General features: G+C 61.9%; 56 protein-coding genes and 1 pseudogene (2 of these 57 running past the window's edge). 20 read left to right on the top strand and 37 right to left on the bottom strand.

Annotation, left to right across the window (positions count from 1 at the left end; genetic code table 11):
* From AOT96_RS09495 to AOT96_RS09450, 11 genes and pseudogenes are all read right to left on the bottom strand, one after another.
* A protein-coding gene (locus AOT96_RS09495) for an FAD-dependent oxidoreductase (RefSeq protein ID WP_020971360.1) crosses the window boundary here: on the bottom strand, positions 1-192 show its beginning. It extends 1536 nt beyond the left edge of the window; only the first 192 of its 1728 coding nucleotides appear in the window; the start codon lies at positions 190-192; its stop codon lies off the left edge, out of view.
* A complete protein-coding gene (locus tag AOT96_RS34600) occupies positions 170-436 on the bottom strand; it encodes a UBP-type zinc finger domain-containing protein (RefSeq protein WP_007735548.1) in 267 nt (88 codons plus the stop codon). Before AOT96_RS34600 ends, AOT96_RS09495 begins: the two co-directional genes overlap by 23 nt.
* Entirely contained in the window at positions 433-885 is a 453-nt protein-coding gene (trxA, locus tag AOT96_RS09490) for a thioredoxin (RefSeq protein WP_007735549.1), read from the bottom strand. Before trxA ends, AOT96_RS34600 begins: the two co-directional genes overlap by 4 nt.
* A gap of 16 nt (positions 886-901) precedes the next feature.
* Positions 902-3535, bottom strand: a complete 2634-nt coding sequence (gene clpB, locus AOT96_RS09485; RefSeq protein WP_065351640.1) for an ATP-dependent chaperone ClpB — start codon at positions 3533-3535, stop codon at positions 902-904.
* A complete protein-coding gene (locus tag AOT96_RS09480; protein ID WP_020971358.1) occupies positions 3517-3846 on the bottom strand; it encodes a chaperone modulator CbpM in 330 nt (109 codons plus the stop codon). The genes clpB and AOT96_RS09480 overlap by 19 nt, the downstream gene beginning before the upstream one ends.
* On the bottom strand, positions 3843-4748 hold the full coding sequence (locus AOT96_RS09475) for a DnaJ C-terminal domain-containing protein (protein WP_058227787.1): 906 nt from the start codon (positions 4746-4748) through the stop codon (positions 3843-3845). Before AOT96_RS09475 ends, AOT96_RS09480 begins: the two co-directional genes overlap by 4 nt.
* A gap of 6 nt (positions 4749-4754) precedes the next feature.
* Entirely contained in the window at positions 4755-5279 is a 525-nt protein-coding gene (locus AOT96_RS09470; protein ID WP_064113709.1) for a nucleotide exchange factor GrpE, read from the bottom strand.
* Between the two features lie 8 nt (positions 5280-5287).
* Positions 5288-7162 carry a molecular chaperone DnaK gene (dnaK, locus tag AOT96_RS09465; protein WP_007735554.1) on the bottom strand — a complete coding sequence of 625 codons (1875 nt, stop codon included), beginning with the start codon at positions 7160-7162 and terminating at the stop codon, positions 5288-5290.
* Positions 7163-8234: 1072 nt separating this feature from the next.
* On the bottom strand, positions 8235-8648 hold the full coding sequence (locus AOT96_RS09460) for a GlcG/HbpS family heme-binding protein (RefSeq protein WP_007735555.1): 414 nt from the start codon (positions 8646-8648) through the stop codon (positions 8235-8237).
* A pseudogene (locus tag AOT96_RS09455) lies at positions 8645-8776 on the bottom strand (DJ-1/PfpI family protein); the annotation flags it as partial. The pseudogene AOT96_RS09455 and the gene AOT96_RS09460, both read right to left, overlap by 4 nt.
* Before the next feature lie 85 nt (positions 8777-8861).
* Complete coding sequence (locus AOT96_RS09450; protein WP_030537139.1) at positions 8862-10001, bottom strand: glutathione-independent formaldehyde dehydrogenase; 1140 nt, start codon at positions 9999-10001, stop codon at positions 8862-8864.
* A 350-nt stretch (positions 10002-10351) separates the two neighbouring features.
* Between AOT96_RS09450 and AOT96_RS09445 the strand changes: the two genes are divergently transcribed.
* Entirely contained in the window at positions 10352-10648 is a 297-nt protein-coding gene (locus AOT96_RS09445) for a putative quinol monooxygenase (protein ID WP_020971354.1), read from the top strand.
* A 1935-nt stretch (positions 10649-12583) separates the two neighbouring features.
* On the opposite strand, the gene AOT96_RS09435 is transcribed toward AOT96_RS09445, so the two are convergent.
* The 9 genes from AOT96_RS09435 to AOT96_RS09395 all read right to left on the bottom strand — a co-directional run bounded on the left by AOT96_RS09435 (position 12584) and on the right by AOT96_RS09395 (position 20253).
* Positions 12584-13111 (bottom strand): AAA family ATPase, encoded by a 528-nt coding sequence (locus tag AOT96_RS09435; RefSeq protein WP_007735561.1) that lies wholly within the window; start codon positions 13109-13111, stop codon positions 12584-12586.
* A gap of 38 nt (positions 13112-13149) precedes the next feature.
* Positions 13150-13437, bottom strand: coding sequence for a hypothetical protein (locus AOT96_RS09430; RefSeq protein ID WP_125052414.1), 288 nt, complete (start codon positions 13435-13437; stop codon positions 13150-13152).
* Between the two features lie 39 nt (positions 13438-13476).
* Positions 13477-13671, bottom strand: coding sequence for a hypothetical protein (locus AOT96_RS09425; protein ID WP_065351638.1), 195 nt, complete (start codon positions 13669-13671; stop codon positions 13477-13479).
* A gap of 191 nt (positions 13672-13862) precedes the next feature.
* On the bottom strand, positions 13863-14291 hold the full coding sequence (locus tag AOT96_RS09420; protein ID WP_030243698.1) for a limonene-1,2-epoxide hydrolase family protein: 429 nt from the start codon (positions 14289-14291) through the stop codon (positions 13863-13865).
* An 8-nt stretch (positions 14292-14299) separates the two neighbouring features.
* Positions 14300-15436, bottom strand: a complete 1137-nt coding sequence (locus AOT96_RS09415; protein ID WP_064113714.1) for a PDR/VanB family oxidoreductase — start codon at positions 15434-15436, stop codon at positions 14300-14302.
* On the bottom strand, positions 15433-16338 hold the full coding sequence (locus AOT96_RS09410) for a metal-dependent hydrolase (RefSeq protein WP_064113715.1): 906 nt from the start codon (positions 16336-16338) through the stop codon (positions 15433-15435). The genes AOT96_RS09415 and AOT96_RS09410 overlap by 4 nt, the downstream gene beginning before the upstream one ends.
* Before the next feature lie 78 nt (positions 16339-16416).
* Entirely contained in the window at positions 16417-17070 is a 654-nt protein-coding gene (locus tag AOT96_RS09405) for a TetR/AcrR family transcriptional regulator (protein ID WP_050654926.1), read from the bottom strand.
* A 40-nt stretch (positions 17071-17110) separates the two neighbouring features.
* Positions 17111-18301, bottom strand: coding sequence for a CaiB/BaiF CoA transferase family protein (locus AOT96_RS09400; protein WP_064113716.1), 1191 nt, complete (start codon positions 18299-18301; stop codon positions 17111-17113).
* Between the two features lie 2 nt (positions 18302-18303).
* Positions 18304-20253 carry a flavin-containing monooxygenase gene (locus AOT96_RS09395; RefSeq protein ID WP_064113717.1) on the bottom strand — a complete coding sequence of 650 codons (1950 nt, stop codon included), beginning with the start codon at positions 20251-20253 and terminating at the stop codon, positions 18304-18306.
* Positions 20254-20406: 153 nt separating this feature from the next.
* On the opposite strand from AOT96_RS09395, the gene AOT96_RS09390 reads away from it, so the two are divergent.
* Both AOT96_RS09390 and AOT96_RS09385 read left to right on the top strand, forming a co-directional pair.
* On the top strand, positions 20407-22053 hold the full coding sequence (locus AOT96_RS09390; RefSeq protein WP_231917422.1) for a class I adenylate-forming enzyme family protein: 1647 nt from the start codon (positions 20407-20409) through the stop codon (positions 22051-22053).
* The gene (locus AOT96_RS09385; protein WP_007735574.1) at positions 22040-22720 is read left to right on the top strand and encodes a TetR/AcrR family transcriptional regulator; all 681 of its coding nucleotides are present in this window, start codon (positions 22040-22042) and stop codon (positions 22718-22720) included. The genes AOT96_RS09390 and AOT96_RS09385 overlap by 14 nt, the downstream gene beginning before the upstream one ends.
* A 79-nt stretch (positions 22721-22799) precedes the next feature.
* Here the strand turns inward: AOT96_RS09385 and AOT96_RS09380 are convergent, their stop codons facing one another.
* The gene (locus AOT96_RS09380) at positions 22800-23969 is read right to left on the bottom strand and encodes an iron-containing alcohol dehydrogenase (protein ID WP_065351637.1); all 1170 of its coding nucleotides are present in this window, start codon (positions 23967-23969) and stop codon (positions 22800-22802) included.
* 997 nt (positions 23970-24966) lie between these two features.
* Entirely contained in the window at positions 24967-25983 is a 1017-nt protein-coding gene (locus tag AOT96_RS09375; protein ID WP_065351636.1) for a hypothetical protein, read from the bottom strand.
* Between the two features lie 419 nt (positions 25984-26402).
* Between AOT96_RS09375 and AOT96_RS09370 the strand changes: the two genes are divergently transcribed.
* On the top strand, positions 26403-26579 hold the full coding sequence (locus AOT96_RS09370) for a hypothetical protein (RefSeq protein WP_156778938.1): 177 nt from the start codon (positions 26403-26405) through the stop codon (positions 26577-26579).
* Here AOT96_RS09370 and AOT96_RS09365 read toward each other — a convergent pair whose 3' ends face one another.
* The 6 genes from AOT96_RS09365 to AOT96_RS09340 all read right to left on the bottom strand — a co-directional run bounded on the left by AOT96_RS09365 (position 26580) and on the right by AOT96_RS09340 (position 32600).
* Entirely contained in the window at positions 26580-27563 is a 984-nt protein-coding gene (locus AOT96_RS09365) for an NAD(P)H-dependent flavin oxidoreductase (RefSeq protein WP_054188349.1), read from the bottom strand.
* An 80-nt stretch (positions 27564-27643) separates the two neighbouring features.
* The gene (locus AOT96_RS09360; RefSeq protein ID WP_007735579.1) at positions 27644-28780 is read right to left on the bottom strand and encodes a CaiB/BaiF CoA transferase family protein; all 1137 of its coding nucleotides are present in this window, start codon (positions 28778-28780) and stop codon (positions 27644-27646) included.
* The gene (locus AOT96_RS09355) at positions 28777-29874 is read right to left on the bottom strand and encodes a hypothetical protein (RefSeq protein ID WP_054188348.1); all 1098 of its coding nucleotides are present in this window, start codon (positions 29872-29874) and stop codon (positions 28777-28779) included. Before AOT96_RS09355 ends, AOT96_RS09360 begins: the two co-directional genes overlap by 4 nt.
* Before the next feature lie 51 nt (positions 29875-29925).
* Positions 29926-30882, bottom strand: a complete 957-nt coding sequence (locus AOT96_RS09350; RefSeq protein ID WP_065351634.1) for an ABC transporter substrate-binding protein — start codon at positions 30880-30882, stop codon at positions 29926-29928.
* A 60-nt stretch (positions 30883-30942) separates the two neighbouring features.
* On the bottom strand, positions 30943-31716 hold the full coding sequence (locus tag AOT96_RS09345; protein WP_231917421.1) for an ABC transporter ATP-binding protein: 774 nt from the start codon (positions 31714-31716) through the stop codon (positions 30943-30945).
* Between the two features lie 11 nt (positions 31717-31727).
* Positions 31728-32600, bottom strand: a complete 873-nt coding sequence (locus tag AOT96_RS09340) for an ABC transporter permease (protein WP_065351632.1) — start codon at positions 32598-32600, stop codon at positions 31728-31730.
* Between the two features lie 233 nt (positions 32601-32833).
* Here AOT96_RS09340 and AOT96_RS09335 point away from each other — a divergent pair, with 233 nt between their 5' ends.
* From AOT96_RS09335 to AOT96_RS09325, 3 genes are all read left to right on the top strand, one after another.
* Positions 32834-33724: a LysR family transcriptional regulator gene (locus tag AOT96_RS09335; protein WP_007735587.1), complete on the top strand. Its 891-nt coding sequence runs from the start codon at positions 32834-32836 to the stop codon at positions 33722-33724.
* Positions 33721-34647 (top strand): LysR family transcriptional regulator, encoded by a 927-nt coding sequence (locus tag AOT96_RS09330; protein ID WP_065351631.1) that lies wholly within the window; start codon positions 33721-33723, stop codon positions 34645-34647. The genes AOT96_RS09335 and AOT96_RS09330 overlap by 4 nt, the downstream gene beginning before the upstream one ends.
* Positions 34648-34833: 186 nt before the next feature.
* Entirely contained in the window at positions 34834-35694 is an 861-nt protein-coding gene (locus tag AOT96_RS09325) for an alpha/beta hydrolase family protein (RefSeq protein ID WP_050654936.1), read from the top strand.
* A gap of 63 nt (positions 35695-35757) precedes the next feature.
* Here AOT96_RS09325 and AOT96_RS09320 read toward each other — a convergent pair whose 3' ends face one another.
* Together AOT96_RS09320 and AOT96_RS09315 are read right to left on the bottom strand one after the other, a co-directional pair.
* On the bottom strand, positions 35758-36246 hold the full coding sequence (locus AOT96_RS09320; RefSeq protein WP_065351630.1) for a hypothetical protein: 489 nt from the start codon (positions 36244-36246) through the stop codon (positions 35758-35760).
* A gap of 67 nt (positions 36247-36313) precedes the next feature.
* On the bottom strand, positions 36314-37213 hold the full coding sequence (locus AOT96_RS09315; protein ID WP_065352809.1) for a LysR family transcriptional regulator: 900 nt from the start codon (positions 37211-37213) through the stop codon (positions 36314-36316).
* A gap of 119 nt (positions 37214-37332) precedes the next feature.
* Here AOT96_RS09315 and AOT96_RS09310 point away from each other — a divergent pair, with 119 nt between their 5' ends.
* The 5 genes from AOT96_RS09310 (at position 37333) to AOT96_RS09290 (ending at position 42174) form a co-directional block, all read left to right on the top strand.
* Positions 37333-38559: an MFS transporter gene (locus AOT96_RS09310; protein WP_065351629.1), complete on the top strand. Its 1227-nt coding sequence runs from the start codon at positions 37333-37335 to the stop codon at positions 38557-38559.
* 38 nt (positions 38560-38597) lie between these two features.
* Positions 38598-40040, top strand: coding sequence for an amidase (locus AOT96_RS09305; RefSeq protein ID WP_030537162.1), 1443 nt, complete (start codon positions 38598-38600; stop codon positions 40038-40040).
* Between the two features lie 71 nt (positions 40041-40111).
* Positions 40112-40630 (top strand): MarR family winged helix-turn-helix transcriptional regulator, encoded by a 519-nt coding sequence (locus tag AOT96_RS09300; RefSeq protein WP_003943230.1) that lies wholly within the window; start codon positions 40112-40114, stop codon positions 40628-40630.
* Between the two features lie 121 nt (positions 40631-40751).
* Entirely contained in the window at positions 40752-41252 is a 501-nt protein-coding gene (locus AOT96_RS09295) for a hypothetical protein (protein ID WP_007735596.1), read from the top strand.
* 10 nt (positions 41253-41262) lie between these two features.
* A complete protein-coding gene (locus tag AOT96_RS09290; protein WP_231917420.1) occupies positions 41263-42174 on the top strand; it encodes an NmrA family NAD(P)-binding protein in 912 nt (303 codons plus the stop codon).
* 42 nt (positions 42175-42216) lie between these two features.
* Here AOT96_RS09290 and AOT96_RS09285 read toward each other — a convergent pair whose 3' ends face one another.
* Positions 42217-42465 (bottom strand): DUF3253 domain-containing protein, encoded by a 249-nt coding sequence (locus AOT96_RS09285; RefSeq protein ID WP_064443525.1) that lies wholly within the window; start codon positions 42463-42465, stop codon positions 42217-42219.
* Between the two features lie 105 nt (positions 42466-42570).
* Between AOT96_RS09285 and AOT96_RS09280 the strand changes: the two genes are divergently transcribed.
* The gene (locus AOT96_RS09280) at positions 42571-43197 is read left to right on the top strand and encodes a class I SAM-dependent methyltransferase (RefSeq protein WP_197523630.1); all 627 of its coding nucleotides are present in this window, start codon (positions 42571-42573) and stop codon (positions 43195-43197) included.
* 115 nt (positions 43198-43312) lie between these two features.
* Complete coding sequence (locus AOT96_RS09275) at positions 43313-43780, top strand: hypothetical protein (RefSeq protein ID WP_020971317.1); 468 nt, start codon at positions 43313-43315, stop codon at positions 43778-43780.
* Between the two features lie 19 nt (positions 43781-43799).
* On the opposite strand, the gene AOT96_RS09270 is transcribed toward AOT96_RS09275, so the two are convergent.
* The 3 genes from AOT96_RS09270 to AOT96_RS09260 all read right to left on the bottom strand — a co-directional run bounded on the left by AOT96_RS09270 (position 43800) and on the right by AOT96_RS09260 (position 45937).
* Positions 43800-44237, bottom strand: a complete 438-nt coding sequence (locus tag AOT96_RS09270) for an SRPBCC family protein (protein WP_007735601.1) — start codon at positions 44235-44237, stop codon at positions 43800-43802.
* A 96-nt stretch (positions 44238-44333) separates the two neighbouring features.
* Positions 44334-45020: a hypothetical protein gene (locus tag AOT96_RS09265; RefSeq protein WP_065351627.1), complete on the bottom strand. Its 687-nt coding sequence runs from the start codon at positions 45018-45020 to the stop codon at positions 44334-44336.
* Positions 45017-45937: a LysR family transcriptional regulator gene (locus AOT96_RS09260; RefSeq protein WP_065351626.1), complete on the bottom strand. Its 921-nt coding sequence runs from the start codon at positions 45935-45937 to the stop codon at positions 45017-45019. Before AOT96_RS09260 ends, AOT96_RS09265 begins: the two co-directional genes overlap by 4 nt.
* A 95-nt stretch (positions 45938-46032) precedes the next feature.
* Here AOT96_RS09260 and AOT96_RS09255 point away from each other — a divergent pair, with 95 nt between their 5' ends.
* The 3 genes from AOT96_RS09255 to AOT96_RS09245 are packed head-to-tail and all read left to right on the top strand — an operon-like array spanning position 46033 to position 49010.
* Positions 46033-47235 carry a YbfB/YjiJ family MFS transporter gene (locus tag AOT96_RS09255; protein WP_058227804.1) on the top strand — a complete coding sequence of 401 codons (1203 nt, stop codon included), beginning with the start codon at positions 46033-46035 and terminating at the stop codon, positions 47233-47235.
* A 45-nt stretch (positions 47236-47280) separates the two neighbouring features.
* Complete coding sequence (locus tag AOT96_RS09250; RefSeq protein ID WP_064443528.1) at positions 47281-48309, top strand: NAD(P)H-dependent flavin oxidoreductase; 1029 nt, start codon at positions 47281-47283, stop codon at positions 48307-48309.
* A complete protein-coding gene (locus AOT96_RS09245; protein ID WP_064443529.1) occupies positions 48306-49010 on the top strand; it encodes a hypothetical protein in 705 nt (234 codons plus the stop codon). The genes AOT96_RS09250 and AOT96_RS09245 overlap by 4 nt, the downstream gene beginning before the upstream one ends.
* A gap of 55 nt (positions 49011-49065) precedes the next feature.
* Here AOT96_RS09245 and AOT96_RS09240 read toward each other — a convergent pair whose 3' ends face one another.
* Both AOT96_RS09240 and AOT96_RS09235 read right to left on the bottom strand, forming a co-directional pair.
* Complete coding sequence (locus tag AOT96_RS09240; protein ID WP_064443530.1) at positions 49066-50901, bottom strand: acyl-CoA dehydrogenase; 1836 nt, start codon at positions 50899-50901, stop codon at positions 49066-49068.
* A 397-nt stretch (positions 50902-51298) separates the two neighbouring features.
* Positions 51299-52321 (bottom strand): zinc-dependent alcohol dehydrogenase family protein, encoded by a 1023-nt coding sequence (locus AOT96_RS09235; RefSeq protein ID WP_065351625.1) that lies wholly within the window; start codon positions 52319-52321, stop codon positions 51299-51301.
* A gap of 134 nt (positions 52322-52455) precedes the next feature.
* Here AOT96_RS09235 and AOT96_RS09230 point away from each other — a divergent pair, with 134 nt between their 5' ends.
* A complete protein-coding gene (locus AOT96_RS09230; RefSeq protein ID WP_065351624.1) occupies positions 52456-53352 on the top strand; it encodes a helix-turn-helix transcriptional regulator in 897 nt (298 codons plus the stop codon).
* A gap of 27 nt (positions 53353-53379) precedes the next feature.
* On the opposite strand, the gene AOT96_RS09225 is transcribed toward AOT96_RS09230, so the two are convergent.
* Positions 53380-54588, bottom strand: a complete 1209-nt coding sequence (locus AOT96_RS09225; protein WP_065352807.1) for an MFS transporter — start codon at positions 54586-54588, stop codon at positions 53380-53382.
* A gap of 178 nt (positions 54589-54766) precedes the next feature.
* Here AOT96_RS09225 and AOT96_RS09220 point away from each other — a divergent pair, with 178 nt between their 5' ends.
* Both AOT96_RS09220 and AOT96_RS09215 read left to right on the top strand, forming a co-directional pair.
* Positions 54767-55852 (top strand): PQQ-dependent sugar dehydrogenase, encoded by a 1086-nt coding sequence (locus AOT96_RS09220; protein WP_065351623.1) that lies wholly within the window; start codon positions 54767-54769, stop codon positions 55850-55852.
* Positions 55853-55961: 109 nt separating this feature from the next.
* Positions 55962-56115 carry the beginning of a DUF4259 domain-containing protein gene (locus AOT96_RS09215; RefSeq protein WP_003942974.1) on the top strand. 251 nt of this gene lie beyond the right edge of the window, so the window shows 154 of its 405 coding nt (coding positions 1-154); the start codon lies at positions 55962-55964; the stop codon falls past the right edge of the window.

Below are 56115 nucleotides of genomic sequence, written 5' to 3'. Positions count from 1 at the left end.
GTTGTCAGGCGCGCCTTCTCGGATCAGCACCTCGCCGGCGTGAACCGGTCGACGCGAGCCACCGACCTCGAGCTTCGCGACCTGGTCGTCCGTCAGCCGCGGGAAGGCGCCCTCCTCGTCCGGGGTCTCGTCGTCGACCGGCGGGCTGTACCCGATGGGTGAGGCGCCCTCAGACGAAGTTCTGGTCGACATAACACCACCGCCAATCCTCGCCGGGCTCCATCGACTGGACGATCGGATGCCCGATGGCGTGAGCGTGAGCACTCGCGTGCCTGCCCGGCGAAGAGTCGCAGCAACCGACGTGTCCGCACGTCAGGCACAGCCTCAGATGCACCCACGGGGTGCCGAGGCGAAGACATTCCTCGCAGCCCTGCGGGGTACGGGGCACCACGGCCCGGATCGCGGTTACATGTGGGTCCGCATGGACAGGACTCATGACTTCGCCTCCTCGCCGGCATTTTCCGAGAGCGCCTGATCGAGCCACGTGCGCAGCTGGGGGACCGGAGCTGCGCCCGACTGGCGAGCGAGAACCTCACCCCGGTCCATCACCAGCAGAGTCGGCACGGCGCGGACGGTGAATCGTTCAGCCGTCCGGGGTGCAGCATCGACGTCGACCTTGACCAGCTTGATCTGGCCGGCGTGTTCTCTGGCGAGCTGCTCGAGCGCGGGGCTGACCATGCGACACGGGCCGCACCACGTCGCCCACAGATCCACGAGCACAGGCACCGAGGATTTTTCGACGATCTCCGCGAAGTCACCGTCTCCCGCCGCGGCGATCCAGGGCAGCGGCTCGTGGCAGTTGCCGCAGCGAGGTTTTCCTTCCCCTGCTGCCGGGATGTTGTTGGTCTTGCCGCAGTTCGGGCACTTCACCTTTTCGGATCCCATGACCAGTTACCTCTTCTCAGGCCGCCGCGAAGGCGGGTTCGGCATACGCGACGGCAAGCTCGCCGCCGTCCACCGTGACGCTGATGGTGCCGTCCGGTTTGATCTCGCCGCGCAACAGTGCACGGCCGATCTTGGTTTCGACCTCGTGTGCGATGTATCGGCGCAGCGGCCGCGCACCGTAGACAGGGTCGAACCCGTGTTCGGCGATCAGTCGGCGTGCCTCCGGCGTGATTTCCAGGTGTATCTGTCTCTCCGACAACCTGTTTCGAAGGTCGGTGAGTTGCAGTTCCACTATGTACTCGATCTGGGGCAGGGTGAGTGGGGAGAACAGCACGATGTCGTCGACCCGGTTGAGGAATTCGGGGCGGAAATGCCCGCGCAGTTCTGCCATCACCCGTTCCCTGGCGTCCGGCTTGATTTCGCCGTCGGCTGTGACCCCGTCGAGGAGATGCTGGGATCCGATGTTGGAGGTCATGATGATCACCGTGTTCCGGAAATCGACCTGCCTCCCTTGAGAATCGGTGATCCGGCCGTCGTCGAGCACCTGCAGCAGGGTATTGAAGACGTCGGCGTGGGCCTTCTCGATCTCGTCGAAGAGCACCACGGAGTACGGCTTACGCCGCACCGCCTCGGTGAGCTGGCCACCTTCGTCGTACCCGACGTATCCGGGAGGTGCACCGATGAGCCGACTCACCGTGTGCCGTTCCTGGTACTCGCTCATATCGAGGCGCACCATGTTGTCTTCACTGTCGAATAGGGCGCTGGCCAATGTCTTTGCAAGCTCGGTCTTTCCGACGCCCGTCGGGCCCAGGAAAATGAACGAACCGATCGGTCGACGAGGATCACGGATACCGGACCTCGCCCGGATCACAGCGTCCGCGACCAGTTGCACCGCCTCGTCCTGACCGACGACCCGCTCGTGCAGGATCTCGTCGAGCTTCAACAACTTCTCCCGCTCACCTTCTTGCAGCCGGGCGACCGGGATACCCGTCCATGCGGCCACGATCTCTGCGATCTCGTCTTCGGTGACCACTTCACGCAGCAACGGATTTCGGCCTTGTCTGGTGGCCAGTTGCTCCTCCGCCGCCTCGAGCCGGCGTTCGAGCTCGGTGATCTCGCCGTATCGCAACTCGGCTGCCCGATTGAGGTCGTAGTTGCGTTCGGCGGCCTCGGCCTCGACGCGCAACCGTTCCAAATCTCCTCGCAGTTCTTGCACCCGCCGGATCGCCTGCCGCTCCGCCTCCCATTGAGCGTGCCGGGCGTCTGCCTCGGCCCGCAGGTCGGCCAGCTCCTTGCGCAATTCTTCGAGGCGCGCTTTGCTGGCCGCGTCCGTTTCCTTGGACAGTGCGGCCTCTTCGATCTCCAGACGGGTCACCTTCCGGGTGAGCTCGTCGAGTTCGGCAGGCATCGAATCGATTTCGGTGCGGAGCCGAGCGCATGCCTCGTCTACGAGATCGATCGCCTTGTCCGGAAGGAAGCGGTCGGTGATGTACCGGTGCGAGAGGGTCACGGCGGCCACCAATGCACCGTCTTGAATTTTCACGCCATGGAACACCTCGAGGCGTTCTCGAAGTCCGCGCAGAATCGAGATCGCATCCTCGGCACTGGGCTCGTCGACGAGAACGGTCTGGAATCGACGCTCCAGTGCCGCATCGGATTCGATGTGCTTGCGATACTCGTCGAGAGTGGTGGCACCGATCATGTGCAGTTCGCCGCGTGCGAGCATCGGTTTGAGCATGTTGCCGGCATCGAGAGACCCCTCGCCGCCGACCGAGCCCGCTCCGACCACGGTATGCAACTCGTCGACGAACAACAGGATGCGCCCCTCGGCAGCCTTCACCTCGGACAGCACGGCCTGCAGTCGCTCCTCGAACTCGCCGCGGTACTTCGCACCGGCCACCAGAGAACCCATGTCGAGCGAGAAGATCGTCTTGTCGCGTAGGCCCTCGGGCACGTCGCCGCGGACGATCCGCTGGGCGAGACCCTCGACAATCGCAGTCTTACCTACACCGGGGTCGCCGATCAGCACCGGGTTGTTCTTCGTTTTCCGGCTCAAGATCTGAGTTACCCTGCGTATCTCGGCATCCCGGCCGATGACCGGATCGAGTTTGCCTGCCCGTCCCTCGGAGACGAGGTCGCGCCCGTACTTCTCCAATGCCTCGTACGCCCCCTCCGGGGTTGCCGACGTGACACGCTGATTGCCGCGCACCCTCGTCAGCGCTGTGAGGAAGGCGTCCCGTGTGACCCCGTGACTGGCGAGGACCCGCCCGGCCGCGCTGGCCGATCCTTCCTCGGAGAGGGCCATCACAAGATGCTCCACCGACACGTAGGAATCCTTGAGTCTCTTCGCCTCCCGCTCTGCGGCATCGAGCAGCTTGGCCAGACGCTGGGTGATCATCACCTGACCGGGGGTCGCGCCGGGGCCGCTGACCTTCGGCCTACGCGACAGTTCACGATCCAGATCGGATCGAAGTGCTTCGACATTCGCGCCGGCCTGTTCGAGCAGTCGGGGCACCAACCCATCCTGCTGATCGACCAATGCGAGCAGCAGGTGCTCTCCGTCGACTTCGGTGTGGCCCATTCTGGTCGCAACATTCTGGGCTTCCTGCAAGGCTTCTCGTGACTTTTCGGTCAAGCTGCCGGTGTCCATGAGGATGTCCTCCTTCTGCGGGCCGCTGTTTCGAGTCTTTCGATTCGATCCAGCAGATCGAGCACGAGCCCGATTGCCGAGTAGTTGAGACCCAGACCCGTCCGCAGTCGTTGGATGCGTGCGGCGTGGGTCACTTCGGATGGGTCGAACGACATCTCTCCGCCGGCGTAGCGGTGGGCGTCGAGCAGTCCGAGAGCCACGAGTTTTCGTGCCAGATCCGGGTGCAGGCCAGTACGTTCGGCGAAGGCGTCCGGCGACAATCCGGTACGGCGAACCAATACGTACTGAGTGATCGGCGTTGAGGTGCTCATGTCTCTTTCCTCGGATTGAAGTTCGATTCGGCGCCCAACTGCTCGAACAGTTCGCGTTCACGTGCTGTCGGTTTCGGCGGAACCATCACCTTGATTTCGGCGTAGAGGTTGCCGTTGGCACCGCGCGGATTCGGCATTCCCTCTCCGCGCAGGCGCAGCTTCCTACCAGTCGAAGAGCCAGGCACCACTTTGACTTTCGCCTCTCCGCCCGGTGTGGGAACGACGACTGTCGACCCGAGAACCGCCTCCCATGGCGATACGGGCAGATCGACGTAGATGTCCCGACCCTGCACGCGGAACCGTGAATGCGGTTTGATCCGCACCACGAGGTACAGATCCCCAGGCGGCGCGTCACCGTTGCCTCGGCCTCCTTGCCCGGCCAACCGGATTCGCTGGCCGTCCAGGACGCCGGCTGGAATGTCGACGTCATACTGCCGTCCGTCCAGTCTGAGAGTGCGTTTTCCGCCCTGATAGGCCTCTTCCAGAGCCAGTTCCAGTTCGGCCTCCTGATCGGCGCCGGGAATCGGTCCGAACCCACCGCCTCCGCCGAACATCTGCCCGAAGAGGTCTTCGAAGTCGACGGCACCCTCACCACCGACACCGTGGCCGAAGTGCACCCGTCTCCCGCCACCGCCGTACCCGGCGGCGTTTGCCCGCACCCGTTCGTCGTAATCCTCGGGTACATGCCGGAAGTCGTCACCGAATCGGTCATAGCGTTTCCGGGTGTCCGGGTCGGACAACACCTGATAGGCCTCGTTGACCTCCTTGAACCTGTCCTCCGCAGTGGGATCCTTGTTCACATCGGGGTGGTACTTGCGGGCCAGCTTGCGGTACGCCTGCTGAATTTCGTCGGTGCCGGCGCCCTTCGGTACGCCGAGTACTTCGTAGTAGTCACGGGCCATCGGTGCTCACCCCTCTGGGCGGCTGACGACCACCGCGGCGGGCCGCAACTGTCGCCCGTCCTCTCCATAACCCGGGCGCAAGACCTCGACCACGGTCCCGGATGGAAGGTCGGGTCGGGTTACCACACTGACCACCTCGTGGAGTTCCGGGGAGAACGGCACACCGGCCTCGTCGTGGCGCTCGAAGCCGAGTCGTGAGAGCACCTGTACCGCCTGGTCCCGGATCGCCTTCACACCTTCGACGACGGCCTGCGGATCGCTGCCTGCGTGTGCAAGCGCAAGCTCCAAGTTGTCCAGTATCGGCAGCCACGCCGCCGAAACCTTCGCTACTTCCGCGGCGCGTTCACGGTCCAGATCTTTGGCGTATCGCTTGCGCAGGTTGTCCAGATCTGCGACGGCCCTGCGCCAACGGTCCTCGAGTTGAGACAGCTCGTCTGCCGTCTCGGCGCGATCGGACTCGGTCTTGCTTTGATCCGTGTCGGCGCTGTTGTCAGTCGGCTCAGTCGTCGAATGATCTGCAGACATTTCCATCGTGCGCCTCAGCTTCGATCGAATTCGGCGTCGATCACGTCGCCGTCATCCGACGACGCAGCATCAGCGCCGCCTGCTTGCCCGTCGTCCGACTGGTCCGGCACAAGTCCGTAGAGCAGCTGTTGCAGCTCCGAGGTGAGTGGCTGAACCTCCGCGGGTGAAGCGCCGTCCTGCACGGCCTTTCGGGCGTCGGCAACCAGCATCTCGGCCCGCGCCTTCTCATGCGGCGGGGCACTGTCACCGAGTTCGGCGAGTCGCCGCTCCACTTGATACGCAACCGAATCGAGCCCGTTGCGCGCGTCGACCGCCTTGCGCAGCGCCTCGTCCTCACCCCGGTTCCGTTCGGCCTCCGCCAACATGCGCTCGACCTCACCCTGATCCAGGTTGCCCTGTTCACTGATCGTGATGCTCTGTTCCTTGCCGGTATCCTTGTCGCGAGCGGTGACGTTCAGGATGCCGTTGGCGTCGATGTCGAAAATGACTTCCACCTGGGCCTCGCCACGTGGCGCGGGGCGGATGTCTTCCAGCCGGAACCGGCCCAGCACCCGGTTGTCGGCCGCACGTTCGCGTTCGCCCTGCAACACCACGACGTCCACGGCGGACTGATTGTCTTCCGCCGTGGAGAACACTTCGCTGCGCCGTGCCGGGATCGTCGTGTTCCGCTCGATGATCTTCGTCATCACCCCGCCCTGCGTCTCGACGCCGAGGGACAGTGGGGTGACATCGAGTAACAACACATCGGAAACCTCGCCTTTGAGCACGCCTGCCTGGACTGCGGCTCCGAGGGCAACGACCTCGTCCGGGTTGACGCCCATGTGGGGGTCCTTGCCGCCGGTCAGCCGGCGAACCAGCGCCTGTACAGCCGGGATACGTGTCGAACCGCCGACCAGTATCACTTCGTCGATGTCGTTGGCGGCGACCTTGGCGTCACTCATGGCCTGCTTCACCGGGCCGAGGCACCGTTCCACCAGATCGGCAGTCAAATCATCGAACTTCGATCGCATGATCGTAGTGGTGAGATGTTTGGGACCATTCGCGTCAGCGGTAACGAAAGGCAGGTTTACCTGGGCCTGGGTCACCGAGGACAGCTCAACCTTTGCCTTCTCCGCGGCTTCGAACAGTCGTTGCAACGCCTGCGCATCCTTACGCAGATCGATGTTCTCCGCGCGCTGGAATTCGTCGGCGAGGTAGTCCACCACGCGTCGATCGAAGTCGTCGCCGCCCAAGTGGGAGTCGCCGGCCGTGGAACGAACCTCGACTACCCCCTCTCCGACGTCCAGCAGGCTCACATCGAAGGTTCCGCCGCCGAGGTCGAAGACCAGTACGGTTTCGTGGGTCTGTTTGTCCATGCCGTACGCGAGTGCCGCAGCGGTCGGTTCGTTGATAATCCGCAAAACCTCGAGGCCTGCGATACGGCCGGCGTCCTTGGTGGCGTTTCGTTGCGCGTCGTTGAAGTAGGCAGGAACAGTGATGACCGCTTCCTTCACCTTCTCACCGAGGAACTTGCTCGCGTCGTCGACGAGCTTGCGCAGCACGAGAGCGCTGATCTCCTCTGGTGCGTATTTCTTGCCGCGCACGTCGAAGCGGGCCTCACCGTTGTCACCCGCTACGACGTCGAAGCTGACCGCTTTGGCTTCCTCGGAGATCTCGTCGTAGTGACGTCCGATGAAGCGTTTCGCCGAGTAGATCGTGCCCTTCGGATTCAAGATCGCCTGCCGTCGGGCAAGCTGGCCCACCAGACGCTCACCGTTCTCGGTGAACGCCACCACCGAAGGCGTCGTCCGTGCTCCCTCCACATTGGAGATGACCACCGGCTCGCCGCCTTGCCAGCTTGCGATGACCGAGTTGGTTGTGCCCAAGTCGATGCCTACAGCAGTTGTCATGACTCAATTCCTTTCGATCGGCCCGGCCGTTGAGCAAGTGCGATTCCGCCCGCAACTTCGCTCGATGTCGGCAAGGACTTCGTAGTTCCCTGGTTTTGGCGAGTGGATTGGGTGAAGTCACGGAGACCGAGCAGGGCGCCGATAACGGCGCCCGACACCAATCCGTGGATGGCGGGCGTGAGGCTCGAGAGCGGCCGAGGGTAAGGGTTTCCGCCACTGTGCTTTGACATCACGCCCCTCAGCGTTGATGTTGTGGGGTTCGCCGGGCCTGTGTGTACTGACAGGGCCCGACCGCCGGTCAACCGGTTGAGCTCACGAACCACCCAGCCATGATGAGTCTTTTCGTCCGCCTAAAGGGCGTCAACAACATTCGCCTGATGGGCGGGGCGCAACGGGGCAGTGGCGACCACACCTGCCCTTGATCGAAGATGCCCGCCGGAACCCGATCGAAGCGGCCATCGCATGAAACTCCGAGTATCGGCTTCGACACGAAAACTCGAGTGTCGGCCGCTACTGCGGTACGTCCACACTACCGCGGCGCATGCAAAAGGAGAACTCCCTTTGCGAAAGATCGTCACAGTCAGTGAACAGCAGCTCCGTTGAACCCGGACGAGATTCATTGTAGTTCTATCGAATCGCCTTGTGACAGAAAGGTAATGAGCCACTACTGGCCGGTTCCAATTGGTTGCGAATAGGTGGCGAACACCCGCGTGCTGCACGGTTCAACGTCCCGTTCTGTGGCTGGTCAACAGACCGCTCAGGCGGGAGCTATTGCAATTCAACATGTTTCGGCCACCGTCACTACGGGACCTACGTGGTTCTCGTCTATTCCTGTGCTACATCCTTTGGCAGGATTTCGATCGAGGGGTCGGTTTGCTCTCGCCCCCGTGGTGGCGCAGGTGTGCCAGGTCTGGCCGTGGTTGTGTTCGTCTCGGCTCGGAGCCGCCTCAGGGATGCAGTACGACTTTGGTCCAACCGTCGTCGTGAGCGTCGAAATGCTGGTAGCCGGATTCGGTTTCGCCGAGCGGGCTTGGCCGGCGTCAATTCACCTGACGCGCGGATGAAACAGAGCTCACAGCGCCGCCACGGCCGCCTCGGCGACGGTCTTGTCCTGCTCCCCGGTGCCGCCGCTGACGCCGACAGCGCCCACGACCTGGCCGTTGTGCCGCAGAGGCACACCGCCTGTGAAGATCATGATGTGTCCGCCGTTGGAGGCGTGTATCCCGTAGAACTGCTCGCCCGGGCCCGCGTTGGCCGCGAGGTCCTCGGTCGAGACGTCTAATGCCCGCGCGGTGAACGCCTTGTTGATCGAGATGTCGATGCTGGCGATCCAGGCACCGTCCATTCGCACGTGAGCCACGAGGTTGCCGCCGGCATCGACCACCGCAATGTTCGACGGCGACTCGATCTCGGTGGCTTTGGCCTGTCCTGCGGCGATGACCCGCTGCGCATCGTCGAGGGACACCGAGGTCTGGTTCACGGTCATGACGCACCTGCCCCGAGCTTCGCGAACTGCTCGACGATGGCCTGACGGAACGCAGGAAGGTCGTCGGGCGAGCGGCTCGAGATCAGGTTCCCGTCGATCGCGACCTGTTCGTCTACGACTTCTACTCCTCCGGCCCCGTCGGCAGTCGATATCGCTATCTTCTTGCCCTGCAGTGGCATTGGCATCGTTGTGCTCCTCTCGGTTCGGGCCGTGTCAGGGATGCAGGACGACTTTGGTCCAGCCGTCGTCGCGAGCGTCGAAGTGCTGGTAGCCGGATTCGGCTTCGGCGAGCGGGAGTTCGTGGGAGATGATCCAGGAGGGCTTTGCCCGGTCTTCGTGGATGAGGTCGCGCAGTTGCCGGTTGTAGTGTTTGACGTTCGCTTGTCCGGTGCCGATCTTCTGGCCCTTGAACCAGAATTTGCCCATGTCGAAGGCGATCTTGCCGTTGCGCTCGAGTTCGTCGGGGCCGTTCTGGTCCTGGGGAAGGAAGATGCCGACCACCCCGATGTGGCCGGTGAAGCGCACCGAATCCACGAGCCGGTTCATCGTCATGGCGGCGTCCTCGTGGCCTTGCGGGTCGTGTGCCTGATAGCCGACGCACTCGCACCCCTTGTCTGCGCCTTTCCCGTTGGTTTGCTCGAGGACCTGCTCGACGGGGTCGCCCTTCGAGTCGTCGATGGGGACGACGCCGATCTCTTCGGCCAGGCGTAGCCGGTCGGGGTGGCGGTCGACGATCATCACCTTGCTCGCTCCCTGGATCATCGCCGAATACGCGGCCATCAAACCGACTGGGCCAGCGCCGTAGACCACCATCGAATCGCCGGGTTGCATGTCGGCCAGGCGGGTGCAATGCCATCCGGTGGGAAAGATGTCCGACAGCATCACGTAGTCGGTTTCCTTGTCCTGGGCATCCTCGGGCAGTCGCAGACAGTTGAAGTCGCCGAACGGCACTCGCAGATATTCCGCCTGTCCGCCCCAGAACGGGCCCATCCCCGCGAAACCGAATGCAGCGCCGGCCATCGTCGGATCGGGGTGCACCGTCAGGCAGAATGCAGTCAACCCTTCCTCGCAGTTTCGGCAGAAGCCGCAGCCGATGTTGAACGGCAAGCACACTCGATCCCCTGGCGATACTTTGACCACTGCATTGCCGACTTCGGCGACGATGCCCAAGTTTTCGTGACCGAGGACCATTCCGGGCTCCAGATCGGTGCGGCCTTCGTACATGTGTAGATCCGACCCGCAGATGTTGGTGCTCGTGATCTTCACCAGCACATCTGTCGGATTCTCGATCCGCGCATCGGGCACGTCCTTGACGTGGACCTCTCGAGGCCCGTCGTATACAAGCGCTTTCATCGCGGCACTCCCTTGTCTTGTAGCTGCGGCTTTCCGGTTGATCTCGTCGGCCGCAGGCGTCCACGCGTGAGCGACCGACCGAATGAATCGTGCTGTTCGGGGAAGGTCCACGGCGCGCGGAAGTGAAGACCGCACCAAAATGTCGGCGCACCAACATTTTTCCTGCCATCGACGCAACTGCGGCTGCATCCAGGCATCGCATTCCCTCACCATGGAGTCTCCTCCTTCGGCTCTACGATCGCTAGGGGGTTGGGATCGGTTTCCTCGAACGGTGGGTTTGGGTACCTTCCATTAACCGATGGATGGTGTGATGCTTGACAGTGTTCACCACCTCGAAGAGGAGATCCGATATGGCCACCAAGGCGCTGCTGGTCCGACTTGAAGCGAAGCCCGGCAAGGAAGAAGCGGTCGAGGAATTCCTCCGATCGGCACTGCCGCTCGTCGAGCAGGAGCCCGGCACGAAACCCTGGTTCGCGGTGCGGTTCGGGCCCTCGTCGTTCGGCATCATCGACGCATTCCCGGACCAAGCTGCCCGCGAGACACATCTCAATGGTCCGGTCGGCAAGGCCCTCGGCGAACGCGCCGACGAACTCTTCGCTGCGCCGCCCGAAATCAGCTACCTCGACGTTCTCGCTGAAAAAGTCTGAACAACCGACTGGAAAATGTCTTGTCGATGGCGGTCACATTCGGTTGTGAATACAGTTGTGCCACAGCCATACCCGAATCACGGTAGCTTTGCCGGCGTGCGCGGCTGTGGCGTACTGTCCGTCGCTCGCTTCCGCCCAGGTATCGGTAGATCACGAGCAGGGCACTCAGTCGAGCCAACTCGCTACCCGTGTAGGAAGAGCATTTCAAACTCGTTTCATTGCAAAGTGTTTCGAGTTTGAGGTGACCTGCCTGGAGTGAAGTAGGACTCCTTGTTCTTGGAGGAGGGCTTAGTGGAGCACCACGGATCATCGAGCAAGGACGATTGGTGCTAGTCCTGTTGGAAAGATGGTCATAGACGATGGCAAAGGTGAGGTCGGATGGATTCACCATCACCGTGCGCCGGTCACCGACCTGGGGTAGCACGTTACCTTTGGGTGCCTCGCAGTCAGCGTCGAACGTGTCCAAACCCGGGCCGCTGATACGGACGGTCAGTTCGGCGGTGTCTTGGCCCTCGTTGAGGTCCCGGATGCGGTTGACGGCGAAAATTTCTGCAGTCGCTGCAATACCGACGGCCCGGAATCGCTTTCCTCCCAGAGCCATCCATAGGTACTGACTGCAAGCCCGATTCCGATCGGGAAGGTAAAGACTCCCCACTACACGGCCGGTCGATCGAGTACGTCATCATCCCGGCGGCGAAACCGATGAGTTCGACCTGCCGCGGTTTGTCCGTGTTCTTGTTGGACAAACCGACACCCTAAGTGAGGGGGTGGTTTTCGGGTGGCTGTTTCAGGATTGAAAAGCGGTGATGCCGCGTCCCCGTGTGGTTGGCGTCGGAGCGGTGTGAGCCCGGATTGCCCTGGACTGAATATTGTTGCAGTCGTTAGCTGTTCGCCGTTTGATGCGATCTCGTTGTGTGCGGTTTTGTTGGTTGCCGACCATATCATGTTGCCGTTGTTGCAAAGCGCCAGTAGGTGTTTGTTGGCATCAACGACGGCTGAGGTTGGAAACGACATGGACGATCTCCGCTGGCAAATTATGTAAGGGGTGGTGGGTGCCCCTTGGAGCGCTCGGAATGCTCGTGGGAAGTCGCGGCCACACCTGTTGCCACAGAACCATGGCGATAGGTCACCTGTCGGGTCGGGGCCTGGTGCTGGAAAGGTTCGAACCTAGTCAACAGTTTCCGTCGGCAGTCACTCCCGGTCGTCGACACACTGGTGAATCCTGACGCCCCGTGCCTCGTTCGTAGCTCCGTTGCTAACGGTTTCATCCCGTCGAGTCCAGGGAGAGGGGCAGTGTTGACCGACTGCTGGTGGATTGTTCTCAGCTGTCGAAAAGGCCATCTTTGCCCGGAATTTCAGCGCAAACTGTCGCGTAGTTTTTCGAAAGTCGCAGGTTGATCTGACAAATAGATCGGAATCTACAGCCGCCATCGCCTGAAGGTGGGACAAGAATCGGTCATGGTGGGATTCGGGGCGAGCACCAGCGATTACGTCGATGTTGGGCGGCTGCCGAGCGGTTACGGTGTTTGTCGAATCAGTCTCGGAGCCCGACGATCATCCGGCCACGAAAAGTGCGACCGTAGCGAGAATCGCAACAGAAAGGATGGGTACGCGGCGACTGTCACGCTGGACTCCGTTTCCTCGGTTTCGCGAAAATTGCCAGGACAACCGGCTCTCAGAATTCACTCTGAGCCACGAGATACCTGTTTTCGATACCCTCCGCCAGAGAGTGAGCCCGGGAACGCGCGTTGGTGAGCAGCGCTCTGCGGGGCGGCAAACTGAAGGGGCGGCAGCACCAGCTCACCCGAGAAGACGTACATCCCTTGCGATTTTAGAGACCGGCCAGCCATAAACCGAAGTTTCATCAGGTCGATCATCACGAGTAACACTCAGTGCCAGCATCTTTCGAACGCACCCAGCTCGACGATTCCGGTGTCACTGCAAAGCCGAGAGAACCGTGTCGACCCGCCCACGGAGTGGGCCGTCAAGCTCGACAACTACCAGGGAGTCACACACCTGCATCGGATCGGCGTACACCAAATCCAGCAACGCGTCGTTCACCGCGCGCTGCAGCTCCGGCATCCCCACCGCAGGCAACTTCTGCACTGTTTCGACGGTAATCGGCACCACAACCAGCACGTCGAGAGTACACAGCGCGGACCTCACAATCGCCGCCTCGACTTCTGCCTCCGGATCGACACCACACGCCGACAAGTACGCCAGGAAGTCGAGCGGAGTGCGATCGAATACAACACCAGAAGAAGGTGTAGTCAGCAAGCGCAGTGAACGACGAAGCTGCGCACGGTAATCATCAGCCGAGGGTGGAAACTCGAACTCGCGCCCCTCCTCTTCGAGCACGAAATACGGTTCATCGACCCGAATGTGCCCCGCGAGGCGGCCACACAACTCGTCGACCAGCGTGCTCTTGCCGGTCCCGTGCGGGCCGGATACTCCAATACGCATTAGTGGGACCCTCTCGAAGAAAGTTACGGAACTACCCGTCAGTTGAGCACCCGTCGACCGTCGGCTCGATACCGACCCCTGGATGCCCCGACCCGTCGACAATTCTCGTTGCACCTCGGTCGAGTCGTACTGAGGGTATCGAGGTGAGATCGGATCACCGTGGTGATCTGCTCGGAGTCGGTGGGCATCTTCGACGACTGCCTGCCCTCGGTAGTGGGATCTGCTGAACTGATCGTGCATCCCGAGAGCAGCAGTGCTGCAAGGGCTCCGCCGAGGAGGATCGATTCCACCGATCGCCGGCGGTAGTGGTTTATGGGTGGATTCACCGAAACTCCTTTATTCGTGAACATGTTGCGCCCGGAAAGTCATCCAGCCGGCGGCCAGAAGACAAACGCGGCGGACAGCAGAGCAAGGCTGAGGACCGCGGTGGCATTGGCGGTGCGAACAAAGACGTACTGCTCCGCATCCTCTGCGCCGAGACACAGCGGGGTCAGCTGCAAGGCCAGCGACAACATCCCGGTGTCGTGTGCACCGAGAGCGAACAATTGTCGAGCATCCATCAGCGGTATCCAATCCCGTTGCAGTCCAAAGGAACAACGAGCTGGTCACATGCGCGAACGTAGACTCGGCGAGAGTTCTCCGCACCAGCGGCCGAACTCCTGAACCGAGGATGCAGTCGAGAAGCTGCAGGGGGAGATTTCAGCATCTGGTGAGGACTCCCCGGCAAAATGCGACACAAAACGTCGCTACTTCAGGTGGTTGGGCCGAATCGCAATCCGCGGAGCAGTCGGCGGTAGGAGAAGCGGTCGTCCCAAATGCGAAGCAGGCCGTTTGCGAATGTGTAGTGGCCGTCTACGTCGAGGTGCATGGCAAACCATCCGATGCGGATGATCTCTCGTCGCCGGGAGGACACGGTGTTGTGGTCGGTGGTCATCGTGAGCACTTCCACGACCTCGTACCTGGTGATCAGGCGAGAGACGATCGTGAGCGCCAGTTCGACGCGTTTGCTTCCACGCACGCTGGGCAGGCCGGTATTGCGCCATTCGATGTCGGGATCGACGAGTGCGCGCACGGCATCGGCGTCCATTTCTTCCAGTGCGATCAGCAGGTCCACCACCCGCGATGTCAGTTGATCGTCGTTCAACAGGTACTCCGGTCGTCGGGAATTGTGTTTTCTCATCGGTGGATTCATGTGGTGACCGTCAGGCAGGGACTGTTGCTCCGCGAAACGCACAGGAGCATCTTGCCGGCGGCGCGCTCGGCTGGGCTCAACGAATTGTCACGATGATCGACGTCGCCGTCGCTGACGCGGACCATGCAGGTGCCGCAGAAGCCCTGACGACATGAATAGGGGGCTTTCGGGTTCACACGCAGCACCGCGTCCAGTGCGGTCTGGTCGGCGGCGACATCGATGACCTGACCGGTGCGAGCCAGTTGGATGCGGAAGGGTCGTCCATCGACGACCGGTGCGGCGGAGAAGCGTTCGGCGTGCACTTCCACACCGGGCTCGTTGCGCACACTAGCTGTGATCAGGTCCAGCATCGGGACCGGACCGCAACAGTAGATCGCGTCGCCGCTGCGGACATTCGGCGGGAGAAGATCATTCGCTGCGGGTAGGCCGTATTCGTCGTCGGTGCGGATGGTGACCCGATCACCAAACGGCGACAATTCCTCGAGGAACGGTAGTGTGCGGCGCTCGCGACCGACGTACATCAGCGACCAATCCAGGCCCATGCGCTCCGCCTCGCGGACCATCGGCAGTATCGGTGTGATGCCGATGCCACCCGCCACGAAGTGAACGCGCTTCGCGCGCTCGATTCGCCCGGGTTCGACGAACCCGAATGCGTTGCGTGGACCGCGAACGCCGACGACGGTACCGACTGGCAACTCGTCGTGCACCTCGTTCGATCCGCCGCCACCATCAGGAATCCGGCGTACCGCGATCCGGTAGCAGCGTCGATCGGCGGGATCGCCGCACAGCGAGTACTGACGTATCCGTCCCGAGGGCAGGTACAGGTCGAGGTGTGCCCCGGGATACCACCGTTCGAGGTCGCTGCCGTCAGGTGCTCGCAGTTCGAGACTGACCACGTCGTTGTCGGTGGCCACCGTCGTGCGCTCCGACACCGTGAGCGTTGTCTTGTACTTGTCGATCCGGTTTTCCGGTGGCTCGTCGCGATGAATCAAGACCGCCAACTTGACCTGCGTGGAGACCAGGACATCCAGAATGCGCAGAATCGAGTCGCGGCGCTTGCCGCGACGTAGGTCGACCGGGATCTCGCGGGGGGCCGGCCACCGCTGTGTGAGTTCGGGCGCGTTGGGTGTCATGTGTTGACCCGCTTGGCCGCTGGCGATTGCGCGACGTAGGCGAGGGCCTGGGCGGTGGACCCCACACTGTCGGGGTGAAATCCCGGCACGAACGTCGACACACCGCTCCAGAACCATTTCGATACACCAGGCACCAGTCCGCGGCGTCCGGCGCGGACGAATTCCAGTAGCAATCGTGGATAACCGATGTTCGGCGTGTTGGGGTCGTTGCGACTCAGATACATCGCAGCACGGAGCAACCACCCCAAAAAGATTGGCCACGTGATGATCATGGAGATACAGCGGCGAAAGTAGCCGACTCCGAAGTACGTGGCGACCTCGTGTGCCACGGCACGATGCTCGACCTCTTCGGCCCCATGCCACCGATAGAGGTCAAGCATCTGCGGATCCGCGCCGAATTTCTCCAAGTCCGCGTTCAACGCCCAGTCGCCCACGAACGCGAACATATGCTCCGAAGACGCGCAAATCCCGAGACGCTCGATCAGACGCTGCCGGACGGCCCGCGGATCGGGGTCGTCACCGACGCCCAAAGTTCTACGGAAGAAATACTGCATCTGGCGGTTGAACGGGGCCGGGTCGATCCCGTGCCGTGTGAACACCTGATTCATGACCTCGTCATGCGCCTCTGCGTGCAGCAGTTCTTGACCCATGAAACCGAGCATGTCCTCGCGAAGCTTCTCGTCGTGCACGTCCGGGAGGGCCTGCTCGAAGGCCTGGATCATCATCCGTTCGCCCTCCGGGATGACGAGGTTCATCGAGCTGAGGAGGTATGAGGCGATCGGCTCGTTCGGCAACCACACCAAAGGCGCTTTCTCCCAGTCGAAATCGACTCGCCGCGGACGGATCGCTACCCGGCCGGGCGGTGCGATCGGACTCTGTGTCAGTCCACTCGTAATTCGCATGACCACTCCTCATTCATAAGTACGCAGCAGTACTTATGAATGAGCATGGCGATCTACCCTTGGCTTGTCAACACCGGACTACGAAGGGTCGGACGAGAGATCCAGTACCCGTTCAAGGAAGGACATGATCGGCGCATGAAGATTCATGTACGAATTCGACCCGTCAACCACCTGGCGGTAGAACAACTCGTTGCAACCGCCGATCGCCGCGAGAAACACTTCACGCCCCGGGGCTTCTGAAGACTTGGACGAGTAGCCGACGAGCAATGCATCGGCGAGCAGTTCCACGTACTCGTTGCGCTTCGCCACCCCGGCCGGGCCGGCCACAGGTAGGTCCACCACCCAGGCTCGCACGAACTCCGGTTCGGACGAACACGTCTCGAGATACTTCTCGATGACAGCCGAAAGCTGTTCGTGTAGAGATAAATTGGCGGTCGAGCTTTGTGTCGAGGTGATGTTGGAGACGATCACCTCGATGCCGGCGTCGATCGCCGCGATCAAGCACGCTTCTTTGCTCTCGAACTGCTTGTAGAAAGCTTGACGAGACACCCTGGCACGCCCGACGACATCGGCGATCGTGGTCGAGGCGATCCCCTTCTCCGCCGTCGACGAGATCACCGCACGCAGAATGCGATCGCGTTGCGCGTCTTGAACCTCGTCCACAGCCAGTCGGCCGCGGCCACGCGGCAACCCGGGGAGGTCACGATCGAACGATCCAGCCAGCCTGCGCATACCGAAATCGTAGCCCGCCTGGCGCCATCGGTTCTCTCGCTCACCACGTCTGTGGACCAACCGCCATGCGAGTGGACCGATGTCGAGTGGAATTGCCCCCGAGGTGCTCTGAGGCAATCTCCCATCGCGACACGGTTGCGTCCAGTTCGTCGTTTCTCCGTGGTGGGGCTGCTCCCTGTGACGAGTCCAGCCGTGGTGCGGCGGAGGGCATCGAAAAGCCTCCTGCATCGACGAAGGCCGTTCGCTGTATTGCATGGTCGTGGAGTGTTGCCTCGTGGAGTGTGAGCACGGGTGTGACACAAGCGTTCAGGCCGTCGAAGACGTCGACCCAGGCGTCGCGATCGTGTGTGGCGAAGGTTCTGCCGAAGCGTTCGGACAAGTCGTCCCAGTTCGATTGGTCCCAGCGATTCGGCAACGAGGCGGGATCCAATCCGAGTCCGAACACGAAGCGGTCGTAGTACACGTCTTCGAGGGCCCCTACCGCCATGTACCTGTGGTCTGCGCACTCGTACGCGCGGTAGAACGGGGCAGATCCGTCGAGGAGGTTGGTTCCACGACGGGCTGACCAGCGGCCGGCATGCTGCCACGATCGGACGAGCGCAGTCAACGAACTGGCGCCGTCGACCATCGCTGTATCCACCACCTGGCCTCGGCCAGTGCGTTCTCTTTCGTGCAGCGCGGCAAGTACTCCTACGAGCAGGAACATCGATCCGCCGCCGAAGTTCCCGACGTAGTTCAGCGGCGGTGACGGCGGCCCGGAAGCCGGTCCGAGCTGTTCGAGCGCGCCCGAAAGCGCAAGGTAGTTCAGGTCGTGCCCGGCTTCTCGGGCCATCGGTCCCTTCTGGCCCCAGCCACTCATTCGGCCGTAGATCAGCCCCGGATTGTCCTGCAGGCAGATCTCGGAGCCCAGGCCGAGCTTCTCCATCGTGCCGGGCCGAGAGCCCTCCATCAGGACGTCCGCTCGGCCGATCAGCCTGCGCACCTTGGCGAGATCTTCGGTCTTGGTCAGATCTGCAGTGAGTTCGGTCCGCCCTCGGAGCATCCCCGCATTCGCATCGTCGATGCCGTCATCTGCTCCCATCGAGATGGGGCGCACGATGCGCACGACATCGGCGCCAAGATCTGCCAACATCAGACCGGCGTGCAGCAGCGGCCCTATGGCCTCCATTTCAATGACCCGGATACCCGACAGCGGCCCGCCGTGCACTCCGCCGGTGGCTTCGTCCTGCATGATCACCCTCGCGCGGTCGGAGTCGGGACCGACTCGGAGCGTGCCGGCTCGGTACGAAAATCTGCCGGGTCGACTCGGTAGGTCATGGCCCAGTAGTCGTTGATCCGCCATGGAAGGACCGACACGACGCGACCGTCCGGGTTTCGGTACCAGTTCTCCATTGCCGGATGGGTCCAGACCATCTGTGCGTGCTGTCGGTCGACGGCCTCGTTGTATCGATCGTTGACCTCGGCCCGGCACTCCATCGCGCCGAGGTTTTCCGATTGCATCAACTTCAAGGCATCCATGATGTAGCGGACCTGACATTCCAGGATCGTGATGAAGCTCCCCCCATGTCCCAGGCCGGTGTTCGGTCCGGTCATGACGAAGAAATTGGGGAAGTCAGGAACTGTGATTCCCAGGTAGGCGCGCGCGTCGTGCTCGCCCCAGATTTCTCCGGTGGACCGGCCGGATCGACCGACGATGTCCATCGGGTAAAGAACGCGCACACTGTGGAAACCCGTCGCCATGACAATGACGTCCAGCTGGTGCTCGACGCCGTTCATGTCGACGAGTCCAGAAGGTGTCAGGGCGTCGACTCCGTGGGGCACCAGTGTGACGTCGGGCTTACGAAGCATCTTGAACCAGCCATTGTCCAGCAGCATTCGCTTACCAAAGGGCGGATAGTCCGGAAGAGATGCCTCGATCAGATCTGTTCGATCACCCAGCTGATCGCGGAGATAGCGTTCGTAGAACTTGCGATGACCATGGTTGGTCGCATTGATCGAGGCCCTCGGCTCTGGCCAGTCGGGGTCGACCTGGAGGGACGAGTACACCTTGTCGTTGAAGATCCACGACAGACGCGCCCGGTACCACTCGCGATAGCCGGGGATGTTGTCCATCAGCCAGTGGACGCCGTCGTCGATGGTCGTGAAGTAGTCGTCGTTCGGTGCGATCCACTGTGGTGAGCGCTGGAAGATCGTCAGCGATCCGACACGATCCGCGATGGCCGGGCCGATCTGCATAGCACTGGCTCCGGTACCGACGATGCCCACTCGCTTTCCGCGGAGCGACTCGGGATCGTCGAGCTCGTTCGGCCACTCGGCGGAGTGGAAGAGGCGACCACGGAAGGTCTCGATTCCCGGTAGATGCGGGATCTTGGGACGATTGAGCAGACCGACCGCGCTGATCAGGATGGGAGCCTCGAGGGTCTCCGGCGCCTCACCTGGTCGCTGGACGGACACACGCCAACTCTGTTTCGACTCCTCGAACTCGGCGCGCGTCACCTCATGGCGGAAGCGGACATTGCGCCGGATGTCGTTGGCCTCCGCAAAGTCCTCGAGATATCCCTGAACCTCGTCGCGCTTGCCGAAGTGGGTCGACCAGTTACGAGGGAACGACGAGATCGAGTAAAGGTGGCTCGGTGTATCAACTCCGGCGCCCGGATAGCGGTTCTCCCACCATGATCCGCCGACGTCGTCGTTCTTCTCCAGGATCACGTGAGGGATTCCAGCGCGGGTGAGCTCGACGGAGGCCAGCATCCCCGCGATGCCGGCTCCGATCACGATGGCGTGGAGTCGCTCGTCGCACTCGGCGGTGGCAGGCTTGATCTGCGGACCATTGACTATCTCCGCCATCATCGGCGCGAAGTCCGGCGGCACGGTCTCGCTGCAGGTGAAGTTGAGGATTCGCTCGACTTCCGAGCTGTCCAGCGTCCGCCGGGACGGCTCGTCCAGCGTCCACCAGCGTTCCACTGCGTCGATCAACGCGCTCCGGATTTCGGACTGAACTTCCTCCGGAAGTCCTCCCGTGGAGTTGTCATCCATGCCCCGACTGCGCGTGGGTTGATAGCGGGGTGCCACCCACCGCTCATCGGCGGTCAGCTCCAGCAACACGGCGAGCATGGTCGGAACGTTGCCCCGTAACACCGCCGAACGCAGGTGGTCACGGTCCAGGTCAGTGACGATAGTCATGCCATGCAGGCTAACAGCCGTTAGCGACACAACCAAGTGTGATTTCGATATTCCCATTGTTGCTTGGAAACTCTGCTTGACCCGCGTGGATGCCGATGACAGTATGAGCCACATCATACTAACCGCGGTAAGCATTCAGGAAGTTGAGGAACCATGGATCTGTCGACAAGTGTCGAATCGGATGCCACTGATGTGCGACGGAGTTCAGGTCCGCTTGTCCGATCCCTCACAGCGACCCAGTCGTCACCGCTAGGGCGAGCGACGTTGGGCGACCAGCTACGCCGCCACTCGCAGAGTCGATACTCGAAGCCGGCGATCGTGTCGTATGCCCCAGGTGGTCGACGCACCGTGACCACCTACGGTGCGCTCAATCAGGATGCCAACCGGGCATCCCATATGTTCCTCGGACTCGGTGTTTCCCGCGGTGACCGGGTCGCCGTGATGGCCCGCAATCGCGTGGAGTCGATCGTCGCCTACTACGGTGCTCTCAAAATAGGGGCGGTGTACTCCGGCATCAATGTCCTTTTCGGACCGAACGAAGTGGCTCAACAGATCGGGCACCTCGAGCCCGCGGTTGTGGTCGTGGCCGCGGAATTCCTGCCGGTACTGGAAGAAGCGCTGGCGGGACTCGGTACCCGCCCCGAAATCATTGTTCTCGACAGCACGGACGAGTTCGGCGGTCACTGCTTCGATCAACTCCTCGAGTCCTCGTCGCCGACAGAGCCGGATTGCGATGTCGACGAGCACGATCTCGCAATGATCGTGTACACCAGTGGAACCGAGGCGGCTCCGAAGGGCGTCATGCTGCCGCATCGCAACTACCTGGTCTCCACCGCACCTGCGTACACGTGGGGACTGCGATGCCTGGACGATGACGTCTGGCTCTACGTCATGCCATTCCACACTATTGCCGGAATCGGCTCCCTGACCTCGCTCCTGCTATTGGGAGCGACGCTCGTGCTCCCGGCCAGCCTCGCGCCTGCCGACGCTTTGCACATGATCAAAGCGGAGCAGATCACCGTCCTGGCTCAAACCCCGACGTTCTTCATCTCGCTCGCAGATCATCCTGACTTCGGTCCTGAGACTGTCGGGACCATCCAGCGCTGCCTGACCTATGGAGGTCAGGTCTCGCCGCGAACGGTGGACGCATGGCACCACGCGGCGCCCGCATCGGTGTGGGGCACCTACTGGGGTCAGTCCGAGTTGACGCAGTTGGGCTCCGTCGGCTGGTTCAAGCGACTCGAGGACATTCCCGATCAGGATCCGACCTGGATCGGCAAGCCTGTAGGCCATCTCGAGGTCAAGGTGGTCGATGCCGACGGAAATGAAGCAGAGCGAGGTGAACTCCTCTGTCGCACGCCGTCGGTGATGCTGGGTTACTACAAGGATCCCGAGAAGACCGCCGCTGTCCTCGACGGTGGTTGGGTCCACACCGGCGACATCGTACGTCGCGATTCGGAGGGCAACATGTTCTTCCTCGATCGCAGCAAGGACATGATCAAGACGGGCGGCTACAACGTGTCCTCGCAGGAGGTCGAGCGCGTACTACAAGCCCACCCCGAGGTGTCGCGCGCCGCCGTCGTGGGACTTCCGGACGAATACTGGTCCGAGGCGGTCACAGGCTTCGTCATTGTCATAGACGGCAGCGACCTCACCGGCCAGGAGTTGCGAGACCACTGCAAGACCGTGCTCGCAGGCTATAAGGTTCCAAAGGCGATCAAGATTGTGGATGAGCTGCCCACGGACCCTCAGGGGAAGCTGCTCAAGAGAGAACTACGCCGCCTGTATGCAAAGGACTGAAACGCTGAACATCGATCCTGCCAGCAGCGCGACACCCGGATCCGGTCGACCACGGCTTGAAGGGCTTCCAAGCAGACGTGACGACATACTGGCCGCGGCGGCCGAATACTTCGCTGATCAGGGCTACCACTCGGCAGGCATGCGTGGCATCGCAGATTCGGTGGGAATCAAGGGCGCGAGCCTCTACAACCACTTCACCTCGAAAGAGGAGATCCTCTACGCGATCGCGCTCAAGATGACCCGGGACCCGGTCGAGGAGCATCTACTTGTCCTCGACGAGACTGGAACTCCGGTCGAGCGACTCACCTCGCTGATCGATGTTCATCTGCGGTATTTGGCGATGAACAGGGTCGAGCATCTGGTAAGCCTACGAGAGATCTCGGCGCTTACCGACGAACACCGTATGAGGGTGCTCGAGTACCGCAAGTACTACCAGAGGCGTGTGCGCGATGTGATTGCTGCCGGGGTCCGCGCCGGAGAGTTCGAGATCGCCGACCCACAGCGTGCGGCTGTTGCGGTGCTCGACCTCATGAATGGCGTGAGCTGGTGGCTTCGAGACGACCACGATATCGAGGCGCTGGTGGCAACCTACGTGGATTACATCGTCGTCGGAATTCTCCGTCACCGTCCCGGAACGCAGAGTGGTAACGGCGGTACGCCCAGCTGACGGTTACGCCCGTTCAGCCCGAAAACAAGTGATCCCCCTCCACCCGACGTGGAGGGGGATCACTTGTTTTCGAGCTCGATCAGAGTGCCCGCCGCAACAAAGGAACCAAAGCATCCGGATTCGCGATGGGGTTCGGATTGGTCCCGCACCAGATGTCCTTGAACGTGTACGTAGCCAGACTGGGGAGGTCGTTTTCGGTCAGCCCGACTTCTCCCAGCGATCTCGGCATGCCGAGCCGCCGGATGAGCGAGTCCGCCAACTCGTGTGCGGGCGTTTGCGGCGCACCCAAGGACGCACTGATCAGCGCCTGGCGATGCTCGTTGACTTCGCGGTTGTACTCGAGCGCGAAGGGCGCCATGACGCAGGAGGTGTACCCGTGTGGGACGTTGAACGAACCGCCGAGTGCATGCCCGACGGCATGGCTGACGCCCATTTCGAGGCCTGCGACGATCGCGACCATTGACGACCACGCACCGACCTGGCACATCAGCCGCGCATCCACGTCGTCGGTGTTCTCCTTCACTCGGACGAGTCCTTCGGAGAGCAGTCGTATGGCATTCATCGCCATCCCGTCGTAGTACCCGTTCGATTCGAGTGAGCCCAGGGTCTCGAAGGCGTGGTCCAGTGCGCGAACCCCGGTCGACAGCCACAGCCACTCCGGAGTGTGCAGCGTGAGTGCAGGATCGAGGATGACAGCCTTCGGGGTCATTGCCGGATGCAAGTAACCCTCTTTGACGTTGCTCTTCTCATCCGTCGACCCGGCCAACGCGTTGAACTCACCTCCCGCCAGGGTCGTGGGCGCCACCACTACCGGGATCTTCGGGGCGGAGAAGGTGGGGGCGGTCACCGATGTGTCGGGATTGACCTGCAGGTGGTAGGCGTCCATTTGCGATGCCTCGCGAACTCCGTGCTCCAGAGTGATTGCAAGGATCTTCGCCAGGTCCGTCGCCGATCCGCCGCCCACGCACAACAGCATGTCCGGATCGGCGTCGGCAGCAACTCGGGTGGCAGCAATGACGTCTTCGCGCGGTACATGAGGTCGAACCGCATCGAACAGTCCCACGAATCGATCACCCAATGCCTCGATCACCCGAGCGATCTCGTCGGTCTGCGAGTTGAGCGTCCCGCTACATACGACGAAGACTCGGTTCGCCCCGAGCAACTCTGCTTCCTGGGCCGCGGCCTCCGCGACCGGAGCGCCAATGCGGACTCTCTCCATGGACGGCAGAGAGACAAGTGATGACTGCACGGCAATACCATCTTTCTTTCTTGATCCTCAATCCACCACGACGTCGTCAAGAGCGCTCAGCTCTCGCTCGGTCTGTTCAGGAGTGGGATAGAGCGTGGATCCGGCGCTGGGAAATGTCTCGCACCCCGTCGCAGGCTAACAGTGGTTACCCTATAGGAGATTTGTGGCGCACGCCACAATCGTTTGTCTTTTGGCCAGCGGAACCAGAGGGCGAGGTTAGTCCGTGGGCGTCAATACTGACTTGATCTGCAGTTTTTCAGAAATCTTCATGGCTCTCGGCGGCGCGCCGTTGCATCTCCAGTGGAGGGCGAGAATCGGTTACGGTGGATTCGATCCCCAAAAGGTCGAATTACCTAACCGCCGATTGCCTAATTTCGGGAACAGCTGCGTGATGACGCCTGGGTTGAGTACTGGGGCTGTAGCCATCACTGGCACTCTGGTGACGGACGCCGAATCCAGTGCGGCACCCTTCCCGACACTCAGGTGCATGGTGTCGACGGCGCGGCATGCATCGACTTCGCCGTGGAGAAACGCCTCGAACTCGCCTTGGTCGGAACAGCGGCACTGAGGTGAACAATTATCGCGAGGCGTGCCGCGGGCCGATCCCGCTGCAAAGACACTTTGCATATCGGGGACGAAGGTTCTTCTTCCGAGATTCACTCCGCCGAAGCTGACCATTGCAGTCGGTCCGGCAAAGTTAGTCGAGACCCTCGGCTTCTGCTGGGGCTTCGAGACTGGGCATACCCACGGTAAATCCGCTGCTGTCGTACGACGCGAACTGTTTCTTCGACTGGATGGACCGTCAGCTCGAGGACATGATTTCGGGGTTCGATTACCTGCGTATCGAAAGGAGGTGCTGCGTTATCTGCGTGAGCAAGGGGCCACCGAAGAGCAGATCACGATGATGTTGCGTCACTTCGGTTCTAAGAGCGCGGTGTCACATCGGCAACCGCCTTTTCTGCTTGCCGCGCCACCCTCGCCGGAGGCCCTGGTCGTGTCACTCGCCCTCGATCAATGGATCTTCCAGTTCGAGAAGCGCGACCTCGTCCGGATGCAAGTTTTCGTTCGGATCCACGGACCGGGTCAACCGATCGTTCGGACCCAATTCGTCTGGCGCCTGGATGATTTGAAGACCTCGTGCCAAGATCTCGACTCGTCCACGGTTCTCGTTGCTCGTGAGATCTGCTGCGAAAGCAGCAGCTACGGCGTCGCGTGCCAGAGCCTCCGCCAGGTCCCAATCATGGATGTAATCCTCGACCGAAAGGTTCGCTTCTCGCCGGCTCAGCGCGGCCGAAGTGCATCCTTGAAAGTAGAGAGCGACCAACTCCTGAGCACCGTCCCATTCCGCCTCCAGGCCGAGGGCTACCGTGTTCTCCCGCAACGCGGATCGAAGGTCGAGCGCGTCAGCTGCTCTCATCGGGGGTGACGCGCGCACCTTGCTCACGTACTCCTCGAACCCGATCGCGGCGACAGTCCCGACGACATCGATTACTGCGGGCCAATTCGGCCCCAGATGGCTACCGAGGTCGACGTCCGTGATGGTTGTCGACTCGATGTGTCGGACAAGCGAATCGAGCGAACGATCTGCGTCGTCGTAGAGTCCATCTCGTTGCGCCTGACGAAGCCACTCCGCTTCTGCGACTATCGCATCTCCGGGAATCGAACCGGCGTTCTCGAAAGCTTCATCAATGGATAGCTCAGTACCGACAGCGACTTGGGGCCCCCAAGCCGCTCCGTTGACTCGCAAGAGCTGCGCAGCAGTCTGTACCACGTTCGTCAAACGAACCGACGCGTCAGAAGAGCGACGCAACGTAGCTGCATCGGGCCTCGACGGGATGGGTTCACACGCTGGATTGTGCCGTCCACGTTCCGCTTTCGTGATGGTCTCTTCGATATTCGCAGAGGATGGGCGTGCAGCGAAGATCTTCGATACACCGATAGCACCAGCAGTAGCCAGAGCGATGATCAATCCCGCTGCAACGAATTTCGCCCTCCGGGTCGGTACCGCATGCATGCTCTTGATTCCCCTTCGGTGTGCCCCGGACGATGCGAGCGAAATATCGGATTCTATCGCGAACGCTATCGGGCGCGTGAGACTTCAGTGTTCGGTCAAGCGCAAGATTGTTGCGGGGATCGGGGCGCCATAGGGAGTAGGTGCCTTGAAAGGGTTGTCAGACGACTTCGACGATCGCACAGTCGGGACGGGCGCGCCGGGCTCTCGTCCTTGCTGTATGCAGTCGAAGCCAAGAAATGTCGGTGGACGTAATGGGGGAGCTGCTGCGGGCCGACAGTGATGTTTTGGTAGCCCCATGGCCACAACGTCGAGTAGATCGTGTTCGGTGCCGATCGAAATCCTTGCGGTTGTCACTCTGATGACCGCAAACAATTCGGAGTACACCTCCTTTCCTCGTCCTGACGTCAATGATCGTCCGGATGAACCCGAAACGATCGAACGGCGATGACAAGCCGCGAGGCGATCGCGAAGAGCTCACCGTCACCGCACGACGCATCGAGGACGAGGTATCGGCGGCATGCGGGTCGACGAGCGCAACGGCAGGGGTCATGCGCGAAGGACTGGCCGACTGTAGCGCTCAGCGGGTTCGGACGTAGTCAGGCGCTGACCGGGTCCAGGAGGCCGGTAAGCCGTCCGGCAATCAGTGCTTCGGACTCTGCGACAATACGTTCCACCAATTCACCCACAGTGGGGACGTCGCGAATCAATCCTTGCACAGTCCCAGCCGTCCAGATGCCAGCCTCCTGGTCGCCGCTGTCGAACACCGCTCTGCCCCGCGCACCGGCCACAAGATGTCGAACGTCTTCGAATTTGCCACCACTGGAGAGGATTTCGACAACTTCTTGGCTGATGCTGTTGCGTGCTACCCGTGCGGTATTGCGTAGTGACCTGAAAATCAGTTCCGTGTCGACCTCCGAGGCAGCGACTATCGCCTCTTTGATGTTGCGGTGAATCGGAGACTCCTCGGTGCACATGAACCGGGTACCCATGTTGATGCCGTCGGCGCCGAGCGCGAGGGCCGCCACTAATCCTCGCCCATCGGCAAATCCACCGGACGCGATCATGGGAATGCTGATCCGCTCTGCTGCTGCAGCGATGAGGACGAGACCCGGTACGTCGTCTTCCCCTGGATGCCCGGCACATTCGAACCCGTCGATGCTGATGCCGTCGACGCCGAGGACTTGGGCTTTGACCGCGTGGCGGACGCTGGTGCACTTGTGGAGAACCTTGATGCCTGCGCCGTGAAAGTGCGGCAGATGGGGCGCGGGAGACGATCCAGCTGTCTCGACGACTTTCACTCCGCAGTCGATGATCACGTTGCGATACTCATCGTACGGCGGAGGTGTGATCGTCGGGAGGATTGTGAGGTTGACCCCGAAAGGTTGATCGGTGAGCTCGCGCGTTCGGGATATTTCTCGGGCAAGATCGTCAGGTGTCGGCTGTGTCAGGGCAGTGAGCATGCCGAGCGCGCCGGCGTTTGCAACTGCCGCTACGAGTTCTGCTCTCCCCACCCATTGCATGCCGCCCTGCACGATTGGGTGGCGAACTCCGAATGTCTCGGTAAATGCGGTGGTCAGCACTGGACATCTCCTCGATGGTGCATGGCTATCTGTTTGTCAGTTACGTTGGTGCAAAGTCAATTTCGACCCGAACGGCGCATTCAGCGCGTCGATGTTGTCCACTCGTTCAAGGCCGGAACCTGTGAAAGTTCAGTTCGTGCCATCGGAGGTTCGGCGCGATAGGGCATGGCAGGCGTCAAATACTGTTCGCCATGTTCGTTGGTGCCGGGGATGAAGGTACGGTTCGCAATCACATCGTCGGCGCAAATTACCTGGTCGTAGTCACGCACAACTGCGGCAACCACTCCGGCCGCAGTGAGATGCTCTACTGCCTCAGCGGCGCTGCGGTAGCACAGCTGCTTCTCGATCGTGGCGACGAGGTCAACACGGTTTTCCACGCGCAGCGCGTTGGTGGTGAACCTCGGGTCGTCGGCCAACTCGGGTAGGTCGATCGCCTTGCACAGTTCGATCCATGCGCGCGGTTGGTATCCGCTGATCACCAGCTCGCCGTCGGCGGCGCGAAAGACGTCTGCCGCCGGTGCGACGCTTGGTTGTCCGTTCCCTTTGCGACTCATGGGCTTTCCGGATACCTGCCACTCGATCCAGTTGGCGGTCTGCAAGTGGATTGCGACGTCCAGCAGGGAGACTCGGACGGACGATCCTTTGCCGGTGCGCTCACGTCGAAGTAGCGCTGCCAGTGCCGCCTGCGCGACGACATAGCTCGTTGCATGGTCTATGACCGGTGCGCCCACACGTTGTGGCGGGCTATCCGCCTCACCCGTCACCGACATCAGTCCGCTCTCTGCTTGCGCAGCGATGTCGAGCCCCGCGCGGGTGGCGGACGGGCCTTCCGCCCCGTACCCGCTCACCGAGACGGCGATGATTTCCGGTCGCAGGCGTTGGAGTTCGGTAGAGGAGAATCCCAATCGATCGAGGGTTCCCGGGCGAAGATTGTGCAGCAAGATGTCACTCGATGCGATCAGATCCCGAGCTCGCTGCAGATCGGCGGAGTCTTTGAGGTCGAGGCAGATTGAACGCTTTCCACGGTTGTACCCGTAGAAGATGCCGCGCGCGTAGTCGGCGTCGATTTGTCGGGCCGGTTCACCACCTGGAGGCTCGAGCTTGATGACCTCGGCGCCGAGATCGGACAACTGCTGCCCGGCGCTGGGTATTGCGATCAGTTGACCGATCTCCACTACTCGGACACCTGCCAACGGCAGGTCTACTTCGTCGGTCATCGAATGATCTCCACATGAGGCGAAGTGACATCCTCAGCGGGCTCCAGGCAGCGCGCCAACAAGATGCCTTCGGTGTGGTTGCAGGGGTTCAGTCGGTTTCTGTCGCCTTCTACTCCCCCGATTCGGATCGTCACGGTTCCATCGTCATTGCGCTCGAAGTGTGCGTCGTTGAGGTTGACGGTGTGGTCGCGGTACTCGAAGGACTCGAACCAGTGGTTGTACAGCATCACTCCGAAGTAGGTGCAGTCGGGGATGGTGAACGTAATGTCGACGGCAGTAGCGTCTTTCAGTGACCACCAGCCGGCAACGTATTGGTTGGAGCTGGTGCCGTAGAAGTCTCCCCACCCTCGCTGCTCCGAGGTCACGCGAATCTCGTTGGGAGACTGACTGAGTGTTTCGATGAGCTGAAGACTGCGTCGAAGGCTCACGTCCATGCCACGAGCAAGTTTCGTGAGGCGCTGGGTCAGCCACGCCGTGTCGAGATCGGGGCGTGCACCAGGCGGCGGACCGAGGCGCTCGATGTGGAGAACAGGATCGATCTCCGCGTTACGCGTCTTGTGATACACACGCACTACTACGTCGAAGCAGCGCTCATCCAGCCGAATGCCGCTGCGCCCCTCCAGCTCTTGTGCGACGAAGATCTCGAAGTTGCCGTCCGCGTCACACACCTTGTCGTCGATGACGATGTTGTCGGCGACCCTGTCGGTCCCAGACGCGCCCACACGATTGGCGAGGACGGCGACGTAGGGCACTGTGCCACGGTTACCGTGAATGCGATATGTCTCGTTGGGGTCGATCATCGCAGTCCAGTAGTCGACGTCGATGCCGTCTCCCCAGAACTTTCGCATCGGTGACATCAGGGTGAAGAGTTCAGGCCGGAGCACGTCTTGGCGCTCGATGTTCATCTCGGCGAGATATCCGAACAGACGAAGTGCGTGCCGTACACCTTCGGCGCTGTCCAGCGGCGATCCGGTAGCGGCAGCGGTCGAACCGAATGTCGCAAGACTGTCGGTGACTGCAGACCAAGCCTCGGTGAGCTGCCGGCGATCGTGCTGGGACTCGGATTGTGTTGACTGGTCAGCGAGTTGTGTCATCGTTTCTTCTCTTTCGTAGTAGACGAACTGGATTGTGTTTGGGGGCGTTGGTCAGCAGAGGGGGTCGAAGGGGACGTCTGCGTCGGACTTGCCCGAGGTCTGGTTGTTCACCCATGCGACGTTCTGGGTCCATCGGTCGGCTGAAATCTCGACCGGCCAGAGGGTCTTCTGCGAAGCCCACACCTGGTTGGCTTTGTCAGCAGGAACATTCATTCGCTCGGTGAGAAGTTGAGCTCCTGCTTGCTCGTTCGCAGGATCGGCTATCCACCCTGCTGCGGCCTCGAGCGCCGCACACACGGGGGTGGCAGCATCGGATTCAGCGAATGTGGCTGTCGTGACAAGCACAGTGCCCAGGCCGTATGAACTCACGCCGTCAGAGCCCACCGGGTCTACTTCTGTAATCGCCGTCATCGGTATTCCTTGAGCGTCGAATACGGCCTGGCTGGCAGCGGTGAGAACGGCGGCATCTATGTCGCCCTTTCGTGCGAGTGGTATCTGACTCGCGGTAGGTGCCGCTGCGATGAATTGCACCGTGGAGGCGTCGATGTGTCGTTCTGCGAGAAGCTGATTGACGAATTGCTCGGCCGCGCCGCCACGTGACGGTATGGCGATCCGCTTGCCGGGCAAATCCTCGATGGTGGTGATGCCGCTGTCTTTCGTCACGGCGATCGCAAGATCGATCGACCCGTACGGGGACAGTGGCCGCAGACTCTGCCCTTGCTCTATGGCCGGCACGACGGTTCCGGGTGCACCGACCGCGAGATCGGTTGTACCGCCGATGAGACCGCTGATGAGTTCGGGCCCGTTCTTTCCGTCGATGAGCTCGACGTGGAGGCCTTCCTTGTCGAACATTCCTTGTTGGACGGCGACGTAGACAGGTAGGGACAAAGCACTCGCAGGGTAGACCCCGATGGCGACGCTACCGTCGTTCGGACGCCCTCCCCCTCCACACGCGGAAAGCAGTAGGGACGCTGCAATGACTGTGCCGACAAAAGGTCGAAGTTTCATGGGATTCCTGTTCCTTGATGGCTGGGCGCATCAGAAATCAATCTGAGTTGGCTGGGCACATCAGTGGTCGAGCTGACCACGCAGCCGGTTCAAGATTTCGATGTATCGAGGTTCGGCGGTGAGGGTTTCGAGTTCGCGGGGGCGTTCGATGTCAATGCTGACGTCGTCGATCACCCGGCCGGCCCCGAGCAGCAGAACGCGGTCGGACAGACAGATGGCTTCGCCGAGGTCGTGGGTTACGAAGATGACCGTCCGGCCGACCTCGGACTGCCAAAGCTCGAGGAATTCTCGCTGTACTTCGACTCGGGTTTGCGCATCGAGGGCGGCAAAGGGTTCGTCCATCAACAAGATGTCCGGATCCAGTGCCCACGTTCGGGCCAACGCGACACGCTGGCGCATCCCTTGGGAGAGTTGCCAAGTCCACAGCCGTGACGCCTCGGACATTTGAACGGCCGCAAGCCAGCGCTCTGATTGAGTTCGTCTCTCCGCCTTGGGTACTCCCCTCAATTCGAGACCGTACTCCACGTTCTTCTGCGCTGTTCGCCACGGGAACAGCGCATCTCGGGCCATCATGAAGCCCATCCGAGAACGAGCGTCGAATGGTGTAGTGCCGAGGACCTCAGTCTTCCCTTCTGTTGCGTCCACCAATCCAGCGAGCGCGTTGAGCAGAGTGGTCTTTCCGCAACCGCTCCTGCCGACCAAGCTCACGAACTGTCCGCGAGGGATGGTGAGGTCGAGATTGTCGACCACAGTTTTCGTCGACCCGTCGGGTGAGGGGAAGGATATCGTCAGTCCGTCGAGTTGTACGGCGGGTGTAATCACGTTGGTATCCATGATGATTCCTGTCATCGTCGAGCCGGCGGCTGCCACCGAAGGAGGTAGCGCTCGGCGAAGTTCATGACCTGGTTGAGGACGACTGCGACGATTGCGAGAAGTATGAGGATCGCGTAGACCGCTTCCATCCGGAACTGGGCCGAGTAGATCGACACAAGCTGGCCCAGCCCGTCCCGTGACGAGATCAGTTCCGAACCGACAACGCCAAGTAGCGAATAGATCAGCCCCAACCGAAGACCGGCAAAAATGCCAGGTGTTGCGACGGGGAGGAGGATGTGCCAGAACACCTGTGTCTTACTGGCATTCAGGACAGTGGATAGTCGGAGCCATTCGTCGTCCACCGACTTCACACCGGCTCGTGCACTCGAGCAGACGATGAAGAAGACGAGTGTGAACGCGAGAGCGACCTTCGCCGTCATCGTGATCCCGAAGATGACGATAAGCAGAGGCGCCAGCGCAAGACGTGGCATGGCATTCGCCGCATCCAGGAACGGACTCATGATGCGTTCGAGGGTCGGAAGCAGTCCGAGAGAGAGTCCGACCGCCACCCCGACTGCGCTGGCGAGGATCCACGCGATCACGACGGCAGTCATCGTGGCACGCAAGTTCGACGAAATCTCGCCCGACTGCACTGCTGCGGTGAAGTAGGCCCAGGCCTCGCCTGGCGTTTTGGCCAGAACTGGCTCGATCCAACCGTGCGATGCGACGAGCTGCCACGCTCCGAGTAGGACCAGAAGCAGCGCGACCTGGGCCAGTCGTACCCCGATGGTGAGTCGCGTACCGGATCGACGCTGTCGAGCGGGCTTCGGCTCAGAGCGCGCCCGCCTCACGGAACGGAGCGACGTAGCACCGGATGGCGAACTTGCGGTGATGGTTTCGGTCATTTCGGCGCCTCCTCCGTAGTGCTCGCAGGCGGCGATAGGTGCTCGACAAAAGCAGACGGGTGCCTCTGGTCGAAGCTCCCCGGGTTGTTGCTCACTGCGTTCATATGTGAAGCAGATCACGGGATTCTTCTTCCCGTCTACGCCACATTCGAGAGGTATGCCATAGGGTTTCCCTATGCCTGACGGGCGCAAAATCGGGCGCGCGCGATGACTTCCACGAGAAGGGAACCCCAATGGACCGGCGTCATCTGGAATACTTTCTCGCCCTTGCTGATCGGGGCAGCATTTCCGCTGCTGCTCGCGGACTGGGGGTCAGCCAGCCGACAATCTCGGAGGCTCTGGCCAGGATGGAGAAAGAGTGCGGCCTGACGCTCGTCCGCCGTGGATCGCGGGGAGTCACCCTGACCGACGCTGGACGCGATCTCACAGGTCCGGCGGCCCAAGTACTTCGGGCATACCGGGATTTGGATCACGCTTTGCATCCATTGAACGTCGTGCAGCGGGGTCGGCTGACGGTCGTGTGTCCGCGAACATTGGCGCGTGATCCAGCGGCCACGGCCCTGGGTGCGTTCAAAAGAAAGTTTCCGAACGTTGCGGTGACGATGCTCAGCAACGACACCGACGGAATCGGAACGGTGGTCGCCTCGGGTCAGGCTGATATTGGGCTCGGGGTGGACGAGGTGTTCGACGAGGGCGTTGAACGTATCCTTCTCGGCCGGCAACAAATCGTTGCGCTGGTGCCGGCCGCACGAAGTGAAGGCGAGGGGGCAGCGGCGTTGACGGATCTGTTGCGAATCGGATTGATCACCAGCCCGCGTGACGATGTCACTCGGCGACTGTTGGCGGAACGCCTGGGCGAAGGCACTGTGGACGAGGCGGTGGTTGCGGAGACTATCTCTGTGGCTTCGATGATCCCACTTGTACGCGCGGGAGTCGGTGTCGCTTTCCTTCCCGAATCTGTCGCCGATACAGTCGGAGAAGGTGTGGTGCTGTGTCGTACTCGGCCCCCGCTCACTCGTGATATCTGGATGTTCCACGGTTCGACGCCATCGCCTGCGGCACAAGCGTTTATCGAGACGACCAGCCGATTACGTGACGAAGGTGGAATGGGGAACGCCGGATGAGCAAGTTCGGAGAGTCCGCCACCCCGCGAATCGATCCGCGGCAGCTACAAGACTTCCTTGCCGTCGTCGAACACGGCAGTATCACGGCGGCAGCGGCAAATCAGTTCACGGGAACATCGAGCGTCTCTCAATCAATTGCGCGGCTCGAAAGACGGTTCGGAGGACGGCTTTTCAATCGAGGCCGGACCGGCGCGACGCTGACTGCGCGCGGACGGAATCTCATCGATCCAGCACGCGAAGCGCTGGCCGCGCTCGACCGATTAGTGGTCGAGCGCGAGTTCTTACTGTCAGCAGTCCCCCACCTCAGTGTTGCCACGACAGCGAGCCTTGCGGACGATCCCGCAGCGGTACTGCTCGGAGCGCTGCGCACGGAGGTGCCGAACCTGAGGATCACCATCTCGGATCCGCCTGGGTCGTCCGTGGCCGATGCGATTCACCCGGTCATGGCAGGCACCGCTGACGTGGCAATAATGGAGTCGCTGCCCACCGGTGTTCCCGGGACGCGCACGGTGCGCCTTCCGGACCACAAGTTGCGGCTCGTCTGCCCGCCCGGTACCCCGCCACCGGTGGACGGGGTATTCATCGGCGAAGATCTCATGCGCATCGGCTTGGTTGTCGCACCACGGTTCGAAACTTCCGATGTCTATCGCCATCTGCGGTCGATCGAACCGCGAATCGACCACGCATTCGTGATGAGGTCACAGCACCGCGATGCCTTCGCGGATTTCGCGTACGAAGGGATCGGTGCTGTCATCCTCGAACTCTCCAGTGCCGAGCGAGCATCCGAACGCGGGTGCACTGTGGGCGAGATATTCGAACTGCCACCACGGAAGATCGCAGCCGTGGCAAGGGACGGCCAGAACACGCAGATCGTCGAACATTTCCTACGGCTGTGTGCCGAGCAATCCGCGCGGAAGCCGTAGGCCGAGGCGAACTGGACCTTGCGCTCTGGGTATTCGCGTCGCCCGGGCATCCACCGAGAACGATGATTTTGTCCGCAGACACAACACTTCTGGGATAGTCCGTTTCCTGAAACAAAGCCGACGGGTTGCCTTCCCGTGAATATGTAATACACATCACTCCGGATCAACTTCGAAAGGTTGACTTTCATGCGAAAGTCTCTGAAACATTTCGTGAATGCTGCAGCGGCGGTTGCGTTGTGCGCGACGCTAGGACTCACGGGCGCAACCGGAACAGCGGCTGCCGATGCGCCCGGCATCCCGAGCGTCGGGCACGATTGGGCGAGTGCAGGGCCGTACACGCCGAACGTCTCGATCGGGCTGGTGCACACTCTGTACTACCCGCGCCAGCTCGGCGCGCGCGGCGAGAAGCACCCTGTTGTGATCTGGGGGAACGGGACCGGTGTGCTCCCCGGTGCGTACACCTCCTTGTTGCGCCACTACGCCAGCCACGGATTCATCGTGGTCGCCGCCAATACACCGGCAAGCAATTTCGCCATCACCATGCGGTCGGGAATCGACCTCATCGCGGACAAAGCGGCCAGCCCGTCGAGTGTCTTCTACGGCAAAGTCGACCTGGAACACATTGGTGCGGTGGGGCACTCGCAGGGCGGGTCTGCGGCGATCAACGCGGCGATCGACGACCGCGTCGACACCGCCGTCGCGATCCAACCAGGCCCGCTCAATGATGTCGATCTCATCGACGAGCCGGTTCTCTATCTGGCCGGCCAGGCCGACGCAATCGTTTGGCCGGCGATCGTGCGGGCGATGTACGAGGACGCCGACCACGTGCCTGCCGAGTATCTGGAACTGCGCGGCGCCACGCACTTCGGTACGGCGATCACCGGTGGCGATATGCGCGGTCCGAGCACGGCGTGGCTGCGGTACTGGCTACTCGACGATCCGAACGCCCGCACCGAGTTCTTCGGAGCGAGCTGTGGATACTGCACTGACACCCAGCAGTTCTCCGATTTCGACCGCAACGATCTGGCCATGCAGATCCCGGGGTGACGGTCAGATCCGGAGTTGTCGAAGACGAACAGCCTTCCAATCAGGTCGGCGGAGTCGCGAAGCTCAGATGACGACGTAGCCGTACATCCGTTCGCCCTGAGCCACAGCTCTGGTCGCTAGTTCGGCGAAGGCGGTCAGGAACGGCACTGAGTCCTCCGACGGTTCACTCGTCTCGTCGATTGCCCAGGCCGCCGCAGCGGCGGCGACACCGTCAGCGTTCAATTCCGCTAGTGCATAGCGTAATTCGTCGGTAACCGTGAGCACGAGGGTGTCGCCGTCGTCGCTCATCGCGACGAGTTTCCCGCAGCGTGGACCTTTTGCAACTTCGTCGTAGGGGCGAGCGGTGAGGGCTGCTTCCAGTCGGCCGAGCGCGACAACTGGATCGACGCCTTTCGCCTGCAGAACTGGAGTCCCACTCGCAGCCAACTGGACCCGCGGGCGAGAAGCTGCGTTCGCCTCCATCACCTCTGGTTCCAAGTCGACGAGTCCCGCGAGGGCAGAGGTGGCATGCTCATCCGTGCGCGCGGTGAAGTAGTCGGTGATCGCAGACATGGCGCGATCATCTCACACACGATGCATCTCAATGCCCCGGACTCCTTCCGCGACTTACTGATCGACGTCAGGAGGGACAGGTGTGCGCTTCCTCGATCGCTTTCGCGAAAGCGCGAAGTCGTGGGCTTTCGAGATCGGTACGCCACACGAGACCCAAAGCAGATTCGGGTAATCCGTTGATCGGTACGAATGTGATGTCCGAGCGCTGGCTGTATGCAGCGGTCGCAGCGCAGAGGATGAGGCCGACCTGACTGAATGCGACCTGCGACAGGCCTTCCTGAACGGTGCTCGCCCCACCCTGCGTGGTAATCGTGGCTCCGCCCGGCGTCGTGCTCGGGGAATTCACACGCTGCCAATAGTCGGGGGCGGGGCCGGTGATGGGTACCAGGCAGATCTGCGCCAACTGCTCGGCGTCGATCACGCCCAGTTCGCTGAACGGGTGATGGACTGAGACGGCGAGGGTCTGGGGCTGTCGAGAAAAGACGAGCCCGGTTGTCAGTTCCGGCTCATCTACGGGGAGAAGGGCCACTGCCGCATCGATTCGCCCGGCGAGTACATCACTGAACGGATCACCCAGGGGTAATTCTTTGATGGTCACGCATGTTTGCGGATGTTGTATTTCGAAACGAGAGACAGCAGCCGCGATCGAATCGTAAATTGCTCCTTGGAAACCCACCCGAAGCGGCGCCGGCATGTTCCGTGCTCTTGACTGAGCGTCCTCGATTACTCCGACAAGCGCACGATGCGCGGGAGCCAACGACGCAAGAAAATCGGCACCGAATTCAGTCAGGTGCACGCGGCGACTGGTGCGCGCCACCAGGCTGGTGCCGATACGACGCTCCAACGCGCTGATCAGCTGACTCACTCGGCTCTGGGAGATGAACAGCCGCTCGCCGGTGCGACCGAAGTGCAGTTCTTCAGCGAGAACGAGGAAGCACTCGATCTCACGCATCGGGGGCTCCGACATTTTCACTCCGACCCTGGACTCATTCGACCACTCCATCATGGCTCATCGATGAATTGAGCTAATGGTTGGATGAGCGATTCGCCGTTGATCCTTGGGCGTGTGGGAGCTTCTCTGGTTACATGCCACATTCCGCGCCCGGGCAGAACAGCCCCGCGCCCACGTCCTCAACCCACGCACACGCCATCGAGAACCACTGGGCTGCGGTCGCGCTGATCGCAGCGTCCACCTTCATCGTTGTCGCGGCAGAGATGATGCCGGTCGGGCTACTCACCCCGATCGGTGCTGCTCTGGTGGAAAGTGAAGGGACCATCGGGCTCTCACTGGCCATTACCGGATTGGTGGCAGCGGCCACTGCCCCGTTTGTGCCCATCGTGACCCGGCGCTTCGATCGTCGGTCGACGCTTATCGTTCTGATGCTTGTAGTCGCCGCGGCGAACGCCCTCACGGCCCTTGCTCCGAGCTTCGTTGTCCTCGCTGTGGCTCGCGTCCTTCTAGGCGTGAGCATGGGTGGAGTCTGGGCACTCGCCGCTAGTCTGGCACCCAAATTGGTGGGTTCCAGATCCGTCGGGTTGGCGACCACGATCATCTTCAGCGGAATCGCTGTTGCCTCAGTTCTCGGTGTCCCTGCTGGGACGTATATCGGGGCAGTCGCCGGATGGAGCGTGGCGTTCTGGACTCTCAGCTGCGCGGCGACGCTGATCGCGATCGCCATGATCGCTGTCCTACCCACGATGCCAGCTGATCGGGCCTTGTCGCTCGGGAGTCTCGTGGCGGCCTTTCGGAACCCAGGAGTCCGGGTCGGATTCGCGATTACCGCGCTCATCGTCACCGCTCATTTCGCGGCGTACACCTATGTGCGTCCGGGGCTGGAGTTCTTCGCGGGGTTGAACGCTTCGCAGGTCGGCACAATGCTCCTGATCTACGGTGCATTCGGTGTCGTCGGCAACTTCATCGCCGGGCCGTCCGCTGCAAAGTCCCCGAAGGCGGTGGTCGTCAGCCTCAGCGTGGGAATAGCGGTCACACTCGCCCTGTTTCCGATCTCGGCTACCACCTTGATCGCAGCTGCTCTGCTCATGGCGGCTTGGGGCCTCTTCTACGGTGGTGCATCGGTGAGTACTCAAACATGGATTGCACAAGCAGCTCCCGTTCACCGCGAGGCCGCTTCTGCTCTGTGGGTTGCAGTCTTCAATGCAAGCATCGCGCTCGGTGCGTTCGCGGGCGGACGCATTCACGACCACTCCGGTTCCGAAACGGTCTTCTGGACAGCCGCGGGAATCGCAACTCTGGCAATGCTGCTCGCGACATTCCGCAGTCCCGTCGTGGCAAAGCGCGAACTGACAACCTAATCGCCTACACAAACCTTCATAGAGGCAGGACAACAGATATGCACCAGACACCCGCTTCGGCATTCATGGATGTGGCCGAGATGCTCGAACGCTACCGGGACAAATCGCTTTCTCCGGTGGAAGTGCTCGAGTCCACCATCGAACGTATCGAGGCGCTCAACCCAACCTTGAACGCAGTGGGACACACTTTCTTCGCTACTGCACGAGCACAAGCGAAGTCAGCGGAACGCCACTACGCCCGCGGCTCGGATGTCAGCCTTCCGCTCGCCGGTGTTCCCGTTGTGGTGAAAGAGGATGAACCGGTGCAAGGACAACCTTGGACTCAAGGGTCCAAGGTCTATGAGGATGTGATCGCCACTCACACTTCCACTTTCGTGCAGCGAATCATCGACGCCGGTGCCATCGTCCACGCGCGATCGACGGCACCCGAATTCTCCTCGTCCGCGTTCACACAGTCCGAGTTGTGGGGCGTCACTCGCAATCCGTGGAACACGAAATACTCCTCCGGCGGGTCTTCCGGTGGATCGGCAGTCGCACTTGCCACCGGTATGACGCACTTGGCTACCGGTTCCGATGTTGCAGGTTCGATCCGAACTCCGTCGTCTCTCAACGGAATTGTCGGGTTCAAGCCACCGCACGGCCGTGTCCCCGTCGATCCGCCATTCAATCTCGATCGCTACTGCCACTGCGGTCCGATGGCTCGCACCGTAAGTGATTGCCTCACACTGCAGTCGGTCATCGCGGGACCGACCTCCACTGACATTGCCTCGCATGTACCGGCATCGCCGCTGTCCGGCCTCGCAACGCATTCGTTGACAGGAATGCGTATCGCCGTGATCCCCGCGTTGGGTGACTGGCCGGTTGATCCGGACGTTGCCGCCAACACCGCCAAGTTGGTGGACACCCTCACTGCGCTGGGCGCACGCGCGGAGATCATCGAAGTCGACTTGTCACGCGCTGCAATCATGCGTGCGGCCGCCATTCACTACGATCACGTGTTCGGTGCATCGATCTCCGCCGAAGCGTCCGCGCACCCCGACAAAGTCACGGAGTACGCGAAGGAATTCGCGCGATGGGCACGCCGCACCCGTGGTGACGCGACTTTCCTCGACGGACTCGCGATCGAAGCCGAACTGTATTCGTCGATCGGATCCCTGTTCGACACCTATGACGCGTTGATCACTCCGGCAGTGGCGACGGAGGGCTTTCTTGCCGGCGACGACTACGTGGGGCACGGAATCAATGTGGCTGGAACAGAATTGGAGTTCTACCTCGAGGCTGTACCGGCAATCACCTTCAACATCCTGAGCAGCTGCCCGGTGCTGACAATCCCCACCGGTTTCGCTCGGAACGGAATCCCCACGGGCACACAGATAGTTACGCGACCGTACGACGACCAAACGGCCTTTGCGATTGGTCTCGCTCTCGAGAAGGTCCTGCCCTATCCCGGCAATCACCCGGACTGCCATGCGGCCCCGTAGGAATTGTTCGGCGTTGACACGCGCTCTGGTGGAGGGTTGACCAGAATGTAGTTAGGTGCCATATTAGTTGCATGGCAGTGGACGGAACCGATCACGACTCACCCACTTTGGATCAGGCGCGGCGGCAGTTGGAGCATTACGGCCTCGGGTCCGATCCGCAGGCGGTGCTGGTTGCGGTGCGGCTGATCTCGGCGGGCGCGCGGCTCGGTCGAGCGACTGAGGTTCACTTCGCGAGGTATGGGCTGTCGACCGGCCGTTACCGACTGCTTGCGGATCTGGAAGACCACGACGGGGAGAAATCTCCCTCACGTCTGGCGGCTGATCTCGGCGTCTCGCGAGCCACGGTCACCGGCTTGGTCGATGGGCTCGAGCAGGAGGGTTTGGTCGCTCGACGTCCGTCCGCGGAGGACGGGCGTGGTGCGGTGGTCGTCCTGACTGCTCGCGGCGCTCAGCGTTTACGTGACATGGCGCCCGAACACTTTGCTCGTCTCGAGGAAATGGTCGACGAGCTCACTGTCGACGAGCGAGCGGTTTTTTTGGATCTGCTCTCGCGGGTCGTTCGCGGTATCGGTGCGCTGACTGCGGAGTAGTCGGCTGGGATTCCAAGTATTCGCGTAGCGATTCGAATCGTCGTCAATTCTCGACAGAGATTTCTCTTTTCATGCCCAAATAGTTAGCCACCTAATTATAATCGGAAAGTTGGTCTCCTTCATGTCCGGACTCACCCCACCGATCCGTCGCGAAAACAAAAGGGAGATAACCGATTCCAATCGACTCGACCCGGTTGCCGATCGTCGCGGCGCACGACCTTTCATCCTGTGGAGAGAGGTGCTGGTCGCCTACCTTGCCCCTGCGCTGATGGCGGGTGCGGGCGGAGTCGCATCCGGCCAATCGGGCCTCACGATGGCGGCATTTACGTCCATCGCGGGCACGTCGGCAGTGGTGGCGTTGCTGATCGGCTCCTGGCTGCTGCGTCGCGGGAGGTCACGGCCGTGGACCACGGCCCTGCCTCGCATCATGGTGGCGGCAATTCTTGCCGTCGGAGCCGCTGTGATTGCTGGTCTCGTCGGGTGGTTCGCCTCCCGTTGGCTACCAGCTCACACGAGCGTGGTCGACACTGCTTGGCTTGCTCGCCTGCAACTCGATCTACCGATATCTGCCGCTGTCGCTGCCGTCATCGTCAGCTGGCGATGGCGCCGTCAGAATCCCTGACAGACAACACATGTCAACGATCCCCGGCTTCCCGGGGAAGACCGAAAGGAACACGATGATCGTCATCATGGGAGCGTCCGGAACCACAGGCGGCGCGTTGCTACACAGTCTCGCATCCTCGGGTGTGCCGAGCCGAGCGCTGTCCCGCGACCCGGACAGGCTGAGCGCCCACCTCGGCGACTTGGCCGACGGTTTGGTCGAAGTAGTGCCGGCCGATGCCGCAGACCCAACTTCGCTACGGACGGCTTTCAAAGGGGCCGAACAGCTTTTCCTCGCCATGGCCAACGGACTCGAACAGGTCGAGCTCGAAACGCGTGTGATCGACATAGCCGCCGAGAGCGGCGTCGAACACATCGTCAAGATCTCCGACCCCGCCGCCGCGGCCGACTCCCCCATCGCTCTCTCCCGCGGCCACCACGCTGTCGGTGAACACCTGCGCGCATCCGGGATCCGCCACACTCTGCTCCGCCCTTATGCGTTCATGCAGAATCTGTTGCTCCTGGCTCCGGCGGTGGCTGCGCAAGGGGTGATTCTGGGCGCGATGCGGGACGCGCCGTGCAACTGGATCGACTGCCGAGATATCGGTGACGTCGCCGCGGCCGTGCTCACACGCGCCGACCTCGCCGGCGGCACCTACGTCCTGACGGGCAGCGAGGCAGTCGGCTACGGCGGCATCGCCGATTCTCTGACCCGCATGCTCGATCGCCCCGTCCAATATATCGACCTGCCACCGCACGAACTTCGGCAAGACCTCGTCGATCATGCCCACATGCCTCCGTGGCTGGCCGAGCACATTCTGGAGATCCAGCAACTTGCCGTCTCGCGCCCGGAGTCACCCACCGACACGGTGGCACGTGTCCTGGGGCGTGAGCCACGAAGCCTGGATGCGTTCCTGCGTGAGCATCTGGACCGTTTCCGCTGATTCACGCTGCGAGAGCAGTGCCGCCAGCAGTCATGCGGTTGATCAACGAGCCCACCGAATCCTGATCGGACCTCGTACGGATTCCGGGTCGACGACTTCGCCGCCCTGGGTGATCTGCACTTCGCCGTGGGCCACCATGTGGCGGGCAGCCTCTCGGACGGGTTCCATCAGCGGACGCCAATTGTCGGGTGCCGCTGCGCGGGCCACGTCGGAGGGGCAGATGCTCGACTCGGCCGATCGGGCACTGAGTAGTTCGCGGATCTTCGCCGCCAGTTCTTTCTCTTCCACCATATGACCTCAGTTTCCGGACGTGACCGTAGGCCTTCAACAGAGTATGAACCTTCGGTTCGGCGAGTTGTGGCGAAGGAATGGTGCACATCGATAATCATTGACGGCGTGGAGAATTCGAGTGCAACGCGCCGCGACGTAGTCCGAGATTCGTATTCGGCCAGATCCCAGGAGTACACGGACCTCTTCGGCTCGATGGATTCGACGCACGTATCTGATCGGGCACTGGTGACCAGCTGGGCTGCCACTTTGACCGGCCCCGTACTCGACGCCGGGTGCGGGCCGGGGCAGTGGACAGACTTCCTGGCCCAGGCCGGGCTGGCTGTGAGCGGGATCGATCTCGTGCCCGAGTTCGTCGAACGAGCACGCAACCAATACCCGGATCTTTCCTTCGAGGTCGGGGGCTTCGAGGCATTGGACGCGAAAACGAATTCACTGGGCGGCGTGCTGTCCTGGTACTCGCTCATTCACCATCACCCGCAAGATATCGAGGCACCGCTCGCTGAATTCGCGCGCGTGATCCGCCCAGGTGGTGGGTTGCTGGTGGGCTTCTTCGAAGGCGCAACCGTAGAGCCTTTTGATCACGCCGCGACGACTGGTTATCGATGGCCGGTGACCGAACTTGCCGAGGTGCTGGTCACAGCGGGCTTCGACGTGATCGAGACCCATACCCGGACGGGGAGCGGCTACAGGCCGCACGGCGCAATCACTGCCAGCCGGCGCGGCGTCGAATAGCGGATCGAGACTGGGCGAGCAATTGTCTTTCATTCATTTCGTGTGAGTGGTGTGCTGGATGAGTCACTCCCCGGCTTTTTCAGCACCGGATCATCCACAGTTGAAAGAAGGCGCCATGACCACGATCCATCTTCACAAGACGACCACTGCGACGCCCGAACAGGTCCTTGCCGGCCTGACCGACTTCGGCCCGGGCCGTGAGGAAATCTTCGGCCGCAGTGCGGACAGCTACCTGAAAGTGCACCAACAAGGACCCCACGATGCTGATGTCACCGAGGGCTCCAGTGGTATCTGGGAGCGTCTGCACTACGACTGGACCGACCCGCACCGCGTCGTGATGACAACCACCGACTCCAACCTGTGGGGCGGGGCGTCGAGCCATACCTACACGCTGACCCGGCAGCCAACGGGTCTGACCGATGTCGACGCCGTCGTGGTCCGGGACGGCAAGAACCTCAAGGGAAAGCTCCTGGCGTCGGTACTCGGACTCGTCGGCACCCAAGTGCTGGGAAAGTCGTTCACGAAGTCCATCGATGCCATCGAAGCTCGCAACGGTGGCGCGAGCGGCGGCAACACACAGTGACAAGAACCTGACGGACTTGTCAGAGCGCTTCGAGGGCTTCCGTCATCTTCTTCACCGTCTCCGGTGCCACTTTGGCTTCGAATCCCGCCTTCAGGAGAGGCGACGCAATCTTGGCGGCACCGTTGAACTCGACGTTCGCGTGATATTCGATCTCGGTCGAGTTCGGACCCACCGAAGTCAAGGTGATGTCGTCGGTACTGGTGGCAGTCTTGTTCTTTCCTTCGAGAACAACGTGATTCAGCTCGTCGGTCACCAGCGTGTACGTCAGTTCCGTGGTGACGCCGAACAGCTTGGACACGTTGTGCCACTGGGTTCCGACGCCGACAGGACCGTCGGAGATCTGCGTGCAGCTCTCGGTGCCCGGATCCCACGTCGGCGCATTGGCGAAGTCGCGGAGAAACGCCGCAGCCTTTTCGATCGGTACCTCGGCGGTGAATTTGCGGGTGACGTCAACCATGCGGTGGGCCTTTCGGTTCATTTTTCGGCGGTAGTGCCGCGGTGAGAGTTCGTTCCGACGCCCGGGCTACCCAAACTCGACAAACGGTAACCGTCTTCAGAGGACTGCGCGGTCCAGTGGACGCGGAAGCGGATCGAGTGCGCCGGTCTCGCGCAGGCGCTCGTACGCCCGAACGACCCCATCGACGGCCCCGATCTGTAGCAACACGCCGCCCGGTAACGCGGCAACGCCTACGGCCAGGTCATCCGGGATCGCGTCAGCGCGAGCGGACGAGAGGTAGCCGACGCGGCCGATCACGGGATCTCCGACGCGATAGTCGGACTCGTCTTCGAGAGCGTCGAGGATGTTGTCGTCGGTGACGTCCCCGAAGTCCGGTTCCCACACCGCGGCGAGCATCCGAAGTAGTTCTGTCTCAGGAACTTCGGCGGCGTCCGGCGCGCTGACGGCAATAATCATCGACTGAAGGACGATTTCAGGTTCGCCGCCCGCCAACCCGGAGAGCTCGAGCCCCCATTCGGGCCCTCCACTGGATGCGAGCCTCAATCCGATTCCCAGACGATCCGACCAGTCTTCGGCGGCCTGCGCGTTCTCGAGGACCTGCGCCAACTGGTCGACGGTCACGGCAGTAGCAGGTCCAGCGGAATGGATCTGTTGCCACGACCCGCCGACCACCTCGGGCAACAGGAATTCGACTTGCTCCAACGTGCGACGCCACCGGGAGGCCACGGCCGGCACCGATTCCGGCCGTCGTCCCCAGAAAACTCGAATAGCGCGCCGTGTCATCGAGTCCTCCGGTAAGGATCGTCCATGGGTAGCCATATCCCGTCTTCGTGGATTCCGAGATCAGTGGCACCGCCGGTGAGAGCGTCGACGGCCGCGAGAACGGCAGGGCGCGTTTCGTTCTCACGACACAGGAGTGACCACGTCCAGATTGCCGCCGGGTCGATCATCGGGCGTGCCGTGAGATCGCTCGGCAGCGTGATGGTCTGCCCTTTGGGCGAGTTGACGACCGGACGGCCGACGGCACGGACGTGATCGAAGAATGCCGGACCGGTGATACCACCGTCGTTGATGCGCAGGATCTGTGCGCCGGTATCGCGAGCGAATTCTTCGGCGTAGACGTTCCACGAATACCAGGAGGTGGTGTCGTCGTCGACGAGTACGACGACGTCGCGTGCCCGTACCGGTGTGGTGTCCTCTCCGGTGGAGACCGCGTACAGCCGATCCGCACCGAGCAGTCTGGCGTTCAAACCGTTTTGGGCGACATCGTATTTCCGTACCCAGGCGATCGCCAGATCGAGGCTGCCGTCCGCTACCCGCGCGGCCTGCGCGTGCGAAGGCACCACCCAGGCGTCGACGTGCAGTTGCGCGACCCCTGAAGTGCGCGCGATCAGATCCGTGGGGAGCCAATTGACGTAGCCGATCCGGACGGGCTCCGCTCCGGACAGACGCTCCGCGCGGCGTCGCAGATTCTCGGCACTCTCGAGTAGCGCACGGACATCAGGGAGCAGGGCCGCGCCGGCTGGCGTCAGAGCGACGGAACGACGGTCGCGGACGAACAGCTTGACGCCGAGGTCGCGTTCGAGTGCCATGATCTGCTGCGACAATGACGGCCCGGCTATCAGTAGCCGCGCCGCGGCTCGGCCGAAGTGCAATTCCTCGGCGACGACCTCGAAATATCTCAGCTGACGCAGCTCCACGATCCTTCATGCTACGTGCGGTGGGAGGTTGTGCCTATCAGTCAGGAGCAAAGCGGTCGTGGCGGTCCGGCGGGGCCGGGGCACACGATAAGACCATGACCACAATCCACAACGGCGTCTCCCCGCGAGCGCACGCTGTCCAAGCTGCCGCTGCGCTGGCGGCGAGCATGGGAATCGGTCGATTCGTCTACACACCGATTCTGCCGTTGATGCACACGCAGGCCGGTCTGTCCGCCTCGCTCGGCGCCACCCTGGCGACGGCCAACTACATCGGGTACCTGATCGGCGCGCTCGCGGGAATCCTCATTCCCGGCGTGGTGCGCTCGGCAGCGGTGATGCGTACGTCGTTGGTGGTCCTCATCGCGACTTTGGCGCTCATGCCCACTACCCACGACGGATCCATCTGGTTCGCCCTGCGGCTCGTCGCAGGCATTGCCAGTGCCCTCGTCTTCATGATCGCCGTCAGCGCTTTGCACGCGCACCTTCGGGGGCAGTCCCAATTCCTGGCCGGATGGGGATTCGGCGGAGTTGGGTTGGGTATCGCCCTGTCCGGGGTCCTCGTGTTGGTCGTCCGCTTCGTCGGCACCTGGAGCACTGCCTGGCTGGCATCTGCGGCCCTTGCAGTGGTGTGTGCGGTCGCAGCCTGGGGATTGACGCCGGAACCGCGTCCGGTCATCACACCGGACGCGCCGGGAACTCCCAGTTCCCAACGCGGGTTCACTGCCTTGTTCATCAGCTATTTCCTGGAAGGCATCGGCTACATCATCGCGGGCACGTTCCTTGTTGCCGCAATCGATCTCGCCGCTCCAGAATGGGTCGGCAGCGGCGCTTGGATAGTGGTCGGTCTGGCCGCATTTCCCTCATGCGCCCTGTGGGCTTGGCTCAGCCTGCGTTGGTCGAGGCCGACTCTGCTTCTCGTTGCCCTGTTGATTCAGGCGGTGGGCATAGCGCTTCCTGCTGTGATCGGAGGCGTCGGCCCCGCACTGATTTCAGCTTTCCTGTTCGGTGTCACCTTCCTCGGTATCGGGTCAATTGTGTTGGCAATCGGCGCGCACCTGCAGTTCCCACGCGCCGTGGCGTTGCTGACCGCTGGATACAGCGTCGGTCAGATTCTCGGCCCACTCGTTGTCACTCCGTTGCTGCGAGACGGGTATCGCGACGCTCTGCTGTTGGGTGCGGCCGTCGTTCTGGGCGCGGCAGTGGCCGCCGCGGTTTTGCGGTTCCGATTCCCTTCCGATCTCGATGCGGACCCTCGGACAGCCACCTCGACTGAGGAGGTAGTTTTTGATGTCAGATGACGAAACCGCCGGAGCACTACCCGACGTAGGACTGGAGATGTTCGAATGAGCGCACTCACAACCGATCTCGACCTGAAGGTCCCTGTCATCGCAGCCCCCATGGCCGGCGGCGCTTCCACACCGGCACTTGTTGCTGCTGCCTCTCGCGCAGGCGGTCTCGGATTCCTCGCCGCCGGGTACAAGACGCCTCAGGCTCTGTCCGAACAGATCGACGCCGTGCGCGCCGAGGGAGTGTCGTTCGGTGTCAACGTTTTTGCGCCCAACCCGGTGCCTGTCGATGTCGATGCCTACCGTGCCTATGCCAGGGCGATCCAGGTCGAGGCGGATCGCTATGGCATCACGCTGGCTGACGGTGAGCCGGTCGAAGACGACGACTATTTCGCGGACAAGATCGACCTGCTTCTGGCCAGCCCGGTTCCGGTAGTGAGCTTCACCTTCGGCATTCCCAGCCCTGTCGTCGTCAATGCGCTGCGCGCTGCCGGTTCGCTGGTCGTGTTGACGGTTACCTCAGCGGCAGAAGCGCTCCTTGCCGTCGAAGCCGGTGCCGATCTGCTTGTCGTGCAATCGTCAGCTGCCGGTGGTCACTCCGGAACGCTCACTCCTCTGGAGGTTCCGGCAGAAACACCGATCACCGAACTGATCGCACAAATCCGTCATCGCACCTCTGTTCCGCTATTGGCGGCCGGTGGACTGGCGACCTCCGCCGACGTCGCTGCTGCCTTACGTGCCGGAGCGGACGCGGCAGTGGTCGGTACTGTGCTGCTGCGCACCGAGGAGAGTGGTGCCTCGGCTCCGCACAAGGCAGCTCTGGCCGACACGTCCCGCGGGAACACGGTCGTCACAAGAGCTTTCACGGGACGTCCTGCACGGGCGCTTCGGAACGAGTTCATCGATCGCTACGACGCACAAGCGCCCATCGGGTACCCGGCCATCCATCACCTGACCAACCCGATGCGCAAAGCCGCTGTTGCGCAGGCAGATCCCGAGCGAATGCACCTGTGGGCCGGTACTGGCTATCGCCACGCGACGGAGGAACCAGCCGGGGTAGTGCTTTCGCGATTGGCTAACCTGTGACGGCGCGGACACCGGAAGCCGGATTGCCGGAAGTAGTGACATACGACGGGTTGCCCGGGTCCGCCGGTGGTGCACACTCGCTTCGAGTCAAGCGTCCCGATGTTGCATTTCAGCGGCTGCAGACATTTCTGGAATCCTGCACCGAACCAGTGTCGTTGCCGTCGTGGACGTTCGAGATCTACCAGAGTGGGCCATCCGAGCCGACCGCGCAGTTGTCATCGTTCGCTACCGAACTCTTCGGTGGGCCCCGCTACAAAGCGCAAACCCATACTGAATGGAACGTCCCACCTGGTTCTGTCAACGAAGCGCTCGATGCCCTCGTTGGTTGCGATGCGGTCACAACCCACGGACGTTCTGTGGCGGCGCTGACCTGCAGCGCGCCCGTACGCCTGATCGACCCCAACGCCCGCGCGCCGTACCCCGACATCACCCCCGACACGTTCGGCCGTTTTGCCGTGGATGGATACGGCCGGATTCTCGGCGAGTCAGGCATACGCGCAACCCTCGGCAACGCCGCATCCTCACTGTCCCTGTGGCTCAACCTGCCTGCAGACGAACGGTTGTCGTCCGGTGCTCGTCACCTACAAGACCATCTCCCGTTCCGGCTGTCCGCGAAGCACTGGCGTCTCTGGCGGCCGAACCGGAGCGCAGACTCTTATCGTTCCAACAAGATTCCGTCGCCGGTTCACGACCACGTTTGAATCACGCAGCAAGCATTCCGAGTTGCGCACCACCCATACCGCGCATGGCACGTTGTCAGAATGCGTCTTCCTCGAGTTCCATGATCTCGTTGTCGAGGGAACCCAGGATTTCTTTGGTCGACGCCAGGACGGGCAGGATGTTCTTGGCGAAGTACGACGCGATCACCACCTTGCCCCGATAGAACGACCGGTCCTTTGCCGACGCGTCACGGTCCAAGGCTGCCAACGCGACTTCCGCTTGCACCAACAGGCGCCATCCGATGAGCAGGTCGCCTACCGCGTTCAGAAAGCGCACCGAACCGAGGCCTATCTTGTACAACTCGGAGGGTTGGTCCTGGGAAGCCATCAGATACCCGGTGAGCGTCCCGGCCATCTCCTGCACGTCGGTCAAGGCGATCTCGAGCAGGACTCGCTCGGCCTTGAGTCGACCGTTCCCGGCCTCACTGTCGATGAACTCTCGTATGCGACCGGCTACGTGAGCGAGTGCAACGCCGCGGTCGCGTGCGATCTTCCGAAAGAAGAAGTCCTGCGCCTGGATTGCCGTGGTGCCCTCGTACAGGGTGTCGATCTTGGCATCGCGGATGTACTGCTCGATGGGGTAGTCCTGAAGATAACCGGAGCCGCCCAGGGTCTGCAGGCTCTCGGTGAGCAGTTCGTAGGCCTTTTCGGAACCGACGCCCTTGACGATCGGCAGCAGCAGATCGTTGACCCGCGCCGCCAGTTCGGCATCCGCCCCCGAAACCAACTCGGCGACATCGGCATTCTGGTGTGCAGCGGTGTAGAGGTAGACCGCTCGGAGGCCTTCGGCGTAGGCCTTCTGCATCGCCAGGCTGCGTCGGACGTCGGGGTGGTGCGTAATGGCCACGCGGGGCGCGGTTTTGTTTGTCAGCTCGGTAAGGTCTGCACCTTGAATTCGTTCTTTCGCATACTCGAGGGCGTTGAGATAGCCGGTGGACAGTGTTCCGGTAGCCTTGGTGCCCACCATCATTCGAGCATTCTCGATGACCTGGAACATCTGGGCGATACCGTTGTGGACATCACCCACGAGCCAGCCGACGGCAGGAACGTCCGTCGCTCCGAAGGTGAGCTCGCAAGTTGGGGAAGACTTGAGGCCCATCTTGTGCTCGACGCCGGTGACGTAGACACCGTTGCGCTCTCCCAGTTCAAGTGTGTCCGAGTTGAAGTGGGACTTCGGAACGTAGAACAGGCTCAAACCTTTGGTTCCTGGACCGGCGCCCTCGGGCCGGGCAAGCACCAAGTGGAAGAGGTTCTCGGCCGTGTCTCCGACGTCGCCGCCGGAGATGAACCGCTTGACGCCCTCGATGTGCCAGGTGCCGTCGTCCTGCGCGATTGCCTTTGTTCGGCCTGCGCCTACATCGGATCCGGCGTCTGGTTCGGTGAGCACCATCGTTCCGGCCCATCCGCGTTCGAATCCTTCTTTGGCCCAGTGTTTTTGCTGTTCGTTTCCGATGGTGTAGAGCACGCTCGCCATCAGTGGACCCATGTTGAAAAAGCTTGCGGATCCGTTTGCCGCGACCAACATTTCGCCGATCGCCCAGACCAACGGCGCCGGAGCAGGAACACCACCCATGCCTTCTGGTAGGCCGAGTCGCGACCAACCGGCCTCGTTCACCGCCTCGACCGTCTTGCGTAGAGGTTCCGGGACCACAACGGCGTGATTGGGTGCGTCGAATTCGACAGGGTTTCGATCCGCGTCGGCGAAGGACGCGGCGACCGGGCCTTCTGCCAGCCTCGATACTTCCGCAAGAATGTTGCGCACAGTGTCGGTGTCGAGGTCCCCGTAAGCGCCGGCATCCAGCAGTTCGCCGATCCCGAGTACCTCGAACAGATTGAACTCGATATCACGCACGTTGCTTTTGTAGTGACCCATTGTTCTCCGACCTTGGTTCGTCAGCAATACGATTCGTCAGCAGATACGGCTCGTCAGCAGTACACAAGAAAGCCTGCCCCACAAGGAATTCAGTACGCAACCGTAGGTAGAGACGAGTTTCGTTGCTACAAAGTAGCGCCGAGTCGCTCTCATTGAAACATTCACTCGTACAATCGGTTTCCGCTGGTGGGGGTGCATATCAGTCGCGTAGCATCCTCTACGATCAAAGCAGCTGCGCACCAATCGAAGTACCCGTCCTCACCTTCGGCGTCATACGCATTCGCTGTGATCAGTGAACATGCTGCTCGGTAAACCAAGAGCGCCTCTCGTTGGTAGCCGAGACGTTTCTCGGCCGGCGTGTAGAGCCCAGTTCTGTCTCGTGAGCCTTTGGTATCGGTCAGAGGGTGAGTAGCACTTTGGTGGCGCGCCGCTCGTCCATCGCCTGGTAGCCTGCGGCGGCGTCCTCCAACGGGAGAGTGAGGTCGAAGACGATGCCTGGGTCGATCTGGTCGGTCATGATGAGCTCGATCAGTTCGGGTAGGAATCGCCTGACCGGCGCGGGACCGCCGAGCAGGCTCACCGTCGCGAAGAACAGGTTCATGCCGTCGAGTTCGACGCCGTGGGATACCCCGACGTAGCCGACATGTCCGCCGGGGCGGGTAGCTCCGATAGCCTGCATCATCGATTCTTGGGTACCTACGGCTTCGACGGTCGAGTGGGCGCCGTAGCCGCCGGTGAGTTCCTTGATCTTCGCGATGCCCGCGTCGCCCCGCTCTTCGACGATGTCGGTGGCGCCGAATTGTGTGGCGAGTGCCTGCCGGTCGGCGTGACGTGACATGGCAATGATCCGCTCGGCGCCGAGTTGTCTGGCAGCGAGGATCGCCAAAAGTCCGACTGCGCCGTCGCCGACGACGGCGACCGTTTTGCCAGGTCCGGCTTCCGCAGCTACGGCGGCGAACCAACCGGTGCCGAGTACGTCGGAGGCTGCAAGGAGGCTGCGAGCCTGCCGCTCGGTCGGCTCTCCGCGGACAGGGACGAGGGTGCCGTCCGCGAGCGGGATGCGAGCGTATTCGGATTGGGTGCCGACCGAGCCCATCATGACCTGGTGGATACAGCGAGACTGAAAGCCCGCCTCGCAGATTTCGCAGGTGTTGTCCGACGCGACGAACGAGCCCACGACGAAGTCCCCAACTTCGATGTCGTTGACGTCGGGGCCGACCTGTTCGACGACGCCCACGTATTCGTGTCCCATCGGCGTCGGGCCATTCAGCTCTTCGATGCCGCGGTACGGCCAGAGGTCGGAACCGCAGACGCAGGTGGCTGTAACGCGAATGATCGCGTCGGTCGGTTCGACGATCACCGGCGCTTCGATCTCTTCGACCCGGACGTCGCCGGGGGCATGCATGACGACAGCGCGCATGACGTGGCTCCTCACCATCGGTTTTCTCGTGTCACTTCAACCTGATCACGATTTGGCGGCGCGCGGGAGTCCCGCGCGATAGTGGTACTGCGAGGGACTCCCTCGCTACCGGTCACTGACTTACGCTCGATGGCATGGACGATCGAGCGCAAGTACGCGAATTCCTGACCTCGCGGCGCGCCCGAGTCACGCCCGAACAAGTTGGACTTCCGGCCGGATCGAACCGCCGCGTGGACGGTCTACGTCGAAGTGAAGTGGCAACCCTCGCCGGCGTGAGCGTCGAGTACTACACGAGGCTCGAGCGCGGAGCGATCAGCGGCGCATCGCCGGGTGTACTCGACAGTATCGCGAAGGCCTTACGACTCGACGACGCCGAGCGCGCCCACCTTTTTGATCTCGCGCACGCGGCAAGCCCGGTAGCCAGACCCCCGCGTCGGCGAAATGCGAAGGGCTGGAAGCCCCATCAGAGCCTGCAGTGGGCGCTCGACGCAGTCACCGCGGGACCCGCTTTCGTGCGGAACGGTCGCATGGATCTTCTTGCTGTCAACCCACTCGCGCGTGCGTTCTACAAGGACCTCTACGACATGCCGGGGCAGCCCCCGAACATCGCGCGCTTCACGTTCCTCGACGATAGGGCTTTCGAGTTTTATCCGGACTGGAACGCGTTTGCCGAGGTGACCGTCTCGATTCTGCGAACCGAGGCCGGGCGAGATCCTCACAACAAGGAATTGCACGATCTGATCGGTGAACTCAGCACTCGGAGTGAGGAATTCCGGCGTCGGTGGGGCGCGCACGACGTCCGCCATCACGGCACCGGATTCAAGACTTTTCACCACTCCGCCGTGGGGGAGCTGACGCTTGCCTTCGAAGGTTTGGAGATGGCCGCCGAGCCAGGGTTGACGCTTACGATCTACACCGCAGAGCCGGGATCGCCGTCCGCGGAACGGATGCAGCTGCTCGCCTCGTTGGCAGCCAGTGAGAATGCGGACTCTGCTCCTCACGTGTCGGAGCGGTCGCTGACGGACGGCTGACGAACTGCGCGACGGTTGATCGGGTCGTCAGTTGACGACTTCGACGGTGGTGCGCTTCGTGCGTTCCTTGCGCAACAGGATCATCAGCGGCAGAAAGTAGAGAGCGGCAACGCCGGTGCCTACCAACACCGGCCCAGTGGCACCGAGACTCGAGGCGAACGCGAACCCGGCGATCCAGGAGCCGACCGCCGTGCCCAGATTGAACGACGAGGTGCTGAGAGCAGAAGCCATCGTCGGCGCCTGATCGGCATAACGCACAGCCATCCCGATCAGGATGGGATTGGTCGACATGCCGAACAGTCCCAGCATGACTACGAGAATCACCGTCACGATCACGTTGTGCGAGAAGAGGCAGAGCGCCCCGAGTACGAGAAACGTCATCGCTGCCGAGACGAACAAGACCCCGTACTGATGCTTCGCACCGAGTCGACCGCCGAGATTGGAGCCGACGAACGCACCGAGTCCGTAGCCGACAAGCACTAGCGGCACTGCCGACGCAGCAAGTCCCGTGTTCTCGGTCAACAGCGGAGAGATGAAGCTGTACGCCGCCAGCGACGACCCGCACACGACGGCGCAACCGGACAGAACGAGCCAGATGCGTCCGTCCCGTAGACTCGCGATCTCCGCTCGCCAGGACGGCACCGCACCGGAGTCGGTGTCGGCGGGTACCAATCGGTGGACGACGGCCGCGGCAACGAGTGCGAGGGCGGCGAGGGCCCAGAAAGGACCACGCCACCCGATGGTCTGACCGGCCAGAGCGCCGAGCGGAACACCGATGACGTTCGCGAGCATGCCTCCGCCCAAGACGATGCCGAGCGCGCGCGAGGAAGACGCCGGGCCGGCCGCTTTTGCTCCGACCACTGCGGCGACTGCCCAGAATGCGCCCGTCGCCACGGCTGTGAGGAAGCGGGCGCCGAGAATGAGTCCGAAGTTGGACGAGAGCGCGACGATGACGTGTCCGATCGCGAAAACAACCAGCGCCGAGCTCAAGGTCACGCGTCGAGGAACCCTGAGTGTCAAGATCGCCATCGCCGGCGTGCCGACGATCATTCCGATCGCGAAGACGGTGATCATCAGGCCGACGTTCGCGATCGACGTACCGAGGTCACCCGCGATTTCGGGAAGAATGCCGGCGACGACGAATTCGGTTGTGCCCATCAAGAAAACTCCGACGGCCAGCACGTAGATCACGAGCGGCAGGCGGCCGGTTTCTTCGACGGTCGGGGCGGAAATCATGAGGTGGTCAGTTCTCTTTCTGTTGACGACGCGCATGTCGTGGCGCACCCGTCCAGGGCATCACGCCCGTCGCCTGCGAGGGAGTCCCGGTCGTTGGGGGTACTCGAAGGGACTCCCGGTGTGACCGATTGCGCGCTACCGTCGGCGCAAAGACTGCCTGAACCCGGGAGGCGCGCCCATGACACGACGACAGATCCGAGGGCTTGGCGCCGCAGTGCTCCTTTCGGCCTTCCTGACTGCCTGCGGTAGCGAGGACGCTGAGGGGCCCGGTCCGCAGGCAAGCACGACAACACGATCGGCGCCCGCCGCGGCCTTCGGCGAACCCGAGACCGTCGCCGACGGCTTGGACGCGCCCTGGTCGATCGCATTCCACGGCGATACACCACTTGTCAGTGAGCGCGACAGCGCGCGAATCCTCGAACTCGACGCCGGCGGAAACAGCCGCGAGGTGGGAGTCGTCGACGGCGTCAGCCCCAGGGGTGAGGGCGGTTTACTAGGGATCGCAGTACGTGAAAACCGCCTGTACGCGTACTTCACCGCGAACGGGGAGAACCGGATCGAACGCTTCGACATCATCGGTGCTCCGGGGGAATTCGCGCTCGGGCCGGCCGAGACGATTCTCGACGGGCTCGCTTCGGCCAGCTACCACAACGGTGGTCGCATCGCGTTCGGCCCGGACGGGATGCTGTATGCCACTGTCGGTGATGCCGGTAGTCGAGACAGAGCTCAGGACCTCGACTCGATGTCCGGGAAAATCCTGCGCATGACTCCGGATGGCGATGTGCCGCTAGATAATCCATTTCCGAACTCGTTTGTCTACAGCTACGGCCACCGCAACTCCCAGGGCATTGCCTGGACCGAGGACGGCACGATGTACGCCAGCGAGTTCGGGCAGGACACCTGGGACGAACTCAACCGGATCGAAGCAGGCGGAAACTACGGGTGGCCCGAGGTCGAAGGGATTGTGGGTGAAGACGGATTCATCGACCCGCTCCAACAATGGTCACCTGACGACGCCAGCCCCAGCGGAATCGCCATCCACGACGGCACGATCTACATCGCCAATCTTCGTGGTGAGCGACTCCGCACGGTGCCCTTGACCGATCCCGCGACCGCCGACGAGCAGTTCGTCGACGAATACGGGCGCCTCCGTGACGTTGTAGTCGCACCGGACGGGTCGCTGTGGATACTGACGAACAACACCGACGGTCGTGGCGACCCCAACCCCGGTGATGACCGCATCCTTCGCGTGCCGTTGCGCTGATGTCGATTTCCGGCGAACGCAGTACTTCCAGCCCGAGGGTCCTGGCCGAAGCCTGTGATTCACTAATATCTTTACGACAGGTGCGCCGGGTACGGATCGGAGAGACAGCATGGGGACTTGGGGTTCAGGACCTTTCGACAACGACGTAGCGGGCGACCTGCTCAGCGCAGTACAGGCGGGTGACTACGACATCGACGATTACGCTAGCCACCCCGATGGCGGTTATCTCGATGCCGATGATGCTCAAACAGCAATCGCCGTCG

This window comes from Rhodococcus sp. 008, assembly GCF_001682295.1.
Classification (GTDB): domain Bacteria; phylum Actinomycetota; class Actinomycetes; order Mycobacteriales; family Mycobacteriaceae; genus Rhodococcus_F; species Rhodococcus_F qingshengii.
Note: the sequence above shows the minus strand (reverse complement) of the source record. Positions and strands in the feature narration are given on the sequence as shown.

Excerpts from the sequence above, each read along its gene's own strand:
- AOT96_RS34600 (WP_007735548.1), bottom strand. The coding sequence starts at position 436 with ATGAGTCCTGTCCATGCGGACCCACATGTAACCGCGATCCGGGCCGTG.
- trxA (WP_007735549.1), bottom strand. The coding sequence starts at position 885 with ATGGGATCCGAAAAGGTGAAGTGCCCGAACTGCGGCAAGACCAACAAC.
- clpB (WP_065351640.1), bottom strand. The coding sequence starts at position 3,535 with ATGGACACCGGCAGCTTGACCGAAAAGTCACGAGAAGCCTTGCAGGAA.
- AOT96_RS09480 (WP_020971358.1), bottom strand. The coding sequence starts at position 3,846 with ATGAGCACCTCAACGCCGATCACTCAGTACGTATTGGTTCGCCGTACC.
- AOT96_RS09475 (WP_058227787.1), bottom strand. The coding sequence starts at position 4,748 with ATGGCCCGTGACTACTACGAAGTACTCGGCGTACCGAAGGGCGCCGGC.
- AOT96_RS09470 (WP_064113709.1), bottom strand. The coding sequence starts at position 5,279 with ATGGAAATGTCTGCAGATCATTCGACGACTGAGCCGACTGACAACAGC.
- dnaK (WP_007735554.1), bottom strand. The coding sequence starts at position 7,162 with ATGACAACTGCTGTAGGCATCGACTTGGGCACAACCAACTCGGTCATC.
- AOT96_RS09460 (WP_007735555.1), bottom strand. The coding sequence starts at position 8,648 with ATGACCGTGAACCAGACCTCGGTGTCCCTCGACGATGCGCAGCGGGTC.
- AOT96_RS09450 (WP_030537139.1), bottom strand. The coding sequence starts at position 10,001 with ATGAAAGCGCTTGTATACGACGGGCCTCGAGAGGTCCACGTCAAGGAC.
- AOT96_RS09445 (WP_020971354.1), top strand. The coding sequence starts at position 10,352 with ATGGCCACCAAGGCGCTGCTGGTCCGACTTGAAGCGAAGCCCGGCAAG.
- AOT96_RS09435 (WP_007735561.1), bottom strand. The coding sequence starts at position 13,111 with ATGCGTATTGGAGTATCCGGCCCGCACGGGACCGGCAAGAGCACGCTG.
- AOT96_RS09425 (WP_065351638.1), bottom strand. The coding sequence starts at position 13,671 with ATGGATGCTCGACAATTGTTCGCTCTCGGTGCACACGACACCGGGATG.
- AOT96_RS09420 (WP_030243698.1), bottom strand. The coding sequence starts at position 14,291 with ATGAGAAAACACAATTCCCGACGACCGGAGTACCTGTTGAACGACGAT.
- AOT96_RS09415 (WP_064113714.1), bottom strand. The coding sequence starts at position 15,436 with ATGACACCCAACGCGCCCGAACTCACACAGCGGTGGCCGGCCCCCCGC.
- AOT96_RS09410 (WP_064113715.1), bottom strand. The coding sequence starts at position 16,338 with ATGCGAATTACGAGTGGACTGACACAGAGTCCGATCGCACCGCCCGGC.
- AOT96_RS09405 (WP_050654926.1), bottom strand. The coding sequence starts at position 17,070 with ATGCGCAGGCTGGCTGGATCGTTCGATCGTGACCTCCCCGGGTTGCCG.
- AOT96_RS09400 (WP_064113716.1), bottom strand. The coding sequence starts at position 18,301 with ATGCAGGACGAAGCCACCGGCGGAGTGCACGGCGGGCCGCTGTCGGGT.
- AOT96_RS09395 (WP_064113717.1), bottom strand. The coding sequence starts at position 20,253 with ATGACTATCGTCACTGACCTGGACCGTGACCACCTGCGTTCGGCGGTG.
- AOT96_RS09390 (WP_231917422.1), top strand. The coding sequence starts at position 20,407 with ATGGATCTGTCGACAAGTGTCGAATCGGATGCCACTGATGTGCGACGG.
- AOT96_RS09385 (WP_007735574.1), top strand. The coding sequence starts at position 22,040 with ATGCAAAGGACTGAAACGCTGAACATCGATCCTGCCAGCAGCGCGACA.
- AOT96_RS09375 (WP_065351636.1), bottom strand. The coding sequence starts at position 25,983 with ATGCATGCGGTACCGACCCGGAGGGCGAAATTCGTTGCAGCGGGATTG.
- AOT96_RS09370 (WP_156778938.1), top strand. The coding sequence starts at position 26,403 with ATGAACCCGAAACGATCGAACGGCGATGACAAGCCGCGAGGCGATCGC.
- AOT96_RS09360 (WP_007735579.1), bottom strand. The coding sequence starts at position 28,780 with ATGACCGACGAAGTAGACCTGCCGTTGGCAGGTGTCCGAGTAGTGGAG.
- AOT96_RS09355 (WP_054188348.1), bottom strand. The coding sequence starts at position 29,874 with ATGACACAACTCGCTGACCAGTCAACACAATCCGAGTCCCAGCACGAT.
- AOT96_RS09350 (WP_065351634.1), bottom strand. The coding sequence starts at position 30,882 with ATGAAACTTCGACCTTTTGTCGGCACAGTCATTGCAGCGTCCCTACTG.
- AOT96_RS09345 (WP_231917421.1), bottom strand. The coding sequence starts at position 31,716 with ATGGATACCAACGTGATTACACCCGCCGTACAACTCGACGGACTGACG.
- AOT96_RS09340 (WP_065351632.1), bottom strand. The coding sequence starts at position 32,600 with ATGACCGAAACCATCACCGCAAGTTCGCCATCCGGTGCTACGTCGCTC.
- AOT96_RS09335 (WP_007735587.1), top strand. The coding sequence starts at position 32,834 with ATGGACCGGCGTCATCTGGAATACTTTCTCGCCCTTGCTGATCGGGGC.
- AOT96_RS09330 (WP_065351631.1), top strand. The coding sequence starts at position 33,721 with ATGAGCAAGTTCGGAGAGTCCGCCACCCCGCGAATCGATCCGCGGCAG.
- AOT96_RS09325 (WP_050654936.1), top strand. The coding sequence starts at position 34,834 with ATGCGAAAGTCTCTGAAACATTTCGTGAATGCTGCAGCGGCGGTTGCG.
- AOT96_RS09320 (WP_065351630.1), bottom strand. The coding sequence starts at position 36,246 with ATGTCTGCGATCACCGACTACTTCACCGCGCGCACGGATGAGCATGCC.
- AOT96_RS09315 (WP_065352809.1), bottom strand. The coding sequence starts at position 37,213 with ATGTCGGAGCCCCCGATGCGTGAGATCGAGTGCTTCCTCGTTCTCGCT.
- AOT96_RS09310 (WP_065351629.1), top strand. The coding sequence starts at position 37,333 with ATGCCACATTCCGCGCCCGGGCAGAACAGCCCCGCGCCCACGTCCTCA.
- AOT96_RS09305 (WP_030537162.1), top strand. The coding sequence starts at position 38,598 with ATGCACCAGACACCCGCTTCGGCATTCATGGATGTGGCCGAGATGCTC.
- AOT96_RS09300 (WP_003943230.1), top strand. The coding sequence starts at position 40,112 with ATGGCAGTGGACGGAACCGATCACGACTCACCCACTTTGGATCAGGCG.
- AOT96_RS09295 (WP_007735596.1), top strand. The coding sequence starts at position 40,752 with ATGTCCGGACTCACCCCACCGATCCGTCGCGAAAACAAAAGGGAGATA.
- AOT96_RS09290 (WP_231917420.1), top strand. The coding sequence starts at position 41,263 with ATGTCAACGATCCCCGGCTTCCCGGGGAAGACCGAAAGGAACACGATG.
- AOT96_RS09285 (WP_064443525.1), bottom strand. The coding sequence starts at position 42,465 with ATGGTGGAAGAGAAAGAACTGGCGGCGAAGATCCGCGAACTACTCAGT.
- AOT96_RS09275 (WP_020971317.1), top strand. The coding sequence starts at position 43,313 with ATGACCACGATCCATCTTCACAAGACGACCACTGCGACGCCCGAACAG.
- AOT96_RS09270 (WP_007735601.1), bottom strand. The coding sequence starts at position 44,237 with ATGGTTGACGTCACCCGCAAATTCACCGCCGAGGTACCGATCGAAAAG.
- AOT96_RS09265 (WP_065351627.1), bottom strand. The coding sequence starts at position 45,020 with ATGACACGGCGCGCTATTCGAGTTTTCTGGGGACGACGGCCGGAATCG.
- AOT96_RS09255 (WP_058227804.1), top strand. The coding sequence starts at position 46,033 with ATGACCACAATCCACAACGGCGTCTCCCCGCGAGCGCACGCTGTCCAA.
- AOT96_RS09250 (WP_064443528.1), top strand. The coding sequence starts at position 47,281 with ATGAGCGCACTCACAACCGATCTCGACCTGAAGGTCCCTGTCATCGCA.
- AOT96_RS09240 (WP_064443530.1), bottom strand. The coding sequence starts at position 50,901 with ATGGGTCACTACAAAAGCAACGTGCGTGATATCGAGTTCAATCTGTTC.
- AOT96_RS09235 (WP_065351625.1), bottom strand. The coding sequence starts at position 52,321 with ATGCGCGCTGTCGTCATGCATGCCCCCGGCGACGTCCGGGTCGAAGAG.
- AOT96_RS09230 (WP_065351624.1), top strand. The coding sequence starts at position 52,456 with ATGGACGATCGAGCGCAAGTACGCGAATTCCTGACCTCGCGGCGCGCC.
- AOT96_RS09225 (WP_065352807.1), bottom strand. The coding sequence starts at position 54,588 with ATGATTTCCGCCCCGACCGTCGAAGAAACCGGCCGCCTGCCGCTCGTG.
- AOT96_RS09220 (WP_065351623.1), top strand. The coding sequence starts at position 54,767 with ATGACACGACGACAGATCCGAGGGCTTGGCGCCGCAGTGCTCCTTTCG.